The organism is Fulvivirga sediminis, from assembly GCF_016757215.1.
Lineage (GTDB): Bacteria > Bacteroidota > Bacteroidia > Cytophagales > Cyclobacteriaceae > Fulvivirga > Fulvivirga sediminis.
Genome location: NZ_JAESIY010000004.1, coordinates 115,344 through 173,014, shown reverse-complemented (window position 1 = coordinate 173,014; position 57,671 = coordinate 115,344). Strand labels below are relative to the sequence as shown.

The window sequence follows — 57,671 nt, the reverse complement described above, 5'->3', positions numbered from 1 at the left end:
TCAATAGTAGTGGGCAAGCAGAGTAAGATGTCTTTATGATGTATGCCTTGGTTCTCTACTACCATCTCATTGCCATTGATCTGGAAGGCCCTGGACTTCTTATGTTGGGTGAAGGGAAAATGGATTGCAGGTAGTTTATTGATGAAGTCTTTGTTTTGAAAGCTCACAATATAATCTAAATGCTTTTCTAAAGATATAAATGGCGTTTGCTCGGCAACATCATCCTTATCAGTAATGGCTTCTTTTTCCTCCCTTGAGAATTCTTTTTTAAAAATATCGAATTTGTATAGTTCGTTGATCGTGAGCTCTTTAGTGAGTAGAGTGTCTATCGAAAGCTCAAAATGCTTTGCTATTTGTATGAGGGTCTCAATTTTAGGCTCCGTTCTTCCTTCCTCGTAAGCACCTACACTTGGGCGAGCCAGGTTGAACAGCTGTGCGAAGTCTGATTGGCTCATTTTTTTGACCGCCCTGATTTTCTTGATATTCTTTCCTATAAATGACATAATACCGTTTAGTAGAAATATTTTTCAAAAATGGTATAACCTTTTTTAAAATGCTAGCGTAAATATAAATAAATGATTGCTAATAAAATGAGCAACGCTAGTAAAAATAGAATTAATTTATTATTATTGAATTATGAAACACTATAATGACATACCACCCTGAAATTTTAGAATGAATTGAAATGTGAATTTTGATTTATTCGTATAAATTGAATTACTTTTGATCTTTTTTAAGTATTAATACTATTCTACATGAACGAATATTTTAAAAAAGTACGAGAATACCTGATAGACCTTGATTTTGATATCACTTATGAAAGCGAAGATGAATGTGTTTTCGTAGTGAGTGATGAGCGGTCAGGGGTTAGTAACATGGTACTGGGCTGCGCTGATCCTATTTTGATATTAGAACAATTCATTTTTGAAGTGAAGGATACCTCAGCAAGTACTTACATCAGACTCATGCAGAAAAACAGAGACATTATACACGGAGCCTTTGTGCTGGATGATACTGGGAAGAAAGTCATTTTTAGAGATACTTTACAACTCGAAAACCTTGACTTTAATGAGCTAGAGGCCGTTTTTAACTCATTGGGCCTATTGCTTAGCGAATTTTCAAATGAGTTAATTGAATTGTCAAAACACTAAAAATTAGAAGACATGAATATCTTTGGAAGATTATTTAAGATAGGGCAGTCAGAAGCCCATTCAGCAATTGATAAATTAGAAGATCCTATAAAGCTCACAGAACAAGGTATTAGAGATATGAAAGAAGACCTTGACAAAGCTTTAAATGCTTTGGCTCAGGTAAAAGCTATGGCTATAAGGTCTAAAAATGATGTGCAGACTTATAAGTCTAAAGCACAAGATTATGAGCAAAAGGCTATAATGCTATTACAAAGAGCAGAGAAAGGAGAAATAGAATCTTCAGAGGCCGATAGATTAGCTTCTGAGGCTTTGATACAAAAAGAAGAAAACTTGAAACATGTATCAAGATCTATGGGAGAGCAGCAGCAATATGATGATTCTGTTGCTAAATTAGAGAGCAATGTCAAAAGATTGAGAAGTACCATAGCTAAATGGGAAAATGAATTGAAGACCTTGAAGGCAAGAGTTAAAGTGAGTACTGCCACCAAAAATATCAATAAGCAAATGGCTCAGATTGACTCAAGCAGTACAGTGTCTATGCTAGAGAGGATGAAGGATAAGGTGGCTCAAGAAGAAGCTTTGGCGGAGTCTTATGGAGAAATAGCTAATGAGAGCAGAAGTATTGATGAAGAAATAGATAGAAAACTGGCTGAAACAGGTAGTGCAAGTGCTAGTGATGAGCTGGCTAAGCTAAAAGCTAAAATTGGAATTAAAAAAGAAGAATAAATAAAATTAAAATGGGTGAATTACTTGAAGTAGCAGTGAACCCTGCGAACATAATTATAACCGCTTTGTCTATTTTCATTGTGATCTATTGGGTCACGGTCATCATCGGAATTTTCGATATAGATGTTTTTGATTTTGATATGGATGTAGACGTAGATGCTGATGCCGATGTGGAAGTTGAAGGCAGTTCTGTTATCTGGTTAAATTCAATATTGTCATTTTTTAACCTCGGAAAGATACCTTTTATGATCTTTCTCTCATTTTGGATTATTCCAACTTGGTTATTGTGCATAAACATCAATTATTTCATAGGTAATTCCTCATTTTTAATAGGTCTATTTGTATTGTTTGGGAGTCTATTTGTTGGTCTTTTTATAACTAAAATTCTTACTTATCCCTTTGTTAAGCTTTATCAAAAGCTGGAAAAGGAGAATGAATACGATAGTATAATAGGTAAAATATGTGCTATAACTATAGCTGCCACAGAGAGTAAAACAGGACAAGCCCAAGTGAAAACTAATGGAGCTCCTCACATACTAAGTGTGAGGACCATTAAAGGCATGGAGATGCAAAAAGGAGATACTGGACTCGTGTTAGAGTACAATCAGGATCTCAACTTATACTTAATCGAACCTTATAATTAATAATTTAAACTACATAATATGTTATCATCAATCTATACTGCTATACTGGTAGTAGGTCTTGTTCTTTTGGCGATAGTTGTTGTCATCGTCAAAATGTATAAGAAGGCGGTTCAAGGAGAAGCGCTTATTAAAACCGGCCAGGGAGGAGCTAAAGTTTCATTCTCTGGGATCTTCATTGTACCCGTTATCCATAAGTTAGAAATTATGGATATTACTCTCAAAAGTCTTACTATATCCAGATTGGGTAAAGATGGCCTTATATGTAAAGATAATATGAGAGCCGATATTAAAGTGAGCTTTTTCATAAGAGTAAATAAAACTACTGAAGATGTAATTCATGTGGCTCAAAGCATAGGTTGTAAGCGTGCTTCTGACATAGATCAGCTGGAAATGCTATTTGATGCTAAATTTTCTGAAGCTTTAAAAACGGTAGGTAAGCACTTTGAATTTGTAGAACTGTATAACTCCAGGGCTGCATTTAAAGAGAGAATATTAGATGAAATAGGTACGGATCTCAATGGGTATATCCTGGATGACTGCGCTATTGATTACGTAGAACAAACCTCTATTCATGATCTTAATGAAAGTAATATTCTTGATGCTCAAGGTATTAAGAAGATTATTGAGCTCACATCTACTGAGAAGATCAAGTCTAACCTTATAGAAAGAGAGAAAGAAAAAACCATTAAAAAGCAGGATGTTGAAGCCAGGGAAACCATTTTGGAGCTGGAGAAGCAGCAGACTGAAAAAGAAGAGCAGCAGCGTAGAGAGATTGAAAATATCCGATCAAGAGAATCGGCGGAGATAGAGAAGGTTCGTCAGGAAAATGAAATGAAAGCTGCTCAGGCTCGTATAGCTACGGAAGAGGAAGTAGGTGTAGCTGAAGAGAATAAGCTGAGACAAATAGTGGTGGCTCTGAAAAATAAGGAGAAAACGGAGGCTGTAGAAACTGAAAGAGTAGAGCAGGCAAGAGCACTTGAGGCTACTGAAAGAGAAAGAGTAGTGGAGCTGGCTCGTATAGACAAAGAAAAGTCACTTGAAGTAGAGCGTAGAAACATTCAAGAAGTGATTCGTGAGCGTGTTACCGTGGAGAAAGCAACTGTGGCTGAAGAAGAGAAAATTAAAGATACTCGTGCTCAGGCAGAAGCCGATAGAAATAAGATGGTAGCTATTACCATTGCAGAGCAGAAAGCTGAAGAAGCTTTAGTTCAAGAGATAAAAGCGGCAGAAGCAGCCCGACAAGCAGCTGATTCACTAGCTAAGAAATCGTTAATAGATGCAGAGGCTGAGAAAGCAGCTGCTAATCATAAAGCTGAAGCTATCAAAACATTGGCTGACGCAGAAGCAGCACAAAAAGCAGCTATAGGTATGTCTGAGGCACAAGTGATGTCTGCCAAAGCGGAAGCCAAAGAGAAAGAAGGAGAGTCTGAAGCTTCTGTAATAGAAATGAAGGCTGACGCTGAAGCTAAAGGCATAAGATTGAAAGCTATTGCACAATCTGAGGCAGATGAGAAACTCGGATTTGTGGCTGCTAAAGTAACGCGTGAAAAAGGAACTGCTGATGCTGAAGTGACTGAAGTGAAAGCGGTTGCTGATGAGAAAAAAGGTATGGCAGAAGCCAGAGTAATGGCGGAGAAGTTCAAAGCTGATGCAGAAGGTATCAAGCAGAAAGCGGCGGCCATGAAAGCACTGGATGGTGCAGGTGTGGAACATGAAGAGTTCAAGCTTAAACTTGAGAAAGATAGAGTCATAGAATTAGCTCAGATTGATGTGAGTAAGCATATAGCAGAGGCTCAGGCTCTTGTTCTGGCAGAGGCTATGAAGTCTGCTAAGATTGATATCATAGGCGGAGAAAGCATGTTCTTTAACCAAATAGCGGGTTCTGTAGCTAAAGGAAAATCGATAGATGCCTTTATTAATGGTAGTGAAGTAGCTACAGATGTAAAATCGGCCTTTTTAAGTACTGATGGAGGAAGCTCTTTCAAGGAAAATGTAGGAGAGCTGCTGAAAAGTTTTAACCTTACATCGGAAGATGTGAAAAACATCACTATATCAGCATTACTATTCAAGATGATGGGCAGTACTCAGGATGATTCTGTGAAAAACAGCCTGCGTCAAATGATGAGCGTTGCTAAATCTGCGGGATTGGATAATGAAACTCCCAGAACATTGGGGCTGATTTAAGCGAAGCAATGGAATTCTGGCTGTGTGGTTTTATCTCACACAGCCAATAGATTCTACTCTTAAAATTATCCGATTTATTCATGAGCATGTGAGGTGAAACGGTGGTTGCAAGCCATACTCAAAGTTTTTCATCTCACCCATGTTCTCAATAATTATTTCCCGGCTTACCCGGCTTAAATCTATTGACTATGTCTCAGGAACAGACAGAAAATAATAACCCATCACAAGTGACACTAGAAGGCGGCACCTATGAGGTTTTAAAAAACCGATTAGAAGCTAGCACTAAAGAACTGTCTCAAGTATTAAATAAACTTAATGAGTCAAGAAAGCAGGTTTTTGGCTCATTAGAAACTAAGCTGATTGCTACTGAGCGCATTACCACTGAGCATAACTGTATTCCTTGGGATATGGTGCCTATTGGCAATCATTTTTTATTTGGATTTAATGTTCATTTAGGTCTAAAAACCCATGTTGAACTGTCTGATGTATTCAGTATTCATCAATATAAAGACCATACTTTTCCCGCCTTGGATATGTCCATGATTGCAGATGAGCAATTTGTTGTGGACTTTCAGAAATTATATAAATATTATAAAGATACTCAGTTTGTTAAATTTGCCCTTATAGGACCTCATCTTTACATGATTTTCCGAATTGGGAAGTCTGTAACAGATATTAAAGCCTTCAAATGGCTGGTAGAAGGAGAGAAGCTTACCTATTTGGATAATCGTAGTGAGCATGAGTTTGCTTTTCCTGCACAGCATGCTTTTCAATGGAAAAGAACTACCAGAGATTATCATAGAGAAGGCAAGTACCCCCATATTTCCATAGAGGACAAAGTTTTTGTAGAAACGGTGGGTGGAGATCTTACAATTAAGGTTGAAGATAATACAGATTCTGGCAAGGGAGTGTATCATGAAGATGTTGATAACCCTGATCAAACGCTGGATGATGCAGAGATCATGTATGCTATTTTAGGTAATCTCATTCTGTTGAGGATAAAGCCGTATCAGGAAAAAGACTATAGGTATATCGTATTTAATAGTAAGCTTAAAGAGGCGAGAAATATCAGGGCTATTGCTGATGCCTGCATACTCTTGCCTGATGATCAGGGTATTATCTTTTCTAATGGTTATTATCTTCAAAGTGGTGATTATAAGGTTTTTGACAATAACCTAAAGGATATGGTTTATGAAAAAACCATCGCCTCACCAAATGGAGAAGATTACCTGTATGTGTTTTATAACCGCTTGCAAGGCATTTATTTATTGCTGCCTTATAACATTATTCAGCAAAAGGTAGAGAACCCAATCATCTGCCATGGCTATTCCATTTTTGAAAATGGAGAGATGTGCTTCTTTAATGCAGACGAGGAGCCTAAAAAGCACCATGCTACCAAAATATGGCAAACGCCTTTTACGGGGCCAGATTTTCAGTCTGTATCGAATAATGACTCCTACCTGTTTAAGATCGGTAATAAGGAGATAGTACGTGCCATGGCTGAGTGCAATGAGCTAATTACATTGGTAGAAAAAGGGGAGAACTATGCGAACCTTTATTCTGATCTGCAAAAGCAGTCTACTGATATAATAGATACTTACCATTGGCTGGATAAGGAAGAGGCTTATAAGGCATTGGAGCCGTTAAAGGCTATTCGTCAAACAGCTTCTTCAGCTATAGATGAGTATGAAAAGGTAGTAAGTATACGCAAAAATACGGCTGATCAGGTTAATGATGTGCTTACCAGGGTGGATGAAATGACTAAGAAGATCAGTCGTGAAACACAGCCCAGCCTAGAGAAATTTGTAAATCACCTGAATGCCTTGCGCGAGCTCAGAGGTGAAACGGAATCTTTAAAATCATTACGCTATGCAGATGAGCAACGGATAGAAAAATATGAGGAGCTGCTTAAGGAAACCAACCTTAAATATGCTGATAGCTGTGTTCGCTTTTTGCTTAGAGATGATGCTTTAGATGACTATGAAACCAAGGTAAAGGGACTAGAACAGGAAATTGAAGAGGTTAATAAAGTAATAGATATTGATGAGCTAGAGAAGAAAATTGATCAGATAGCTCATGATCTGGAAATGCTCATAGATATTGTGAGTAACCTCAAGATTTCTGATGCTACTCAAACTACGCAGATCATTGATAATATATCGGCTTTATTCTCTATTCTGAATAAAAACAGAGCAGCCTTAAAGAAAAAGAGGCGAGAGCTGATGCTGATTGAGGGCAAGGCTGAGTTTAATGCTCAAATTAAACTTCTGGAACAAGGTGTAACCAACTACCTTGATCTTTCTGATACACCTAAGAAATGTGACGAGTACCTGGCTAAGCTCATGGTGCAGTTAGAGGAGCTGGAGGGGAAGTTTGCTGAGTTTGATGATTTTGTGCTGAAGATATCTGAAAAGAGAGAAGACATATATAATGCCTTTGAATCTAAAAAGGTATCATTAGTAGAAGCTAGAAATAAACGCGCTAATTCATTACAGCAATCAGCTGCCAGAATACTAAGTGCTGCTCAGAGTAGAACGGAACGTATGACTACGGCGGCAGAGATCAATGGCTATTTTTCATCAGACATGATGATAGAGAAGCTGCGCAATATTGTAGCAGAGCTCAAGGAAATAGGCGATTCTGTAAAGGCTGATGATGTGCAAAGTAAGCTTAAAGCGCTGAAAGAAGATGCTATCAGGCAGTTAAGAGATAAAAATGAACTTTTTGAGTCTGGTGAAGATATTATCAAGTTTGGTAAATACAAATTCTCAGTCAATACGCAGTCACTGGAAGTAACAGTGGTGCCCAGAGATGAGAACTTGTTTTTCCATCTTACTGGTACCAGTCTGTATGAAGAGATTAAAAACGAGCGAATCAATTCTAGCAGAGCGGTATGGAATCAGGCGGTAATATCAGAGAATGAAAAATTATATCGTGCCGAATACCTGGCGTATAAAGTGTTGAAGACAGGGGAGAAAAAGGCCAATGGAGAAGCTGTGCATAAAACTCTGGCAGAGCTCTACAAACTTACCCCTGAGCAGTTGCTTGTGTATGTGCAGAAGTTTATGGCTCTGAGGTATAATGAAGGCTATATGAAAGGTGTTCATGATCATGATGCGGTTCGTTTATTGGAGTCACTACTTATGTTCTATCAATCAGGTGGATTGCTGAAGTATGCCTCGGAAACACGTGCTATGGCTCAATTTTACTGGCAATATGCAGTAGATGAGGAATATAAGCAGCTGCTGGATAGCAGAATTAAAGGTTTGGGGATAATAATTGATGTATTTCCTAATCTGGAAGAATTCTATCAGGTGATAGAAGAAGTGAAGTTGGATATTGAAAGTAAGCTGGTTGATGTGTTTGATTTGAGTCATGCTGCTAAGGCTGCTGAATATCTATTTTTTGAAATTAAAGATCATAATGACTTTGTGAAGGCTGGTGATGCCGTGACTTTGTCGGAAAGCTTTCAAGGCTACTTGAAAGATAAAAAGGCCATCAAAAAATATGAGGACTCAGTAAAGAAATTAAAGCGTGAAGAAGATCAGTTTCAGATGATCAGAAAATGGCTTCAGGCTTATGCTGAGTTTAATGATAGTGAAGACGAGCTTCAGTTTATATCGGAAACGGCCCTGTTGTTAATGGAAAATAAAGCTCAACCCAGGGTGATTAATATTCCATTAGTAGCTGAGATAGAAGGTATGCAGGGAAGTCATGCGGTGGTAGAAGAAGGTAAATATCACATGAATTTCAACCAGTTTTTACTGAAGTTAGAAGCCTTTGAAAATACAACAGTGCCTGCCTATAGGGAGTTTAATGCACTGAAAAAAGAGTTGGTGGCAGACTTTACAGAAGAGCTGAGGCTTGGCGAGTTTAAGCCAAGGGTGATGTCTTCATTTGTTAGGAATAAACTTATTAATGAGGTGTATTTACCGCTTATTGGCGCTAACCTGGCTAAGCAAATTGGTGAGGCAGGTGAAGGAAAGCGTACTGATTTGATGGGTATGCTCTTGCTTATTTCTCCTCCGGGTTATGGTAAAACCACTTTGATGGAATACATCGCTAATAGATTGGGTGTGATTTTTATGAAGATCAATGGTCCGGCTATTGGACATCAGGTCACCTCGGTTGATCCTGCTGAAGCGCCCAATGCAGCTGCTCGTGAAGAGCTTAATAAGCTGAACCTGGCTTTTGAAATGGGAGATAATGTGATGATCTATCTGGATGATATTCAGCACTGTAATCCTGAGTTCTTGCAGAAGTTTATCTCTCTTTGTGATGCTCAGCGTAAGATAGAAGGGGTTTATAAAGGTAAGAGTAAAACTTACGACTTCAGAGGTAAAAAGGTGAGTGTGGTTATGGCTGGAAACCCTTATACAGAAAGTGGTGAGAAGTTCCGTATCCCTGATATGCTTTCTAACCGGGCTGATGTATATAACCTGGGTGACATCATCGGAGATTCTGATTCAGCCTTTAAGCTGAGTTATCTGGAGAACTGTATCACTTCTAACCCGGTGTTGAATAAGTTGGCAGGCAAAAGCCTTGATGATGTGTATACCTTAGTGAGTGCAGCAGAAAAGGATACGCTGGAAGGCGCTGAGTTCGAAACCAATCACTCGCAGGAGGAGGTGAGAGAATATATGAGTGTATTCCAAAAGCTGATGAAGGTGAGAGATGTTATTTTGAAGGTAAACCTGGAGTATATCCGCTCAGCAGGTCAAGCCGATGAATACCGAACAGAGCCAGCCTTTAAGCTGCAGGGGTCATACAGAGATATGAATAAAATTGCAGAGAAAGTATTTTCTGTGATGAATGACGATGAGCTGACCACTTTGGTGAATGGCCATTATAATAATGAAGCTCAGACCCTCACCACCGGAGCTGAAGCCAATTTGCTGAAGTTTAAAGAGCTTAATGGCTACCTAACCGCTGAAAGCCAGGCGCGTTGGTTGGAGATAAAAGAAATCTTCATGAAGCAGCAGCGTACCAAAGGCTATGGCATGGGCAATCAAATGGGGCAAATGCTTAGTCATATTGAAGAAGTGACCAAAGGCCTGGATGGCATCAGAGATGCTTTGATGAAGAAGTGATTTAAGGGCTTTGTGTAGTCTCTGTAGGTGTTATTGCCTACAGAGCTGCTCATCTTGGAAAGTCGACTGTTGGAGCTGCTGCCAATAAGTGTACAGGTTGTTTTATTAATAGATTTATTTGGTCGAAGTGGGGTTTTAATAAGTCTCATATAGATGCAATGAAAGGTTACTTCATTGAGTGGAATTGCCTTGTCTATTTAATTCCAATAGATGTGTGTGTTGTCTTCAGTTTATTTATATGTATTGGAGATAAATCTTACTCCACAAATGATGTGATAAATTATGAAAAAGGTTGTCTTTGTTATTATGATAATCATTGGTCTGAGCTCATGTAAGAAGCCGCGAGCTGCAGTTGATTATGATGGGCTAACGTTTCGAGATGGGGTGGGTGATGGGCTAATGCTGTATGAAAAGGAGAAAAAATCACCAATTCAATTAAAGTTGGATTATGATAGTGTGGTTTATGATGAAGTTAATGCTAAAACTTTTTATAAAGATGGTGTCCTCGTTCAGTTAAGGGATGAGGTTCTTTTTAAGGAAAAAAATCCAGGCTACTATTGGTTGTACAACCTAAAGAGGAGTGATACTTTGCCGATAAACTTGATGGTCAATGGTAGTTATGTTGTTAGGAATATTTCTTTCAAGAATGACACCCACGCTTATTATATGTCCTTTACCGTTGAGGAAGATTCATCCATAGATTATGAAGTTAATCCAGTGGTTTATGGGCCTTTTTCTGAGATACCTTTATTGTAGCGATTTATATGTGCGTCTAATAAAAGAGACTTCACTATAATTAGAGCAATCACCTATAACACCAAGTCCTAATCATAGAAGCTATGACAGGAACAAACCAATACAGGTAAAATCTAAACATTCAATTTTACATATTAATCAACTAAATACTCATGTTATGAAGTTTAATGGCACTGCTTTGCGTAAAAATAACGCCCAAATTGTGCTTAATAAGAAAGATGAAAAAGGACGATTATATAGATTTATTGGCGCATTTGTAGTGTTGCTAGCCCTTTTAATAGTTGCTTTGCTGGCGTTAATGCTAAAGTTAAGCAGTGAAAACACGAACAGTGAAGTTTCTAAACTGAGTCATTTAGAGTTGCCATCAGAAGACTCTATTCTTCAGTTAGAAGAACGATGGTATGTTCAGGAAGCTCCTGATACAATCTTCATTGAAGAGGCAAGTAATAATGATAAATTGAGGAGTGAAATGCAGAGGTTGAAATTGCCTTATGTTTTGTTTTAAAGGGTTTAATGATTGGTGATGTCAAATGGATTCTTTGCTTAAAACCTTTACCAATAATTGAGTTATCATCAGCTGAACTTAACCGGTCTTATCCCCATTAGACACCTTGGCGAAAGGAAAAGGTCTATGTATATGATAAACAGAATCTCACCAAACCAGTGTCAGCATGATTAAGCTTTGAATAGCATTCCATAGCCCAGGCTCTTTACTTTTTTGCAGTCGATCAAAAAAGTAACAAAAAAATCTTTCTTGCTGTGAGGTCTTCCGCTTACGGAACCGTTTCATAGCGATGACCTGCCACTAAGGACTTGAGAAAGGACTATTTTCCAATATTATTTCACCTCACGACTGTACAGCAAGATTAAGATACCATCGAGTTGCTCTGAGCCTCGTCGAATAGTAGACGGTCGATACTCTTGATATTGTGGTAAATTGCTTTCCATAGCTTTGGGGTTACTCCGTAATAATCAGAAAGAAGAGCCGTCATTCCTGAATTATGAAGCATAGCGGAATGATATCAGGAATCTCGCTGTTCATGTTCTGCTATCAGATCGGTGAGATCCCGGCTCTCCACTTCGCTGTGGCCGGGATGACGGTAATTAATTGATTTAGGCCGTCTATAAATAAACTGGTTATTGCAAACCTAAGGAGATGGAGTGAAGCAATCTCGAAGTTATTTCTGGGATCTATTGAAGTGCTTGAAACCTTTGCCTGCAATTGAGTTATCATCAGCTGAACTTCACCGGTCTTATCCCTACTAGACACCTTGACTTAGTAGTGAACAGTATTCCATAGCCCAGCGCTTTACTTTTTGTAATCGATCATAAATGTCTCATGCTGTGAGATTTTCGTTGTTGGGTCTTTAAATTTAAAAAGGAAAAATTTTAAACATTAATTTAAATGCAACGTTGTTGCGTTTAAAGAAAGTGCTATATTTGAATCAGGTTTGTGCACGATCCTTTTTACTTAATCAAATCAATTAATAAAGAGAAAATGTTAAAGAGATACAATGGTATTTTCTTGCTTGCCATCTTAGCAGTTTTCGGCTGTAATGATGATGAACAAGTCACTTATAAAGGTTATTTGCCTCCTGTAGTACTTAAAGATTCTGTATTAGTTACTTACGGTGATAATATAGATCTAATGTTGCCTACGCAGTATAAGGATTATGAAGGAGTCGTGCTATCACTAGATTTTAGTAATAATGATGATATTGAGGTGAAGGGTGAGCAAACCTTACAAAACTTGCTAGCTAATGCTATAACTGTGAATGCTTCGGAGAATTCGATTCAAATAAACGCTGCAGAAATTTACCCTAACAATGTTTATTCAGAAATAAGTGATGTAAGGTTGCCTGAAGTGTATAATGTGACCTTGAAAGCGGATTCTGAAGAAGGATATAAATCAGTGGAAACTACCTTTAAGGTGAGGGTAACTACTGCCGATCTGGGTATTGTAGGTTTAAGTGACACAGACGAGATACCTTATGACTACGCTTTGTACGGTACTAGGTCTGAGTATGCTGTAGATTATAAAGCTCTAAAAAAAGAAGGCAGTAAACTGGAGTTGTTTTTTAATGGCAGACCTGATGGTCATGTAAACTTAGTGGATGGCAAAATAGTAGTGGATGAAAATGCCGGAGATGAGGGCAAGAGTGAGTGGACTTACGATATGGTGCCTACCCTCTTGAAAGATGGTTATATGGTTGCTCGTAAGCAATTTAGGGTGATGGTTGTTCCTACTCCTAAGTTTTTTTACGGTAGTTATTATCCAGATCTTGATATTACAGTTATTCAGAACAGACTGGTAATGGCTCTGGGCAAAGAATATGCAACTATGGAGCCCGCTTTTTACCCTGAAAAATATAAGGGCCATTTCAGTATAAAAAGCATATCTAAAGGAGGAGTTTCCCTCGATAATACAGAGGGGTTGTTTTCAATAAACGAGGAAACTGGAAAAGTTTCAGTGAAAGAAAACACTTCATTAGCTGCCGGTGAATATTCTTTAGTGGTAGAAAATAAATCTACTACAACGGATTTTGTGCTATCAGCAGAATTAACTCTGGTTATGGAGTAATATGAGGTTATAGCAGAGGTTCTTCCCTGGCCTCTGCTATTTTTTAAGACGTAAGAGGTTGCTTGTAGTCTTCTCCTATTACGTGTATATTGATTCTTTCGCCTGTTCCTCTAATGATCTCTGTATTTTGTTCTGACTTAGGTGGGCTTTGAAGAAGGATAAATACCTTGTCGGAAATAATAAAGTTGTTTTTATATTTTTTGGTAAGCTCTTGTATGCGAGCAGCAATGTTTACCGGATAGCCCATTACCAACTTGTGTTTTCGGCCTTCTAACATAATGTCTCCAGTGGCTACTTTGCCATAATGAATGCCAATACCTATTTGTATAAATTCACCGAAGTGCTTATTGAAATAATCCTGATTGAGTTCTTTTAGTTTTTCTATTATTTCGAAGCCACTTTTTACGGCGTTATTGGCCGCTTCTATAGGCTGTTCTTTAAAACCAAAGGCGGCATACAATCCATCGCCCGCCGTTTCTATTATTTTGCCATTATATTTATTAATGATTCTTTCGAAAGAATTGAAAAGCTTGCGAATAAGGTGTATGGCATCAAAGGCCAGGTGTAGTTCCATGAAGCGAGTGAAATTTCTCATGTCTAGAAAGAAGAGGCAAAGCTGTAGTTCCTTGCCCATGCTTGCAGGTTCTCCGTTAGACTTTCGAATATATAACTCATAGTCAGTTTTATCTTTCATAATTCTCCTCACCTTCACTGTTCCTTTTTTTACATATGTCTGGCAAGCCAGACGCACATTTTCTGATAGATTAATCTGACTTCTTAGATGTCGTTCGCCTAAAGTCATGGGAGAAAGGTTTTCAGCACCTTCTTCTACTAATATTCTACAAGTAGAACATCGGGCTTTAGCCCCGCACTCATACCTGAAAGGAACGCCTTCATCTAAAGAGGCCTGAAGAATTGTTTTTTCAGGGGGGATATTAAATGATTTTTCTCCTATAAGGGTTAAATTCTTCTCCATAGTATAAGGTGGAATACTCTATTCTAAAGTGCAAACTTAGGGTTTGCGAAGCAATGTTGTCTCTAATTACCAAATAAATCCTTAATTAGCTGTGTTTTAGGATAAGTTTCCATTGTACATGACCCCAAAATAACCTTCATATACATTATAAGGTTGAAGATTTTCTGTGCTGTTTTTCTTCTAAATGGCTCTTCTTAAATCCGTTTTTCATCCCTGAAATCAGTGAAATTGCTATTAATAAGGCGAATAGCCTGCTGATAATTCTTTATGATTGGAGCTATTATGTATTATTGCTTAGCATAAAATACTACGATATGGAAAACTGTACGATATATAGTCACTATTTAGAGTTTCAAAAAATACTAGGGGTAATTAAGTCTATTTTGCCCAATGCGAAGCTAGAAGTAGATGACCATGGCTTGGAGAAAAGTGTAACTGTTTTAGGATCTGTAGGAAGCAGTTTGAAGGTGAATTACAGAGAAAGAAAAACGCCTTCTTATAAACTGGAAGAGATAGAATGTGGACTTACGCAGAACCTGGCTGGTATGGTTAACTTTGTACAATCTTTACCTGCTACTAATACGGATGTGAAAAACAAGTTTATCTATAAAATCATGTCTATGAACTGTGAAATTGCCTTAATGGCAGAGCCTAAAATTACGGAGTCTTTTAAATCTATAATAGGGGTCTTAGTTCAAGATTTAGACGGTTTTATTTTTGCTCAGCCTAATGATCAGTTTACTAAAAGTGAGACTCAGCATTTTTTAAATAAAGATTTAAATTTGATCATCGATCTTAATGGAAACTGTGAGATAGATGACCTGGAGGTGAATGTAAATGCCGCCTATATGGATGAACCTAAAGAGGATTACACTGAAGAACAGCAGGCTAGGAGAGGTCGATCAGGTGAGTTTTTAAAGGAAAAAGGAATAGCTGTAAACGAGCATTTGCCATGTGTGCCTGATCAGGGCAGCGTAGAGATTCGGGCCCTAAAGGAGGTGATAGACCGTGCATATGCCTTATTAGTGATATCGGCCAAAGGCGAAGGTGTAGAGCAAGAACACCTGCAAAGAGCTGTAGCAGAGAAGGGTATAAATTCTTTTACGGAGCAAGAGCAGTTTATTTATAATGCAGATGTATTATCTGATGAACAGCGTGCTTATGCTACCTGGAGGTATGAAAGCTTGTATGTATTACTTTGGTCTCTAGGGAAGTTTGATGATTTGATTTACCCTGATAATATATGCAATGTATCTGATGTGGTCAGCTCTATTTTTCAGCCTACTCGTGAAGAGTTTGAAGCTAATGTGAAACTAAGATCCAAAGAAGAAATATTAGATGCTCTGGATATGACTTACCGCATGCACTGGGCGTGTGTAAATGCTCGTATTAATGGAAGAGAAGTAGGAGGAGGTATAATACCAAGTGTTATTTATGAAAGACATTATGCGCTTAACTGGCTCACTCATTTCATGGATCAGCAGTGGGACGATGTGCAAACACCTACATGATAAAACAATGCCATAGCTCTATTTTGAATAGATGGCTATGGCTTTTTCTTTAGTTGACCTGCGGTAAGAGGTCATCTTTCACCCACTTAAAATTAGGTTCTATCTTTAGAGCCTTATTGTATATCTCTTTAGCTTTTTGTGGCTGATCGGTACGGTAATAGGCTTGCCCTAGCCAAGCCAAAGCATATAGGTAACGCCAGTCTTGCTGTAGGTTGGCTTTCTCATATAGCTCTATAGCTTTTTTAAATGATTTTATAGCCTCATCTTTATCGCCACCAAACATAGAGGGTGCAAATAATTTGGCGCTGCCATAGGTGGCCCATACAAATGCAGATGAATCGTCTTCTTCTTTAGCATCACTTAGATTGCTGCTACTTTTTGGGCCTAAAAACATGCCTTTCCACCCGCTGTATGACGTTTCTAGTCCATAAACAGCCGCACGTAAGGCATAGGCATTAGCCTTTTCATGTTCTGTTTCAATCAGTTTATCTATGTTTTCTAGAATTTCGTCATAGTATTCATCAAAGAGGTCTTCGTCTTTATCTACTCGGGTGTTGTTGAGTAATCCATACTGCGCCATCGCTAGTTGGTATAAATTCTTGCCTGACTGTTCTTTTTCGTAGAGGTTCTGCCGTTTTTTTACCACCTCTTTCCATAGGTCTTTGTCTTCAGTGATGTAAGCCTTGTAGGTCATTTCACTTAAGTCGCTCTGAGCCAGGCCAGGCCTGAAGAATGATAAGAGACAAAAGACGAATAATAGTAATGCTTTATTTTTCATGCTGTCAGTTGATTGAGAGGGGAAAGCTAACTGACTCAAGTAAATTTTAATAAAAGGGAGGGTGAAAAGTGCTTCTAAATGATTAAAATCAGGAATTTGGCTGTCTTAAGGCAGGTTGCAATAGCCTTAAGACAGCCTTTTGGCATTAAATTCCTTTTATGCTACTAAGTATAGTAGGGTCTTGTATTTCATTGTCTTTAGCTAGCATTAGTACTTTAGACATGAGTTCTGCACTTTTAGGATCATCATCTACAAAAGGTAAAAACAATCGGCCTCTGTGCTGAGAATGAACAGGCAGAATAGGAATATAATGGCCTGGTTTTTTATGCACTATGGCACTACCCAGGTGTACATTGTACTCGCCTAGCTCGCCAGTAATGTGTACATGGTTGCCTTGTACTTCCACGTTGTCTAGCTTGAACATGCGAGCTGTTTCTTTTACCAGCACGCTACGCATTTCCATTGAAGAATGGCTGGCTTCCGGGTCTACGTCGCCTACGTGCGCCACACTCACTACCAGGTCAAGATCTCTCATCACCTCACTAAAAATATGGCCATTGATTTCTTCAAAAGGTATATTTTTCCAGGTTTTTCTGTTCAGGAATTCTACCGTTTCGAGCGTAGGGCTCTCTACATCGGCAGGAGAGAACCAGTCAGCCATGGCATAAATTTTAGCTATAAAGCCTTCTTTATGAAACACCTTCTGCAGCCCTTCTTCGTAACTTACCGTCCAGCCTCTCGATTTTAACAAGGCTAGGGTCTGCTTCGGCTGTACCTGATGCCCTTCATATCTTTGTGATACGCTTACTGCTTTCAGTTCATCATCTGTAGGTAGGTAAAGCTCCCTGAATATTTGCTTGAATGGTTGCTTCAGCTTATTATCAAACACATATTTTTGGAAATCGCTCCAGCTTTTATCTTTATAAAGATCATAAGAGTGCGCTATGAATACTTCTCCTTCCAACTCATGCTGCTCTCCATGGATGTCTACCAGCTTGCCATCTTGCAATAGGCCAAGGGTATCTCCATTTTTCAAGACCAGCTTATCAAGCATAGGCCTTAATACCGGATGGTTGGTGATTTCTATAACTTCCTTAGCTGTAAAGTTGTCTCTGTTAACCATGGCGGCTTCCAGGCTTTTTAGCGTACGGCTATACTGCTCTTTAAGTGTTTTTTGATGCTCTTTAAGGGCTATTACATCTTTGTTTTTACGCAGTTTGGCAGGGATACTCTTCAGAGGCTTTCCATCTTTAGTTACTTTGATCTCGGCTTTGCCTTGATCATTTACTTCTAATGCTATTTCTACATTGTCAAAAGTAAGGGTGTCCGATGAATCTATAATTTCTCTGGCCAGAGCGGTTTCCATTACCCAGGTAAGACGGATGGGGTCAGAGTAGCCAGCTGTTCGGGCCAGGTTTTCCATGGCTATTTTTACAGCATGCGCCTCACTAGCCTGTCTTTGAGATCCAAATTGCTTGCTCTCTTTTTTGAACTGTTGCAGGTATTTGTATCTGCTGAGCAAGTCATTGTCTCTGTTCTTTTTGCTAAGAGGTACCAAACCATATACTCGTAGGTAATCCTGATTACGCTTGTCTTTCACTCGCTTAGTCACCTCCCTGATTTTAGTATTGCCCAAAATTACATCGGCATAAAGCTGTGCTCTTTTGTGGCCTACGCCATCAGAAATATATTTTGCGGCATTGTATACGATCTTCCATTTAGACAGGCCGAGAGATTTATACATGGATAAGAACCAGTCAATATCAACCGCTCCATCACTAAACTCTGCTACATCTACCTTAGAGAATCTGGCTATTTCGGTTTCTGTTTCAGAATCATGTCTTTGGTTGGCGTGGGCATGTAGCCACCATACGGCACTATCCATGTCTGTCCAACCCAGGTGATTCATAACAAAAGGAAGCCATTGAGGGGCATACATTGCTGCTTCTACTAATCGTGTTTCAGATATTTTACCCTCTTTAATTTTTGCATTGAAAAATTCCTGATTTTCTTCTGGCTTAGGATAAGTTCCTTTTAAATATTTACTTAAAATAGCCTGCTTGCTCATTAAATGTGAGCCATAGGAGTATGAATAGCCCCTCTGCAGCTTGTCTTTACCCAGTGCCAGGAGTATTCTTATCAGGTAGTCGGTACCATGCAGAGTGTCAATATTTTGCGCTAAATCAGTAACAGAAGTAGGAGAGTCACCTCTTTGTAATTCTACATTCACTATTAATTTAATGCATGGAGCAAGTAAGTCTGAAAGGAAAGGGAATTTGGTAAACAAATTTTCCTTTTTCTTTCTTCCATAATTGTAGCCTGAATGGGTTAGCTCTCTTAATCCTGAAGCCTTCAGTATACGCTTGAGGAGTTCATCTTTAGTGATTAGATCTAATTCGTAAGCTCTGCAGAATAGATCTATGGTAGCTTCATAATTATATATAGGGAAATTTGAAGGCAAGGTTTTAAGCCTCCAATCCTCAAATTGCCAATATTCTTTAAACTCATCATCACTCATTTTATCTGCATGATTTTTATAAAGCTCAAAAATACTGGCAATGGTAGGGAGGTCTCTCCAAGTCCCTAGGTTAGAGGTGTAAGTTTCTTTAATGGTTCTGTACTCGGTAAGTTCTTCTTGTGGTATTTCGTTGATGAATTTCTCCAAAAAAGTTTTGTAATATAGCGCCTTGCTCTCAAATGGATATATTTTCATGAGATTTCTGACGATTTGGAACTCTGTGTCCTCTCTCCAGCCCTGTTTTTTTCTATCAGAAAAATTCGGGTCAAAAGTGAGATTCTTCAGTACTTGTACCGATTTTGGAAATACGTCATATTTACTATCATTCTGGTATTGATATCTGATTTGAGAATAGAATAGGCTGGTTATGAATAGGTCTAAATTGGTGAGTCCTGAGTTTTCCATCCACTCTTTCCACACTTCAGGTAAAGGGTAGTTATTATACCTTTCTTCTGGTGTCTTTTTCTTATCATCTCTAGATATTGGAGAGAAATAATTACCTAATAGTACCGTTTGTCTAGAGCCATCCCAATAGGTTACGGTATATTCATGGTCATGGTGTTGTTTTACCAGAGCTTCTAGTTTTCTTAATTCTTCTTTGAGCTTATCTACCGTAACGCTCAGCCCAAAGTTTTTATTAAAAAAGCGCTCTTCTATCTCTTTTTTAGGTGCACCAGGCTTTTGGGCTGTGGTGATATTGTTGGGGTCAAAAAGACCATAGCCATTTTCTGAGGTGTATTTATTGAGAATAGAATCATTTCTACGAAGGTTTTCAAGTAAGATGTTTTCTTTTGGTGAAGGGTCTCTTTTTTCTGCAAATTCATCAGCTTTGCTTGAAGTCCAATCTCGTAGCTCTTCTTTTTTATGCAGTTGATTAAGCATGTCTAAGGCGGAAAGACGTTGCTCCTGGTTGCTAGAAAAGCAAAGTCTTTCAATGCTTTGCTGTACAGTAGCATCTCCTTTTTTCATTATGAAACTTATAATGCTTGCTCTTACTTCTGCACTTTTGCTTTTTAGTAAATCTTCAAATTGAATAAGTTCGTCTTCACTCAGTTCTGCAAAATTAAGGGCTTTTATGGCGGCACTTCTAATGGAAGATGAGCGGTCTTTAAGTACGCTCAGGCAGAAATCTCTTTTGAATGAAGATAGCTTGTAGTCTTCTTTAAGTTTATCACTTCTATAATGATAAAATTCAGGAAGTATAAGGCTAGCTACTTTTTCTCTCGATTCAATTGGCATATTAGGGAGCAATTCCGTCATTAGTTCCAAGTCTTTCTGAGAGGTAGGATCTAGCAGTTTAATTAAAAAATCATAACCTTGTTCTTGAGTTAGGTTAAAAACAGACCAGCTAAATACCTTACCTTTGAATTTAGTTCCTTTTTTAGGGATGTTAGGCACTTCTGCAATTAGATGCTGGATGATGAGCTGACGATCTTCTGGGGTCATGATATTTTTCACGAATATCATTCTGTAATTCAACAGACGAATAAGCCAGAATAAGAACTCTTGAGAGTCATCACTTTTAAGTTTATCCTTGATCAATGCTTCTGTCGCGATTGAGATAATGTGATTTAGGTCTACTTCATTAATGAAATAAAGAGCCAGATGACTTTTCTCTTTATTGCCTTGCTGAAGTAGCTCTTGAAGCAACGGAGTGCAACGGTCCACGTCTCTTACTGCCGCCGCCCACAAGGCCATGTATACTTCGGCATTGTCTTTACTCTTTATAGCATTTTTAATATCATCCGGTTCTTCCAGGTAATGAAGGCCTAACTCAAAGAATCTTTTAACGGTGCTTTGCTTTTCAGCCTCCCAGCTAAGGCCTGTCCAGGTGTCCATAGCGCGTACTACAGAAGAGAAGCGTATTAAGTTTTCTCTAACTATTACATTCATCATATGAAGCAGTGCACCTATAGATGTTTCATCTAGCTGCTCTAATATGGTTTGGCGTAGCCCTTCTTGTCTTTGAGCAGAAAGCAGCAGATCTTCAATAGCTTTCCAGGCTCCTGGATTATTACTAATTAAAAAAGCCTTTATGATGGGTCTACTTACTTTAGCTGTAGGGTGCCTGTTATACACTATATCTTGTAGTAATGGGTATAGCTCAGGATCTTCCTCTTGTACTAATGGAGTTAGTAATATGCCAAAGTCAGGGTTGTATGCGGCCACTTCGTTAGAATAGAGAATATATTCTTTGAGCGTAAGGTTATACTCCATCCTTACATTGAGCGAAATAATGAAGTTAAGCTTTCTTGTAAAATGCTGTTCGGGTCTTTGGGGCGCTCTGAATGAACGGCGGCTATATCCTGTTTGGTAAGGAAGTGAAGGGATATAGTCCCATGCTTTTTTTATTAGAGGGGCCATTTCTTTACCGAAAAGGTCTTCTAGTACAGGGTAATTTCGCTCGTTCCAGAAATTATTTATGTCTCCAAATTCTGAAAAAACTCTCATACGCTCAGAGCCAACAGTTACAGGTTCCCAGTAGCTGTAAGAGCTATTGTTATTATTATTTTCTCTTAGCTGGGGGTAAGCATTGAGAAACATAAGACCCAATGCTGTTTTATGTTTGTATGGCTCATCTTCCTTCTTTGTGCTTTGGTTGATGACATAATACTGATTATGTATATTAACCAGTCTGTCGGCTATCTTTTTTGATTGTAAATACTCTTCTGTATTCATAGTGTTAATGGGATATAATGATTATAGCATGTTGGCGTTAAGGAAAGAGGCTACCACATGCTGCCTGATAAAAAAGTTAATCTGATAAAATAAAGGAGGCTGTCTTCTGATATGTTCACAACGTCATTAAGGTGCTCTACCTGCTGCTCATCTATGAAAATGCAGTAGACACCATCTTCAAAAGATAGTAGGGCATTTGCAATGGCTTCCTCAACATTGGCCAGCTCATTGTTATAGCTATCATTAAAACCTACTTTTCCTAGCTCTTTTTGGCTGTCAATATCTTGCTGCAAGAGGTAGGGTACAATGTTGTTTTCGCTTTTCCGCTGGTTAAAGGCCTCTACCTGCTGGGTTACTATGGCAGAAATGAGGTCTCTCAGCGGCATAGGCTGAGTGATATCTTTAATTTCTATGGTACTTCTACCAATAAGTGGGTGCTTTTTACCCATTTGCTTTACACTGTAACTGATTTTCATCACTATTATGTTTTGTGATTACAGGTTATGATTTCTACATCAACTGATGCTTGACAAAAGTATTATATTCATACTTTTTTCAGGCTTCTGAAGCAGACTGATTCACTAAAATCACGGAATTCAGTGGTAAGCAGATCCCAGTTTATAATGAGTATAGGGCCTTTTTTGAGTGTTTTTATGAATTAAGTGGGTAGTTGGTAGGGTCTAGTGAGAATGCTTTAATGGCATCTTCTAAAGATTCTTCTTGTAGGTTCAAGGCTTTATTAATTTTGGATCTGAAATGATAGGCATAAGCCTGGTTAGGGCTTACTTTGATTAGCTGGTTTATAATGTCTTTTGCTTCATTATATTGGGATAGTTTAAAATATAAATGGCCTTTTTCTTTGTAGGCATTAATATAATTAGGATTGAGGTCAATGGCTTGCTGAAAATCTTCTAAAGCCTTCTGGGTGGCTTGCTCTTGCTTGCTAAATACTAAGCCGCGGTTATAGTAAGCATGCGCAAACTCCGGGTTAAGGGCTATGGCCTGATCAAAGTTTTCAACGGCCTCATGAAAAATTTCCATGTCGTAATATATCAGGCCTTTGTTAGAATAAGCTACAGGGTCCTTAGGTGAGATTTCAATGGCTTCGCTATAGCAATCTATTGCTTTGATGAGGTCTCCTTTTTTTCTGTAAATATTGCCTTTATTGATAAAAGGATCAGATAAGTGTGGAGGTAGTTCTATGGCCGAGTTATAATCTTCCATGGCTTCATCTAACTTGTTTAGTCGCTCATATAGCAGGCCTCGATGGTTATAGTAGTGTGGTGCTGCAGGTCTCAGCTCTATCAGCATATTGTAATCTTCCATGGCCTTATCATATATTTGCCACTGTTCAAAGAATTTTGCTCTTTCAAAATAGCTCTCTACATAGTCTGGATTTATATCAATGGATGTATTAAAGTCACGCAAGGCCTTCTCTTTTTCTTTAAGTTGAGCATAAGCCCTGGCTCGGTTATGATAGGCTACATGGTCATAAGGAAGTAGCGATATGACCATGGTATAATCTTTTGCCGCTAGGCTATAATTCCCCAGTTTAAAATGAGAAACAGCTCTGTTAAACAAAGCAATATCATTCAACGGTTCTTTTTGAATGGCTTTATCGCAATCTTGTATGGCCCTGCTATAGTCTTTCAGGTCTACCCATAAGCTACCTCTGTTAACATAGTTTCTGTTGTATTCAGGGGCCAGCTCCACGGCTTTATTGTAATCTTCCAGGGCCTTGAGCTGATCTATATTTTTACTGTATGAAAGTGCCCTGTTGCAATAAAACATGCCATTGTCTGGTTGTATTGATATGGCTTTGGTAAAATCCTCAATGGCTAATTCATGTTTGCCTAAAATAGCTAAGTTATTGGCTCTTAGGTTATAAGCGTCAGCATATCCGTCGTTACACTCAATAGCCATATTAGCATCTGCTATAGCTCCTTCATTATCTTGCAAGGTTTCTTTGCAGAGACCTCGGGTAAAGTATAGGTTGGCCTCGGGTTCTAGCTCTATGGCATGAGAGTAGGCTTTTATGGCCTCTTCTTTTTCATTTCTGTTAGAAAGAGCATCCCCAAAATCAATATAAGTTTGAGCTCGCTGGGGGTTGAGCATGATGGCCAGATCAAAGTCTTTTTTAGCGTTTTCCCAGTCATCGGTTTCCGCAAGCAATATGGCACGCTGGCTAATGGCTCTGACGTCATTCTTCCTCTCCAGGAGGCTAAGCGAATATTCTTCTATAGCACCTTTTGTGTCTCCCAGATTTTCTTTTGCTAAAGCCATGTTATAATGAGAAACGGCACTATTTTTCCAGTATTCAGTAGATTTTGTATAGTCATCCAAAGCCTTTTTATATTCCTCAAGGGCAAAGTAAGAATTGCCTCTGGATATGTACAGGTGGTGTGAGCCAGATAAGTATTCTAGCGCTTTGTTATAATCATCAATGGCCTGAAAATGATAGCCTATATCCTGATTTACCTTGGCACGGTTTAAGAATATATCTCCTTTAGTGGAGTCTTCCAGATCAGCCTTTATCAGTTTTACCGCCTTATAAAGATCGTTAATGGCCTTATTATTGTCTTTATAAAGATTATTATAAAGAGCTCCCCTTTTAGCGTATGCTTCAGGTCTATCAGGGTTTATATTTATGGCCTGGTTAAAATCTTCTAATGCCTCTTCTCCTAGCTTGGCCTGAACGTTTAGATTGCCCTTCACTAGATAACTTTCATAGTGCTGGGGGTTCAAGCTAATAGCCTTGTTCAGGTGTTCTAAAATATCATTATTAGCGCCTTGATTTATTTTGGTTATGGCATATTGAAAATGGTATTCGTAATGAGACCCATTGGCCATTAGTGCCGTTTGGAAATCATCTGAAGCCTCATTAGACTGTTTTTTCTTTAATAAGGTAAGACCTCTTTCATAGCAGGCAAAGGCCTTGAGGGGGTAATCATTGAGGTATTGGCTATAGCATTGGTATGCCTTGTCATAATAAGCATTATGGAAGTAGGCAAGCCCTTTATAAAAGTCTAGCGAAGTGCTGTGTTCGGCAGACTTATATAATACTAAAGCATTGAAGTAATCATGAGAAAGCAAATGAAGGTGAGCCAGGTATATTCTTTCATCGTTGGAGCTAGGCGAGGCTACTAAAGCTATAAGTGTTTCTTGCTGTTTTTCAGAAAGTGGTAATTGGGACTGAAGATGATTCCAGCTGTAGAGTAAGTCAGTACTACAGGCTAGCTCCATGGCTGCATTAATATTGCTTATTGCCTCTAAGCTGTTGTTACTATTTGCGCTGCGGAGAGCGTTAGAAAAATGTGTATGCCATTTTTTTAAATAATCGGATTGTAGCTCTGATTGGTCGCTTTGCTTCATATCCTCAATGAGATTGATTGAAAAATTGCTAGAAGGCCCTGTTTTATGAATTAGACCGTCCTTATCGTTCTTACAAAATTATAATCTTATAGTAAAAATGTTTTACCGTTTAAATAAGTATTAATGGAATTCGTAATTTTTTTAGTCCTCCGGCTTTATCTCCGAAAGGTATAAGAGACCGTAGAGTAAGTTTAACAGCCTGTGAAACAGAGGGTTTTTCCTTGAGTATGAAGGTGTCAGCCAGGCTTTTAATGGAGGTATAAAAAGAGGCTTTATAATAAGCCATTTTAAGAGCAAATTAACGAGTTGAAAGTTTTATTAAAATGTTAAATGTCTCATGGAAAATTAATAAATCCGTTATGAGTAAAAATATATTCTAGTCGGCATGCAGAGTATTTTAGAAGCTTAATTGCTATCAACCATGAACAAAGAAAAAATACTTAAGAATTTAAGCCGAAGAAGCTTTTTAAGAAACTCCGTAGTGGCGGCAGCGGGTGTAGGACTGGCGCCTACACTGCTCAGCAGTTGTAATGAAGACGACGACAATACTCCTCCGTTTAACCCGGAAGGAAATCCTGGTTTTTTTGAAGGCGTAGCTAGTTTTGATCCTACTCAGGATAGGGTGGTGCTATGGTCTCGCTATACGCCTGCAACTAATGAAACGGGAAAGCCTGCTATTATTTTAGATGTAGCTACAGATACTGATTTTAAAACAGTAGTAGCTAGTGAAACGGTAGAAGTAGATGCTGGAAGTGACAACACCATTTATGTAGATGTGAGCAACTTAAAGTCAAATACCAGATATTATTACAGGTTTAGAAATGAGATGACGGCAACTATTTCGGTAATAGGACAAACCAAAACATTGCCTGCCGCGGGAGAGGTTACACAGATCAATTTGGCAGTGCTTTCTTGCTCTAATTATCAGTCGGGTTTATTTAATGTATATGGAGCGGTGGCACAATCTGAGGCTGATGTGGTAGTGCATTTAGGAGATTATATTTATGAGTACCCTGCAGGGGGTTATGGCACCAGTGAGCTTACTGCGCAGCTGGGCAGAAGGCATGAGCCTACAGGAGAAATCATAGCGTTAGACGATTATAGAACTAGATATAGACAATATAGAAGAGATCCTCAATTACAGGAAGCACACCGATTAAAGCCATTTATTTGTGTGTGGGATGATCATGAAATAGCCAATGATGCTTATACGGATGGGGCAGAGAACCATCAGGATAATGAAGGTAGCTTTGAGGTGCGTAAATCTAATGCCATACAAGCCTGGGCTGAGTATTTACCTGCTAGAGTGAGCGATAATGCCAAAATCTATAGAAGCTTTGACTTGGGCGGAATTGTTAATCTCATGATGCTGGATACTCGAATTATAGGTAGAAATAAACAGCTCAGCTATTCAGATTATTTTACTCCCTCAGGGTTGGATCGCGAAGCCTTTTTGGCTGATTGGATGGACGATGACCGTACCATCTTAGGTCAGGAGCAGCTTTCATGGCTACAAGGTCAGCTATCCGGAAGTGGAGCGGCTTGGCAGGTGCTGGGCAATCAGGTGCTTATGGGTAAGGTGCACATTCCGCTAGAGCTTTTAATGACTACCGCTGAGATAACGGCTAACGGTGTAACCCCGGAGTTATTTAAAAAATATAATGAGCTAGTAGAGCAGTTAGTGACTATAAAATCAAGAATGATGAAAAACGACCCTTCTTTAACCAATGAAGAGATAGGAAGGGTGCAGAATGCATTGCCATATAATTTAGATTCTTGGGATGGTTATCCGGCAGAAAGAGAGGTTGTTTTTGCTGCAGCAGCGGGTAAAAAATTAATATCAATAGCAGGAGACACCCATAACGCATGGCATATAGATCTTACGGATGCACAAGGCCACAGGGTAGGAGCCGAGTTGGCTACCTCCTCGGTGTCTTCGCCTGGCTTTGATGGTATATTCGGTACTGACCCGGCAGTTATAGATCCTTTTGAGCAAAGTTTGCAGTTGCTTATTAATGATCTTAAATACCTCAATGCATCTGATAGAGGATATGTAATGGCCTCTTTCACCCAAAGTGAAGCTAACTCTGAGTGGAGGTTTGTGAGCACACTCGCTACAGAAAATATTAGTACTACTACGGATTATACCACTACAGAAAGATAGTAAGCCAATTCATGATTATTGCCTAACTTACATTATATTCGCCTTAATTCTCCTGCTTGAAGGGGAGAAGGTGAATATAGTGGTTTCTGTTAAATATGAGCAGTATTTTGGCTGTAAGTTGATACAGCTTGGTCGCAATATAATTGCGGCCTCATCTTTTAGGCATTTTTAATGTCGCTCTAATGCAGCAAGTAACCTATTGAGAGGTAGTGCTGAGGGCATTACAAATCCCCTGAAGTTTGCAATCTGTGATAGAGCTTAACGGAGGAAGGAAGAAGTGAAGCTGGCAAGTAGCAGTTTGCGCATGTGTTTCCTACATAATGTCATGTGGATTTATTTCAGCCGATTCTTCAAGTCCATTTGCTCATGTAGAATTCTAGTTATCTCAACAAGTTCATTTGAAATCATGCGATAAAATACAATATGCCGATTCACCTTTATGCCAAACAAATCTCTCCTTATTCCCTCGTAATTTCGTCCTTGTCGTTGATTTGTCGCAATGTATTCAAATGTGTTAGTGAGTTGTTCGTAGTAGTTATCTGCCTGCCGTTCAGACCATCGATGATACGTGTAGTTCCAAATATCTGACAAATCCTGAACGGCAAGGTTAGTTAGCCGATACTTACTCATTAGTTTTTGATGCCTTCAGTTGTTGTAAGTAAGTTGAAGGGGCAAAATCTTCTGCAATTCCACTGTCGATTCCATCTTGAATGGCCTTTTTTAGAGAAAGAGCTTTATTCTCTTCTTCTTCCAAGAGTCTTAATCCAGCTCGAATCACTTCGCTGGCGTTCTTGAATCGACCTTCTGAAATGCTATTTTTCACAAAGTTGTCGAAATAGTCTCCGAGTGAAATAGATGTGTTCTTGCTCATATTTTAAAAGTACCAAATATTGGTATAAATGGCAAGCGTCACGATTGACATCCATTTATGATGCGTGTGCTTGAAACAAGCTCTTGGGCGGCAAAGTAGTGAAATTGACTGAAGCTTACGATGATTCTAATGAAATGCTGCTCTATTACAGCAAGTGAGCTAAGGGCATTACAAATACCCAGAAAGATTACAATCGCAATACAATTGCGATAGGGCTTAATGGAAACCTCCACACCAAAGAGGAGTGGCAGTAAAGCAGCTGGTGAGTTTGACATTACATTCAGCTTACAGTAATACTCATTTAGTCTGAGAAAAATAATCTGTCATTTTAAGACATATTTTTATAGATTTAAGATAGAAAATGTTAGTTGGTCTATGGATAAAACGCTCTGGAATAAGATTTTAAGCTTTGATTTAGATGCACCGTTAAGCGAATATGGTTTCTCTACCCGACTTGCTAAGGAAAATGCGTGGACGCAAAATTTTACCCGACTTGCCATTTTAGAATATAAAAAGTTTATGTATCTGGCCGGTACTGCCGGTGCCATGGTATCTCCTTCTGAAATTGTGGATTTGGTGTGGCATCAACATCTTATTTTTTCCGACTCTTATGAGCAGTTTTGTGAAGTGATTGGCTCTAACATTAAACATATACCCTCTACCCATAATAAGAAAGAGAAGGAAAAATTTTTGTCAGCTCGTAATCAGACTTTTAAACTGTATAAAGAAACCTTTGGCGAGCCACCAGCAGTAATTTGGAAATACCCGGATATGTATGCTCCAATGGGGCTTAAAGAGGCCAGTATGAGACCGAATACCAGATTATACATAATGGTACTTTTTATAGTTGCTATGATGATACCAACAGCTGCAGCTCTCAGGCCAGTATATTTGAGTATCAATAACCCTTTGTTTCTGATGGTGTTTGTGGGCGCGGGTGTTTTCTTGATCATAATCCTTCATATGTTCAATCAGCATAGGGTTAGGGCTATATTGGAAAGAGGAGAGACTAATTTCTTTATAAGAAATTTAACAGCAGCAGAACTTATATTTGTTAACTCTGGGCGGTTAGAAAAAGTGATCGATAGCTATGTCAATAAGCTGATGCGGAGAGAAGTGATTGAAGTGGTAGATGGAGATCGGCTGAGAGTAAAGAAAAGTAATAAATCTGTAGATGCACAGGAATTTGCAGCATTGCAGATTATAGAAAACGAAGAAACTACCTCTTATTACAGGCTGTCCACCTTGTTGTACTCCAAGCCTTCCATTGTAAACATACCCTATGTACTGATGAAATTTAGAAATTTCTTCAACCAGTCTAAAGATTATGGCAGGCTTGTCACTATTAATTGTGTAGCTATCACCATGTTGATGTTGTTTGGTATAGGGCGGTTAATAAATGGTATGGGAGATGGCAAGCCTGTGCTTTTTCTGGTTTTACTATTATTAGCATTTATAATACTTTGTTTTAATGTGTTTAATAAAATGCAGCAGCTGGTTCTCAAACAGGTGCCAAGCTTGTATGATAAAGAGGAAGTTTTGCGCCAACACCCGGGCGACCCGGAATGGGAATACTGTTTTTTAGGTGCAGCAGTTATTTCTAGCGCTTTAGTACCGTTAGTTGAGCAAACTGATTACCTCAATCCCAGAAGCACATCATGGTTTAGCGGAGGAAGGAGCCGTGAAGAAAGTAGCTGTGGATCTGATATAGGCAGTTCTTGTGGCTCGAACTGTGGCTCAGGTTGCGGAAGCTCATGTAGTTCAGGCTGCGGTGGAGGTGGAGGCTGTGGTGGTTGTGGAGGTAGTTAAGATTTGAAAATTGAAGGTGATATTACCCTATTTACAGCTTGGTCGCAATTATATTGCTGCCTCACCTTTTAGGCATTTGTAATGCCACTCTACTATAGTAATTAATCTATTTAAAGGATGAGCTAAGGGAATTGCAAATGCCCTGAAAGATTACAATCGCAATCGAGCTGAATTTGTTTTAAATTATTTCGATAAAAATTTATTATTTAATTTTTCTTGCTATGCTTCTTAATCAATATTCCTTTAGGAAGTTCAATTATAATAATTACTAAATGAAAAAGCATATTATAACCGATGCACCCAATAATTATATAAGTAAAGGAAGAGTTTATTTAGGGATCTCTGGAAGACTATCGTCAAAAGTACTAATTGCTAATATACCGATTCTGTATATAATAATGCTAGGCTTATCATTAGTAAGCGAGTTTATATATTATATTAATTTTGGAATTAATATAACTGAGTATATAGTAGTGTCTGACGTGGTTACTTTGTTTTTTGATGACCTATTATTTTTGATGTACTTTTTTATAATAATAATTTTTATCTTGAGTTTTATTGGGTTAGATAGCTTAGATTATTATATTTTTAATAAGATAAATAATAGAAAGATTGTGACCGTATTGGTATTACTTGTGTTTATCTTCTTTATTTTTAGAGGATTGTTTTTTGTGCAAGTTGTATCAATAATTGTAATGTTATTGATCACTTTGATTTTAATAAATCATTTTATAGTAAGTTCAGGACGATATCTTACCATAATCAATTATATTATTTTAATTTTTGGCATGGCAATCTCCATATCTTTTTTCAATGCCAGTAGAATGATTCGAAGGATTTCAAAAGGTCATGCCAATATTGATAGTATTCAGTTAAAAAATGGAGACGTACTTAAATCAAATAATCATTTATATTCTTTGGGGTCGACATCTGGGTATTTTTTTATATACAACTCTTCAGATTCTTCAAAAATGGTTATTAATAAGGGTGAGATTAGATCAATAATTTATTTGAAATAATTAAAGAGCTACCTGATGCCTCATCAGGTAGCTAAGTAACCCTAAGCAGGAATCATATCCTGATTTTCTTCTCTGCTCCAGTGTCTTTTCTTAATGGCGTCTTTATAGGCCTTAAAGAATTTGTCACTGGTTTCCCCGGCGGTCACTATGCCCTGATCTTCTTTTAGATCGGTGTTGCTGTAGTTCACATCTTTAATGTCAGATGCTTTTAAGATTTCAATGGCTTCACCAGTGGCGGCTATACCTTTGCAGTGCTTATACATCTGATTGACAAAGTAGAGTATAGCACCTTGCTTTTTCAATGTATTTACACTGTCAGCACCTCCTGGTAAAAATACTGAATCATATAAAACAGCATCTACAGTGGGTAAGCTCTTATCTACTTCCATAGTAGAGCCATCGGCAGCTTTTACCATACCGAGTTTCTTGGCTATAATTTCAGCTTTAGCACCTTGTGATTTTAAGTATTTGGTTAGCGACTCTACCGCAGCACCGTCAAAACCGTCGGCCACTAGTATGGCTACTTTTCGGGCTTCAATGGTATCTTTCTGGTTTTTCTCCATACTCAATGCGTCAGATGTTTTGGTATAATCTTCATTAGCCGCACTGGATGATGGCGGTGTCACGCCAATATTATCGGCTATAGCCACGGCCATATCATGATCTATATGGTTGAAATGATCTACCATTTTCGCATGGATATGCTTATGCTCTACTTTACCTAATTCAAAGCTCAAAGCATCAATGATATGCTGTTTCTCAGGTGGCGTCATGCTGTTTACAAACAGACGGGCCTGGGTGTAGTGGTCTTTAAAGCTTTCAGGTCTTTTTCGCACTTTTACGCTGCTCATAGGTTCCGGATAGCTTACAAAACCGCCTTTATCTTCAGGTACTTCGGCAGGTTTTCCATCGGCTAGTGAGTTGGGTTCATAGTTTACGCGGCCTTTATTAATGGTCTGGCGCATGTACCCATCTCTTTGATTATTATGATTAGGGTTAATAGGCCTGTTAATCGGAATCTCTGCAAAGTTAGGTCCGCCTAGTCTGATCAATTGAGTATCCGTATAAGAGAATAATCGACCTTGTAATAAAGGATCATTGGTAAAGTCAATGCCTGGCACCACGTGTCCCGGGTGGAAAGCCGCTTGTTCTGTCTCAGCAAAGAAATTATCAGGGTTTCTGTCTAATACCATTTTACCCAACATTCTAATCGGTATCTCTTCTTCTGGCCATAGTTTAGTGGCATCAAGCACATCGAAGCTGAGTTTATCTTCTTCACCCTCTTTTATAGCCTGCACGCCAAACTCCCATTCAGGAAAATGACCATCTTCTATGGCCTCCCAAAGGTCCTTTCTATGGAAATCAGGATCATTACCCATAATTTTTACCGCCTCGTCCCACACTAAGCCATGCACTCCCAGTTTAGGTTTTAGGTGGAATTTGACCAAATGAGATTCACCAGCTTTGTTGATGAATCTAAAAGTATGAATACCAAAGCCTTCCATCATAGAAAGACTTCTAGGTATAGCGCGGTCAGACATCACCCACATCATCATATGCATGGCTTCTGGCGTTAGCGATATAAAGTCATAGAAGTTATCATGGGCTGATGCTGCTTGCGGCACTTCATTATGAGGTTCAGGCTTCACGGCATGGATGAGGTCAGGAAACTTAATGGCATCCTGTATAAAAAACACAGGGATGTTATTTCCCACCATATCAAAAATGCCTTCTTCAGTATAAAATTTAATAGCGAAGCCACGAACATCTCTGGCGGTATCAGCCGAGCCTCTAAAGCCCGCTACGGTAGAGAATCTTACAAATACAGGTGTTTTCTTGCCTTTTTTAAGGAAATCGGCTTTTGTGATATCTTCGCAGCTGTCATAAGCTTCAAAATAACCATGTGCACCAGAGCCTCTGGCATGCACTATTCTTTCAGGTACGCGTTCATGATCAAAATGAGTGATCTTTTCGCGCATGATAAAATCTTCTAACAGGGAAGGGCCCCTTTCTCCGGCTGAGGCGGTGTTCTGATTATCGTTGATGCCCACACCTTGGTTGGTGGTCAGCTTTTCACCGCTGTCTTTGGTGTGATTTTTCAGTTGTTTGCTTTTTTCGTCCATTTCGAGGTTTAGTTTGGTTAGTTATCAGGGATAACATATTAACTAAGCTAATGTTAGTGAAATGGTATAAGAAAACTTATAGTTATTATAAATACCATATAGGCATTACTAATCAAACAGTTATTAAGTGAGGGTGTTATCATTTAAATCAACAATAAGATCAATGCAAACTACTACATCTTCCCCTTTATTTAATGCCATAAGAAATCAGGATTATGATACCACTTTGAGTCTATTAGAAAGTGGACAATCGGTTAATGTTACTGATGCCAAAGGTTTCAGCCCTCTTATATTATCTACTTATCATGGTAGTACCAAATTAACTGCATTGTTGTTAGATCATGGTGCTGATATAAACCATCAGGACGCTTCAGGCAACACTGCTCTTATGGGGGTTTGTTTCAAAGGCTTTGAGCCTGTGGTAGACTTGCTCTTAGAGCGAGGAGCAGATGTTCACCTTAAAAATGGCAATGGAGGAACAGCCCTAGGCTTTGCGGCTATGTTTGGTCATGAGGAGATTGTGAAGAAGTTGGTAGCTCATGGTGCCAGTTTGTATGATCAAGATATTAGAGGCATGCGCCCTATAGACCTGGCAGCTCAGCAGGGAAATGAAAGTATGGTGGAGTTGATAAAGACTTTAGTAAAACAATAAAAGAAAGTAGAGCAGAACTGACCTAGTCCTACTCTACTGGCAATAAACAATCAAGATAAGGCGGTTTGAGTCTCACTATACTCAGCCTTCTTTACTGAGCTTTTTTGTCTGTGATAGTGCCTCATATTATGTTCTTTTTGTCGATCACTACTATAGCATGATACTCTTTTTAGATAACCAATAACTCTTGTGCCATAGTCAATATTATGAGAGCCACAGCTGTTACAGGCGGTCAGGGTTCTTTTATCGATATGGTTACAGGCATTACAGATGGTTATCTTAATGTTGAAACAGAAATAATTGCATCCCACCATGGCGGCGGCATCTATTAATTTTCTAAATGCATCTTTATTAGGTGCTTGCTCCAGGTTGATGTGCAGTGCGGAGCCACCATCCAAGAAAGTTACCAGCTCTTTGCCATGCAGCATGAGTTTATCCAGTAAGTTTATGGATTCATCTTCTACTCGGTAGAAGTAAGAGTTATAACACTCTCTGGTTACAGAAAAACCATCTTGCTTATCCCATTTGGCATTTTTCACTCCCAGATTTTCTGCCGGTACAAATTCTGTATTAAACATATAACCGAAGGTTTTTTTAGCTTCCTTATTAGCATCGTAGATGGTTTTAAGGATGTCTTTAACAAAGGCCTTATATTCATCATTGTTGTTAGGCTCTATTCCGCAGCTCTCTGCGGCTTCCACCATGCCATTAATACCGGTGGTGAGAAACTGTTTGTCTAGCGAAATAAGGCCTGCCGTATAAGCGGGCAGCATGCCAGCCTCCAGATAAGTTTCCATCAATTTGCGGTAAGCCACCTGGTATTTATGAATTTTATGGATCTCTTCTTCTACCGATTTGCCTAGCTGAATCAACCGGTTCATGTTTAGAGTAATCACATTGATAGATCCTGTAGAAACCCCGCCGGCGCCTAATGAGTAGCTAAAAGTGTTTTCACTGATTTCATTTCTTAACCTGCAGCAAGAGGCCAGGCTATCAGCGTTTTCTGATTGATAAATGAAAAAAGCATTTCCTTCGCTCAGCTCTTTGGCGCACATATCGGCAAACTCAGTATCTACTGGTTTATGGTCTTTAATGAGCATGGCCGCTGTTACTACGGGGAAAGTAAGTATAGCTCTTGACCTCTCTTGGTTAAACCAGCTTAAGAAAAACTGCTGCAATCGCTTCACGCTTTCCCAGTTGGGCGTGGTCATCTTTTCATCAGGAAATACGAAGTCAGCAAAAATGCTTTCAAAATACGGCTGATCATACACCGATATATTCCAGAATACTGATTGGTAGCCACGAGCCGCCGCAGGTTGATTAATAGCATATACTACATGTTGCATGTGGTTAGCCACTATATCAGTAGCGGTTTCCAGGTAATTATCTCCATAATCTTTACGGGCAAAATAATCGAAGTACGGGAGGAACTCTACTGTAGCCAAAGCGCCAGCAAACTGTGAGCTTACAGCAAATACCAGGTTTACAAACTCTCCACAGAAGCTTTCCAGGTGCTTGGGTGCCTGGCTTTCTCCGCCTAGCTGAGTAAGGCCATGGAGTAAGAAGGGATACATGCTGATAGATACACAATAGGGCTTAAGTGAAGTTTCGTCATGGACGTAAATCTCATGATTCTCAATTTGTCTTAAATATTCATTGGCTAACTCTTTCCCGAATAGTTCATTGATTTTATTGCATACCAGCTGCCGATTTACCTGTATGTTAATGTCCTTATTCAGCTCAGCCTCCATGGTAGCTATGTTCTTTGAAGTAACATTAGCATTAGCATCTACAGTGGAGCCATCGGCTGCATTACCCGCTTTAATGTAGTTTTCTATGAATTCAATTTTCTTTTTTACCTGTGATTCTGTAAGTCTTAACATTTTTATTTTTTATGAATAGGTGATTCAGTAATTCGTTAGTAGCAACTTTAATGAAACGTTGGTTAGTGCCGTGGCTGTCCAAGCCTCCCTTTTCGCTTTTCCAAGGGCCATATTTAACCCAGGTGAGTTGTCTTGTGATTTGGCTGTCCAGTTTGTCTTTTCCGGTGTATAAGCACGTGTTGTAACCCATGCTTTTGGCCTCTTCCAGCTTATGAGCTAGTTCTTTAGGGTGCCACTCTCCACCCATGAAAAGTACGCAGCTGGCTTGGCCTTGATACCTTTCTAGTAAGTCATGATATAACCTGTCAGTAAGTAGCTGGCCACTGCCAGGTTTCCATAAGTAGGGTGAATGGCAGCCTTTGCAGTGAATAGGGCAGCCTGTAATGGTGAGGCAAAGACTAATCTCACCAGGAACCTCTTGTGTAGTTACTGTAAATTCGGAATAATACATAGCCCCAATGCTTACTTTTGAGAAAGAAAAGTACATCAGTAGCCTGGGCAAAAAAATGAGAAAAATCAGGCATTTTACAGATGAAGTTAGGGTGATTTTTCAAAATAAAATTCATCTCTTTAAGTGGTAGATGAAGGTTGAAAATGTAAATGCCTGATTGAATGAACTTAAAAATTTAAGTACTGGAGAAAGGCTTTTTTTGAACGATGGAGGCGAGAAGATCACCTCCATCGCATAGTTGATTAATGATGATGTCCGCCTTCTCCTTTATTCATTTCTGATTTTAGATAAAAGCTACCTGACTTCACTATTTTAGTAGTGTCGGCTTCATTGCTAAAGGCTTTTATTTCAGTGAAATTATGAGAAGTGGTGCCAGGGGTAAAAGCATTTTTGATAAATGTAGAGGTTCCATTCCCTTTCTCGTTTTCGGTGAAAAAGTAATATTGCCCTTCATTTTGAATTACAGCCTCTTCTGGTAAAACCCTTACCTTGCTGGTGTCTTGTAATATGTTAGCTTCTACATAGAGCCCGGCTATCAAGTCAAATTCTTCATGAAAGTGGCCATGTACTCTAATTGTTTTCGTTTGCGGATTCATGTTTTTACCTACTAGAGACACTTCACCCTCATATTGCTTATTATTTTCAAAGGCTGGTACTTTAAATATAATTTTCTGCCCTTCTTTTACTTTATGAATGTCTTTTTGAAAAAGCTGTAATTCCAGGTGCATATGTTCTCTGTTAATAAGCTCCATGATGGGTTCACCCGCTTTTACATACTGTCCGTTGTGAGCATTTACCGAAGTAACGGTGCCGTCAAAAGGAGCGGTGAGGTAAATCATGTTTTGAATGTTTCCCTGTGCCACTTTTGCAGGACTTATGCCCAGGTACTTTAGTCTTTCTGATAAGGCAGATTTTTGGGCCTTGGCATTGTTAAAATCGGCTTCGGTCTGCTGTAGTTTCTTCTGAGCTCCCACTTCTGCCTTGGCCAGAGTACGTTGTCTCTCCAGTTCTTTTTCTAATACATTGAAATTGTTAATAGCCTGAATGTATTCTTGCTGTAGGGTAATGTAATCAGGGTTTTTTAGAGAAACCAGAGCCTGACCTTTCTTTACTTCTGCCCCTTCTAAAAAGCGGATAGATTCCACAAAGCCATTCATAATAGGGGTGATGCTTGCCAAATTATTAGGCGGAAGTTCTATGGTGCCATTGGTAGTAATGTACTGCCCTAGAGGCTGATAATCAAAGGGGCCAAGGTGAATGCCAGCCTGCTGTATTTGCTCTTTAGAAAGTGCGATTTCTTCTTCACCATGCGCTTCTTCTTCATGGTGGTGCTCTTCTTCTGCAGGCTGCTGGTTACAGCCGTTTATAATTACAGTAAGCGTAAGTAATGATATGATGTATTTATATTTATTGAACATGATGTTTTATTTTGAGCCGTTGAGAAAATTGATTTCAATAATGGATTGATTGTACTTAAGAAGTGCATCAAACCAATTGGTTTTAATAGTGGAGGCTTGCGTTATGCTTTGCAGGTATTCCACATAATCTATATCACCGGAAGTAAATGAAAGCGAAGCTCCTTCAAAGAGCTGCTTACTCAGCGGGAGGCCAGTGTTTTGGTAATATTTCAGTTGTTTTTGCTGTTGCTCATAGTTAACTCCTGCTTGCAGCAGGGCGCTGTTCCAAGCTAGTTTCTGGTTTTGAACCAGCATATTTTGCCGGTCTATTTCAAGTCTGGAAGCTTGCATTTTGGCCTGCTGAGCACCAAAGAACAGAGGTATAGTGAGGCCTACCTGAAAACCATAATAACCATTTTGCCCATTCATATTCTGAAAGGTATACTGCCCTTTTAAGCCCGGCAGCCATTGTGATTGCTGTGCTTTCAGCTGTTTTTCAGCTAATGTTACTTTTTGCTGCTGATAGCTTACAAAAGGATTGTCTGCAAAAGAGTCTGTTACCTTAGTTTCTAATTCCATAAATAAGGTAGAAGGAGATGGCTTTTCTGATAAACGATTATTTAGCAACTGGTTTAAAGCCGTAAATGCGGTGGTTTCATCTGCTAAGGCTGATGATAGGAGCAGGCTGATTTCCTGTCGCTTGCTTTGGGCATTCAATCGTTCCAGGCCTGATGATTCTCCCGTTTCATACCTGATGTTGGCTGCCTTTTCAAAGTTTTGATACAGGCTATCGAGTTGCTGATAAAATTCCACCTTTTGCCAGGCATTTATCCATTGTGCATAGGCCAGATTAACTTCTTTCAATAATATGGCGCGGTCTACTTGGTAGGCTTTTTCCTGAACCACAGTTTGCTGCTTAAGCATTTTAGAGCGTGAGACATAAGCAGTAGGAAAATCTATCTGCTGTGAAAGGCCTATGCTTTCCGTTCCTTCCTGCCCTCCAGTTTCTCTAGATCTTTCTTCTACACCATAAAAAACATTGGTGTTGTCTGGGTTGAAAGCTGTTTTTTGTAGTCGATTGCTTTTTTCAATGGCTATAGCAGATGCCTTTAGAGATGGATTGCTCTCAGTGGCTAAATTCTGGGCTTCTTCTATGCTGAGCGTTTGACTGTATGATGACGTGAAAGCTAAAGCGATAATTACTGCTGTAGCCAGGGCTGGCTTATTTAACTTCACTGGTTTTTCCAGCCAGCTATATAAAACAGGTAAAACTACTAAGGTGAGTAGCGTAGCGCTAAACAAACCACCTATGACAACGGTGGCTAGCGGTCGCTGTACTTCAGCCCCTGCGGAAGAGGAAATAGCCATAGGTAAAAAGCCAAGGATGTCAGTGACGGCAGTAAGAAATATAGGCCTTAAGCGAGAGGTGGTAGCTTGCTTTATCCGTTCTCTGATGTCGGTTACACCTTCTTCTTTCAAGTCATTTAAACTGCTGATGAGTACCAGGCCGTTAAGCACTGCTACCCCAAAAAGAGCAATGAAACCCACGCCTGCTGAAATGCTAAATGGCATGCCACGCAGCCAAAGTGCTATGATGCCACCTACTGCCGAAAAAGGGATAGCTGTGTAGATTAATAAGGTTTGTTTGGCTGATCTCAAATTGATAAATAAGATAACAAAAATGAGTGCCAATGCTATGGGGACTACTATCTGTAGCCTGTCTTGTGCTCTTTCCAGGTTCTCAAACTCTCCACCGAAAGTAATAGAATAGCCTGTAGGGAGTTTAAGCTTGCTGCGGAGCTGGGTCTGCATATCGTTTACCAAAGATTGTGTGTCTCTGTTTCTTACATTAACCCCTATTACAATACGGCGGTGGGTATTGTCTCTTGAAATCTGTGCGGGAGCTTCCTGATAGCTTACTTCAGCCACTTCTCGCAGGGGAATACTCCCGTTATTGGTAGATATATAAAGGTTTTTGACTGATTCAATGTCATTTCTGGAATTTTGCTTTAATCTTACCACCAGGTCAAAGCGCTTTTCTCCTTCAAAGATTTTGCCTGAACCACCACCAGCAAACGCTGTGCTTACTACATGGTTAAGGTCAGCGATATTTAAACCGTATTCAGCTATTCGCTTGCGGTTGTAGTCAATAATGATCTGTGGCAAGCCCGTGACCTGCTCTACTTTTACATCTGATGCACCAGGTATTTGGCGAATAATGGCAGCGGCCTGATTGCCCTTTTGCTGGAGTATGTCAAGGTCATCACCATAGATTTTAACAGCTATATCTTGTTTGATTCCTGTCATAAGCTCATTGAAACGCATTTCTATAGGCTGGCTGAACTCTACAGCCACTCCTGGGAGTATGCTTAGCGCCTTTTCCATTTTTTCCGCCAGTTCTTGTTTGCTTTCGGCAGATACCCATTCGTCAGGCTCTTTTAGGCTTACGATAACATCACCCCCCTCTACCGGCATAGGGTCTGTAGGTACGGCGCCGGCTCCTATTTTTGTAACCACCGTTTCTACTTCAGGGAAGCTATCAAGTAAAATGGCTTCTAGCTTGGAGGTGTTTTTGGTCATTTCCTCTAATGAAGTGCCGGGAGACATTCTTGTTTCCAGTGCAAAATCTCCTTCATCTAACTGAGGAATAAACTCACCTCCCAGCGTAGTAAATAGCACTGCTGCCAGGGCCAGTGCTACTAAGGCTATGGTGATGATAAGGCCTTTTATTTTTAATGACTGGGTAATGATAGGCTGGTATTTTCGCTCCATCCATTCCATAAACTTATCGCCGTACGTTTTTTTATTGATCCTTTTGCTGTAGAGGCTGCTGGCGGTGACCATAGGTACATAAGTAAGGCACAAAATCATAGCCCCGATAATGGCAAAGCCAAAAGTGAGGGCCATAGGTATAAAGGTTTTTCCTTCTATTCCCGTAAGGGTAAGGATAGGGATGAACACAATAAGGATTATGATTTGTCCGAAAATAGCCGAATTCATCATGCGAGAGGAGGCATTAATGGCTATAGTATCAAGTTTGTTTTGCTTTTCTCTTTTGGTGAGTTGTTGTAATTCAGCTGAATTTTTGATGAGTAGTACTACCATAAACTCCACTATGATTACGGCGCCATCTACTATAATTCCGAAATCTAATGCTCCCAGGCTCATAAGGTTGGCTGATACACCAAAAGTGTTCATCATACCCAGCGCAAATAACATAGATAGCGGTATTACAGAGGCTACTATGAGCCCTGAGCGCATGGTACCAAGCAAGAAAACTAAAGCTAATATAACGATAAGCCCGCCTATGATTAGATTTTCTGTAATGGTGCCCGTAGTTTTTTCTACCAGCTTCGTTCTATCGAGAAATGGTTTTATGCTTACTCCTTCAGGTAGTGTGCTTTGTATTTCAGCTACTCTTTCTTTTACCCGATCTATTACTGCGGCAGAGTTAGCACCTTTGAGCATCATTACAATGCCTATTACGGTTTCTCCTTCTCCATCTTTGGTGGCGGCACCATATCTGGGAGCATGACCTTCTCCCACGGTGGCTATATCTCCAATGGTAATAGGAGACACGCTTCTTTTTTCCACTACTATGCTTCTTATATCATCATAGGTTTGGGCCAGCCCTCTGCCTCTTATGTAGTAGAGGTTAGGGCCTTTCTCTATGTAGCTTCCTCCGCTGTTTTGGTTGTTATTTGCCAGTGCATCATACACTTGAGAGAGGGTGAGCCCATAGGAGTTGAGTTTGGCAGGGTCAATGGCTACTTCATATTGCTTGATGAAGCCGCCCCAGCTGCTGATTTCTACTACTCCCTCAATCATGCTCAATTGCCTTTTTATGATCCAGTCCTGAATAGTGCGGAGATCGGCAGGGGAGTATTCTTTCTTATGTTCATCATCTACTTCCAGTGAATATTGATAGATTTCACCCAAACCAGTGGTAATGGGCCCCATTTGTGGAGTACCCAGATCTTCGCCTATATTTTCTTTGGCTTCGTTGATTTTTTCAGCTACCAGCTGCCGGGGTAGGTAGGTGCCCATATCTTCTTCAAATACTACGGTAACTACCGATAGGCCAAAGCGAGAAATAGATCGGATCTCCGTAACACCTGGAATGTTGGCCATAGCTAGCTCCACGGGGTAAGTGAGAAATTGTTCTACTTCCTGGGCCGCCAGACTCTGTGAAGTAGTAATAATCTGTACCTGGTTGTTAGTGATATCAGGCACGGCATCTATGGGTATTTTCTTCAGGGAATATAAGCCCCACCCCACAATAGATAAGGTGAGGAGTACTATGAAAATTTTATTTTTAATAGAAAATTGAATGATACTGTTGATCATGTTATTAAGATTAAAATCAAAGTAATGGCATCAGTACAATAGCATGGCTACCCACACGCAGAGGGGTTAAACATGTTTTTTGTACTAATTAAATAAAATAAGTCCTTAGAAATAAAGGATGAAGAAAAGGTGATTTTAAGCTTTTGGAGGCTGGAAAATATTATTGAGGTCCGAGGTAGAAGCTGAAAACTGATAAATAGGCGTGCAGAGCTTACTTTCTGCTTTGCAGTTTATGGCTATGATAGGCCTATCTGTGATGGTGAAATTACAGCAGTGCGAGTGATTCATATGGCCATGAAAAGGCAAGCTGTCGCTTTCAGAATGATGCTCATTGTCAGAAGTTTTAAAACTTAGATAATCTTCTGCAAAATATTCTAAAAATGATTCCTGTGAATCTTTCTGATGCTGTTGGTAGTGCGCAATGAGATTGGGTAGCTCCCTAAGCTCACACAAATCATTGTGCGGGGTGAGCGAAACTACCATGAAATGAATGGCCCATATGATGTTTAACAGCTTCATACCCTGCAAAACTAATGATTTAATACGTGCAACAGTTATTCATAAAACGATTAAGTGTGTATTTCAGGGTTCGTAATTGGTTATCAGTAAAAGATGTTTACAGCTTCCTGAAATCTGTGGTGGAGGGTTATGAAATTAATCGGAAATCTGTTAGATTAACTTTTGTCAAGAATATGGGATGTTTTGGGCGCTTGTGCGGATGTTGTACCTTATTAAGACTTAATGAATTTTTTTAAGAGCTTATTAAAAAGTAAAGAAAATCCAAAGACCGGAGCTTTGTTCGGATCCACCGAGTATGAATTGAAAAATATGCTGTGTGGAATCGGTGATTCAGAAATTTTTGAATCCACCATTAAAATATCGAACTATCCATTTGAACCATCATCAGTTTATCCCGAGAAAGAGATTAGTGCTAATGAAATTAATTCGATCTGTACGGATTCATATCCTCCACTAATCAAAGTTAAGGATGAGGTTATATTCATTTCGCGTGAATACTTTGAGGACTTAAAGAATTTTAGAGAAAGAAACAAAATTCCTCCTTTTGAAGCTACAAGAAACTGGGATTGGCTACTTGAGCCTTATCTGGATACTGAATACACTGAACAAACTGATAAAAGACTTAATGATTTATTAAGTAAGAATGGAATTTTAAAAGATGAAATTGATTCTATAAGAAATGAGGTTAGAGACCAAATGTACAAATACAATTTTGACACCATGCTTTGGGACTGGGGAGGTTTAGGTTTAGCAGATGTTCTGGCGGCAATGAGGGTTAAGTATAATAAAGCACAATTTGCTGAATTCTATAAAAGAGCTATGGAAATTGAAGTAAGAACTAAATAAGGGACATACAAGATTCTCTATAATATCACAGCCGGATAAAAGTAGAAAGTGTATTAGTATTTTGTAGGCGGCCAGTATGACCGTATCCAAAAGATTGACCATACAAGAGGCTCTCTTAGATCATTAATATACTCTTAGGTGTCTTTCAGTAAGAGTAGAAGAATAACGGTAAAAGGACTTATTAGCTCCAGGCTCTACAGTACCTAAAGAGCGGAGCAGGTAGATATGTGAGGTTGTGAGGATTGTGCAGTTTCACTAGATTAGTAGTCTTTAATTAAGATATGGAAACTCTTCATGTGTTCTAGGCAGCATTAAATAAATAATTCTTTTGATATCCACATTCAAAACAAATTTAATCGTAATATCAAAGGAAGGGTCTAAATTAGGATGCTACTTTGCCATCATTATTTTTATTCCAGGTATTTTAGGTGTAATAACTCAAAATGGAATTTTGATTTTATCAGGGTTTTTGGCATTAATTTTAATGTTACTGGTTCAAATTATCACCAGAAACAAGAATAGTTCTATCAAGAATGTTAGAGATGACGAGTTTGTAGAATTCGATAAAGCTTCCTTGATTGTTTCTCGACCCGGCAACATCAGCAAATATTATTGGCAAGATATGCAAGACGTAATAATCAGAATTTATGATTTTAACGGGGAGGTATCTGTTGGGGGAGATAATATAACTAGTACTAGTTATGGCACCTTAAATTATGTTTCGTTCCAATTAAAATCTGAGCCACACAGATATCATTTCTATTTGAGTAAATCTACGGATAAGGAATCAGTTATAGACTTAGTGAAGGAGGAAATAGAGCCGATTTTAAGATCTTCAGGCATTTTAAAAGCTATTTATATTAGAGAAACCGATAAACTACGCAATTGATGGTGGACTCTGAGAATTTTATTAAGCTCGACAGCAATTATAATTGCTGTCGTAGGGCATTTCCAACGCCCTTAGCGAACAATTGTAAATAGATTACTTGCTCTGGTTATGAGGCATTGCAAGTAGCTAAAAGATGGTGGTCGTAATACAATTGCGATAAAGTTGTATTAATATGATTTTATTTTGTGTATATCTAATGATTGTTTGTATTGAATTCTGGTGGAAGATATATATAACTTTTCTTTTGAGCATTTTCTTTTATTTGGGGCTTTTATAATGCTAATCGCTGAATTTTTTAACATTTACAAATGGATTTACGCCCCAACTGAAGGATTTATTTTCAAGATAAAATCGAATAATTGGATGTTGGTAGTTTTTTCAGTAGGGATATATGTTCTTCCAGTTTTGTATTACCCAATTAAAATATGGAACATTCTTTTTATTTCCTTTATGGCTATATTCGGCTTACTCCTAGCATGGCAAAAAAAAGTAGAGACTTATAAAGTCGAACCCGATGGAATTAGGAACTTATATAGCAACAAACTTCTAAGTAAGGAGGTTATCACTGCAATTAGAATTGAATCTAACGAACTCGCTATAGATACCACAAAATATCTAAATGACTTAGTAATCAAAAAGAAATCCCTTATATCACCAACTTGGGATGAGTTAATTAAGGAACTTCAGGCACTTTATTCTCCAATCGACAATAAGCGATTTAGCTAAGTATCTAACAGGATTGAGGATACATGATCATTAATATATTTAATCGCTCCTCTGTAAGACTAATTATAGTGGAAGTATATTGTTGGAAACTTATGAAGAGCTATTAAATAAATCAAAAATTCTTTAATTCTATATCGTTGTTTCGGCTACAACAACCATTGATTTGACTACTTGAGCTCTTAACATTCCGACCATCTTTGCAGTGTAAATTTTTAATAATACAAAATCAATAAAGATGGACACAAAAAATATATGGTTTGTAACAGGAGCATCCAAAGGAATGGGACTCTCCTTAGTAAAAAAACTTTTAAGTGAAGGTTATAAAGTAGCCGCAACTACCAGAAGTATTGAAAATTTAGAAAATGAAGTTGGAGATACAGATAATTTCCTGCCGCTGGAAGTTAGTTTAACAGACGAAAAAAGTGTTAAAAATGCAATCAGCAAGACTATAGAAGCTTTTGGGCGTATCGATGTTGTGGTTAACAATGCGGGGTATGGGCAATTAGGCACAATCGAAGAATTGACTGATAAAGAAGCCAGAAGAAATTTCGATATCAACGTATTTGGAGCGCTGAATGTAATGCGTAGCTCATTGCAGCATTTGCGCCAGCAAAAGTCAGGTTATGTAATCAATATATCGTCTATTGTTGGGTTTTTAGGTACATTTCCAGGTTGGGGTATTTATAATGCTACAAAATTTGCCATCGCAGGTTTAACTGAAGCATTTTCAGCAGAAGCTGCATCCTTAGGGATTAAAGCAACGATTGTTTATCCAGGCTATTTTAGAACTAACTTTTTGGAAGGCAGTTCTCTGTGTCTTGCAGATAATCCAATTGCTGAATATAAAGAAGCCCGGGAACTTGAAGCTGCGCACATCAACCAAATTAAAGGAACACAACCTGGAGATCCAGATAAAGCAGCTAAGGCAATCATACAATTGGCAGCAACAAATAATCCACCTCTCCATTTTTTTATGGGTAGCGACTCATTTGAACTAGCAGAAGGAAAGGTTGCCACTTTAAAAACTGCGCTGAGCGAAAATGAAACATTAAGTAAATCAACTGATTTTTAAACAATGCCTCTTATTTATATAAATTGTCCTAGTCAGATATTCAGTAGTTCAATAAAAAATGTAATGGTAGAAGAATTAACTACCATTGCATTAAAAATTGAAGGACTACCTGACACTGATTTTGTAAGAAGTACTGCCTGGACTTACATTCACGAATATGAAGCCGAAAATGTCTTTAAAGGCGGACGTCCTCAAAATGCTAATGGGATTACTGTTGAAATCAGTGTTTTTAAAGGCGGGTTGGATTTTGATCGCAAGGGAAAATTGATTGAGTCGTTTACTCACGTTATTCAAAAAAACACACAAAATAGAATGCCCATATACATTTTAATTAAAGAATTTGAAACAGAAGATTGGGGTGTATTGGGTAAAAGAATAACTTTAGATGAACTTTTTAATCCTACTCATACAAAGCCCATTTAATGAAATTAAATCAGCGGCAATGAAAAATCAAAAGATTTATACGTTCGATACGATTAGTCAGTTTCATCAGATGAGTGGTTTGCCAAAACCGGAACATCCTTTGGTTAGTTTAGTAGATTATGGTTTGGTAGAATATCAGACCGATGAAAAGGAAATTAGTTGGGTTCAGAATTTCTATACCATAGGATTAAAGCGTAACATACAAGGTAAATTTCGTTACGGTCAGCAACAATACGATTTTGATGAAGGATTATTATCTTTTGTGGCATCTGGTCAGTTAGTTCACCTAACTGTTGAAAAGCCAAACGTTCAACCAACAGGTTTTCTTTTGCTTATTCACCCTGATTTTATTTGGAAAACATCTTTATCTAAAAACATTAAACAGTATGATTTTTTTGGTTATGCTGTTAACGAAGCCCTTTTTCTTTCAGAGAAGGAAGAAACTGTTATTACAGAAATCTTCTTGAACATACAAAGGGAGTATCATTCTAACATTGACACATTCAGTCAAAACATCATCAGTGCTCAAATAGAACTTTTGCTTAATTATTGTGAGCGTTTTTATCAACGACAATTTATTACTAGAAAGAAAAGCAGCCATCATATTTTGGAAAAATTAGAAGACCTATTGGACGAGTATTTCAGTAACGACAATCTAATCGAAAAAGGATTACCTGCCGCTCAACATATTGCCAGTTCATTAAATGTGTCGCCCAACTATTTGGGAAGTTTGCTCAAAACATTGACAGGCCAAACTACCCAACAGCACATTCACAATAAACTTATTGAAAAAGCAAAAGAAAAATTATCAACAACCAACTTGTCCGTTAGTGAAATTGCTTATGAATTAGGCTTTGAGCACCCACAGTCATTTAGTAAACTTTTTAAAACCAAAACAGAAGTTACACCCCTGGATTTCAGACGGTCTTTTAATTGACATATAGAAAAAGGCCAGTGCCAGAACCTATATAAAATTAATTGCTACAAGGAACTTATATAAGAACCTAGCGGATATTCTATTTTTAATTGCTAATAATAAGGCTTTTGGCTTATATCAAACAAGTCCCAAAGCTAATTTCGGGCTGCATACATATTTATGCTTCAAAAAAAAGCCATTTCAAAAATTAGAAATGGCTTATAAACTATATACTATGAAATAAACTCTCTATTGATTAATTATCAGTAGCTTCTTTGCTCCAGATTTTATGATTTTTAGCCTTAGGGCCTTTTAACCTATTTCTACTACTACTGGTTATATAAGTACTTTCCTGCTCTTCCTTTTTCCAAACATCTGCATTTTTAGCTTCTGGCCCCTGTGGCTTCTCTTGCTTTATGGTAACTACTGCATTAGTACGCCTCCAGGGCTTTGCGTTTTTTGCTTTTGGCCCTTTCAGTTGCTTTTTATTTTGCGCATGCACACTGCTAAAAATAGCCGAAATACATACGGTAGTAATGATGAATAAAAACCTGAGCATGTTGAAAAGTATCTCTATTGAGGGTGCGAAGCTAGGATACTTTGTTTAAACGAGCTTGCTGTACCTAATGCTTTTGTGTGAAGTGTAAATTCAAAGGTTTTCGGTAGCGTATGGAAGTGATAAATGGTGAATATGGTCTTTTAAGAGGTGATAAGTTCTGGCTGAGATAGATAAATGGTTTTAAATAAGATGATGTTTCAGGTGTCAAGCTGAGGATCTTGAAGCTATCAAAGGCCTCAGCTTGACTTCTGATGTAAGGTTACCCCTCTTGAAGTTGCTTAATAATAGCCATAGCTTTTATTACTTCTTTAGTTAGGGTTTTATAATCATTATTTTTTATAATGTATTTGGTGATGAGCTGTGAGCCCATGCCTACACAGTGAACTCCAGCTTTGAACCACGCACTAAGGTTTTCTTCCGTAGGCTCTACACCTCCTGTGGGCATAATGCTGCTCCAGGGGCAGGGGCCTTTTACGGCCTTCACAAAATCAGGTCCTCCTACTTGTGTGGCAGGGAAAATCTTAACTACTTCTGCTCCGAGTTCTTCAGCTTTAGATATTTCGGTTAAAGAACCACAGCCAGGAGACCAAAGTATTTTTCTACGATTACAGACCTTGGCAGTCTCTTCATTGATTATTGGGGCTACAATAAAGTCAGCACCTGATTGAATGTATAGAGCTGCCGTGGGGCCATCTACGACAGAACCTACGCCAAACATCATTTCTGGTGTTTCTTTGGCTACAAACTTGGCCAGAGTGGAGAATGTTTCATGAGCAAAGTCACCCCTATTGGTAAACTCAAATACTCTTACGCCTCCTTCATAACAGGCTTTTATTACCTGCTTGCAGGTCTCAAGGTCGGCATGGTAAAATACAGGCACCATGCCAGTTTCTTTCATTTTTAATGCTACTTCTATTCTGCTAAATCGTGCCATGGTTTATCTGATTATTTTGCCGGAAGTGTTTCCGCTCATAAGGTTTTCTACTTCATCCACTGTGGCCAGATTGGCATCGCACTCTATAGTATGCTTAAGTATAGAGGCAGCTACACCAAAATCAATGGATTTTTGATCATTTTTATACACTAGCTGGCCATAAATAACTCCCGCAATGAAAGCATCGCCACCGCCAATTCTATCTACTATGGGGTTTACTTCAAATACCTCTGTTTTCATCATTTCAGATCCATTATATAAATGACCTGTGAGGGTATTATGAGAGGCACTGATAGATCCTCTTTTGGTAGTTACTATCTTTTTTACTTTTGGGAATCGGGTTATTATCTGTTGGAATACCTCCATTTCTTTGTTAGGAGAATTTTGAACTTTAATACCCAATATGTCTTCCGCATCATGGGTGCTGGCTACTAGCATATCGCACCCAGCAATAAGGTCGGGCATTATCTCAGAGGCCTTTTTTCCATATTGCCATAGGTTTTTTCGGTAGTTAATATCTCCAGAAACCGTAATTCCTTTTTTATTAGCTACTTCAATAGCTTTTTTACAACAATCCGCAGCTCCTCGTGATATAGCTGGCGTTATGCCCGTCCAATGAAACCAGTCAGCACCCTCTAATATTTCATCCCAATTGAGCATATCAGGTGTAATATCAGAAAAGGAAGAGCCAGCACGGTCATAAATAATTTTGCTAGGCCTTACACTGCTACCTGTTTCAAGAAAATATAGGCCCATACGGTGGCCTCCAAATACAATGGCATCAGTGTCTACGCCATAGCCTCTCAGCTGATGGGTAGCAGCCTTGCCCAGTTCATTATCCGGGAAGCGCGTTACATGCGCTGATCGAATGCCCAGCTGAGCCAAAGATACAGCTACATTGGCCTCACCACCTCCGTAGGTGGCATTAAACTGGGTTGATTGTACAAAACGAGAGTGATTGGGTGTAGAAAGGCGAAGCATTACTTCGCCAAACGTGACTACTTTGCTCATATTTTAAAATTCAAAATAGTTTTTAGCATTGTTATAACAGATGTTCTCTACCATTTCACCCAGCCATGCCATTTCACTTGCAGGAAGTTCACCATTCTCCACATCGTTACCAATGAGATTACATAATATTCTTCTGAAATATTCGTGTCTTGGATAAGAAAGGAAGCTTCTGGAATCAGTAAGCATACCTACAAATCGGCTGAGTAGTCCCATGTTAGACAGTGCATTCATTTGCCTGATCATGCCGTCTTTTTGATCTAAAAACCACCAGGCAGAGCCGTACTGTATTTTTCCTGCGATGGAGCCATCGTTAAAGTTGCCAATCATAGTCGCATATAGCTCATTTTGGCTTGGATTAAGGTTATAAAGGATGGTTTTAGTCAGTTGGTTGGTATTATCCAGCTTATCCATAAAGAGGGAAAGCGATTGTGCGATGTCAAAATCTCCTATTGAATCAAAGCCGGTATCAGGCCCCAGCTCGCGCATCATGCGGGTGTTGTTATTTCTTAATGCTCCTAAGTGAAACTGTTGTGTCCACCCTTTGGCATGATCCATTATGGCCATATCATATAATATAGCAGATCTGAATTTACTTACTTCTTCAGGGGTTAAAGCCTGCTTGTTCTGCGCTTTTGTAAATATTTTGCTTATCTCTTCGGGAGAAAAATCATCAGCATATACCGTTTCCAAACCGTGGTCAGAAAGCCTACAACCCATGCTATGAAAATAGTCATGACGCTTTTGTAGCGCATCTACTAGGGTTAAATAGTTATGTATAGCTATGCCTGATACTTCACTCAGTTTGTCTAGATAGGGCAAAAACACAGAGGGGTTTTCTATGGCCAGAACCTTATCAGCTCTAAAAGTAGGTAATATCTTAATGTCATAACCTTCTTCTTTAAGCTTTTGATGATGTTCAAGGCTATCTATGGGGTCGTCAGTAGTGCACACTACTTTTACGTTCATCTTTTTGAGGATGCCTCTTACGCTAAACTCAGGCGTTTGTAGCATTTCAGTGCAGGCATCATAGATTTCACGAGCAGTTTGTGGTTTAAGAATTTTATCGATGCCAAATGGTTTTTTTAGCTCCATGTGAGTCCAGTGATATAGAGGATTTCTCATGGTATAGGGCACTGTAGCCGCCCATTTCTCAAATTTTTCATAGTCACTGGCATCTCCGGTACAGAATTTTTCATCTATTCCGTTGGTGCGCATGGCACGCCACTTATAGTGATCGCCATTGAGCCATATTTGAGTAAGGTTTTCGAAATTTTTGTCACCGGCAATCTCATTAGGAGGGAGGTGGCAGTGATAGTCGATAATAGGCATTTTAGCAGCATGATCATGGTATAACTGCTGTGCTGTTTTGGTTTCGAGAAGGAAGTTCTCTGTTAAAAAGGACATGGTGCTATAGATGTTTTTTTAATACGATTTTTCTTTTTCTGATAATAAAATGCTGCTGATTTCTTTTTGAACAGCGGCACTTAAGCCTGCTACTTTAGTAAGGTCCTGATCCCAGAAGGCAGTGTTAGATAATACTTTTGAAGCTATTTCTTCTTGCTGGCCACTCCATACCTCTTTGAAGAAGGCTATCACCTCATTGCCATCATTCAGGGCAATAGTCTCTTCGTTCCATTCGCCTTGGTAAAACACGATTAGAGCGGCTAGCGCATGTACTAGATTTTGAGGCAGGCTGCCTTTTCTCTGTTGGTATTCTAACAAAGATGGTAATACTCTTACTTTATATTTAGAGACAGAATTTAGTGCAATAGAAATAAGTTCATGTCTGATAAATGGGTTTTTGAACCTTTCCAGTACTGCATGAGCAAATTTTTCTAGTTCTTCTGCAGGTAGATCTAGTGTAGGCACTATCTCTTCGAATATAGTTTTTTTGATAAAAGAACCCGTATAATCATTTTCTACAGCTTCTCTTACTGTTCGTATTCCATGGAGGTAAGCTACCGGTACCAGTGAGGTGTGGGCTCCGTTCAGTATCCTTACTTTTCGCGTTCTGTAAGGAGTTATATCTTTCACAAAGAGCACATCCAGATCTGTTTTATAGGTAGGAAAAGCTTCTTTAACTCCATCAGGAGCTTCTATTACCCACAGTAAAAAAGGTTCTGCTTTTACTACCAGATTATCTTCAAAATCCAGCTCAGTTTGTATTTCTTTTATGTTTTCACGAGGGAAACCAGGTACTATTCTGTCTACCAATGTATTGCAGAAGCGGTTGTGGTTTTCTATCCAAAGGGCAAAATCATCAGGCAAGTGCCAATGTTGGATATACTGCATTATAGTTTTCTTGAGCGTAGTGCCATTGTGCTCTATCAGCTCACAAGGAATAAGAGTAAGGCCTTTGTCTGCAGCTCCTTTAAAGAATTTGTATCTATGATAAAGCAGTGCGGTGAGTTTACCCGGAAATGTGTCTGGTAGAGTTATAGATGATTCGTCTACTTCAGAAAACTTAATGCCAGCCTCCGTGGTATTAGAGATCATAAACTCTAATTCAGGATTTTCGCCTAACGCCAGATATGCTTTATAGTCATCATAAGGGTTGGAAGCAGAGTATATGCTGGTAATCAGCCTTTTATCATCTATTGTATTGCCGTTTTTAATGCCTTGTAAGAGCACATGATATAGGCAATCTTGCTCATTGAGCATATTTACCATACCTTGTGCTATGGGCTGTACAATATGGACACTACCGTTGAAATCGGCTTTTTCGTTCAATATGTCTATTACCCAATCTACAAAAGCGCGTAAGAAGTTGCCTTCTCCGAACTGTAGTACTTTAACAGGAGGTAGTGTAGATACACCAGCAGTTTGTTTATTGAGAGGTTTCATGGTTATATTTTTATAGGAGTTGGCGCAATCGATTGTCTTTAAAAACGTGTGTATATAAATGGTTCATAGGCCTTATTTTTTTAAAGATGATTGTCTAATGATTAATTCCGGTTTAAGTACCGTTTTTTGAGGCAGTTCTTTTTTATTACCTGCTTTTATCTGTTTAAAGAACAGCTCTGCACATACTTTTCCCATAGTTATGCTGAGCTGATCTACGGTAGTTAGTGTAGGGTCAGTAAATGAGGTAAAGGGCTCATTACTAAATCCTGCTAAGGCTACTTGCTCAGGTATTTTTATGTGTTTTTCTTTTAAAACCTGCATGGCACCCATGGCTCCATAGTCACTAGCTGAGAAAACGGCATCTGGCCACTCATCTAATTTAAGCAACTTTTCCATACTTTCACGCCCATCTTCCAGCTGCATATTACTTTCTACTATGAGCTCGTCAATAATTTCAAGGTTATTGTCTCTAAGAGCGTCCAGGTAGCCGCGGAGTCTGTCTTTATAAATATTGATTTTAATGGGGTTAGTGAAATGAGCGATACGCTTGCAGCCCTGTTCTATGAGGTGTTCTGTTACCTTATAAGCTCCAAGGTAGTCATCTATCATTACCTGGCCGGTTTCTATTTCATCAGTAGTACGGTCAAAAAGTACTACGGGAGTGCCTCTGTCTTGCGCTTTTTTAAAATGTTCAAAATCGAGTGTGTTTTTACTGATAGAGGCGATGATACCATCTACACGGGCACTGAGGAGAGCATCTATAGTTTGTACCTCCTTGTCATAATTTTCGTATGACTGGCAAATGATTACTTTGTAATTCAACTTATTGGCTATTTCTTCTATTCCCCTCACTACAGATGAGAAAAAAGCTCTGTTAGCCGTGGGTACCACTACTCCGATAATATGGCTCTTCCCATTACGCAAGGCTGCAGCTATGTTATTCGGCTGGTAGTTAAGATCTTTAGCGACCTTAAGCACAGCTTTTCTGGTAGCTTTGCTTATACGAGGGTTGTTATTCAGTGCCCTGGAAACCGTAGAAGCGGTAATGTTGAGCTTTAAAGCTATATCGTGAATAGTGGTTTTTGATTTTCCAGCCATTTTGTGGTTATACCCGTGGGTTTTAATTTATTAGGACTCGTTCATGGGTTTTCCAATGGTGGCTAATATACCACCATCTACATAAATGATCTGTCCATTTACAAAATCACTTGCTTTACTAGCTAGAAAAATTGTAGTGCCTCCCAGATCTTCCGGATCACCCCACCTGCCAGCAGGTGTTCTGTTTACTATAAAATCGTTAAAAGGATGACCATCAACACGGATAGGAGCGGTTTGATCGGTGGCAAAATAGCCAGGGCCAATGCCATTAACCTGAATATTGTATTTAGCCCATTCTGTAGCCAGGTTGCGGGTAAGCATTTTAAGACCTCCCTTGGCAGCAGCATAAGCTGATACAGTATTTCTACCCAGCTCGCTCATCATAGAGCAAATATTAATGATTTTCCCTTTTTTTCTTTCGACCATGTACTTGGCTACTTGCTTAGCCATAATAAACGGACCTGTAATATCTACATCAAGCACTTTGCGGAAATCTTCCACTTCCATATCCAGTGCAGGTACCCTCTGTATCATCCCGGCATTGTTCACCAAAATGTCTATGGGGCCTATGTCAGTTTCTATTTTCTTTATATTTTCAATCACCTCTTGTTCGTTGGTGACATCAAAAAGAAATTCATGTACCTTATACCCTTCAGACTCATAGCTTTCTATGGCAGTTTTCATTTTTGAAGGTGTATGGCCATTGATCACCAGGGTAGCACCAGCATCTCCCAGGGCTTTGGCCATAGCCATGCCCAGCCCATGCGTACCTCCTGTGATCAGTGCAATTTTATCGGTTAGGTCAAATAGTTTCATGCTTATTTCAGGTCAGTAGGTGCTACTTTATCCATATCGCCATAGTCTAGATTCTCTCCTGCCATACCCCAAATAAAGGTGTAGTTAGAGGTGCCTGCTCCGCTGTGTATAGACCATGGTGGCGAAATTACTGCCTGATGGTTTTTCATCCAAATATGACGGGTTTCGTTAGCAGGCCCCATGAAATGACAAACGGCTGAATCTTCAGGCAGCTCGAAGTAAAAGTAAGCTTCCATGCGCCTATCGTGTGTGTGTGCAGGCATAGTGTTCCATACGCTACCAGCCTTTAACTCAGTTACGCCCATTTGCAATTGGCAGGTTTTTACTACAGAGTTCACTAATACCTTCCTAATTACTCTATGGTTAGACTCTTCCAGACTGCCTAGCTCTACGGTTTCAGCTTCATCTAAAGAAACCTTTCTGGTAGGGTAGCTGGCATGCGCTGGAGCAGAGTTAAAGTATAACCTGGCTTCTCCTGTTGTAGCTGGGTGAAAGGTCACATCTTTAGCTCCCATACCTATGTACAAGGCTTCTTTGGTGCCTACCTCATAATCGGTACCGTCTACAGTTACCTTGGTGGGGCTAGCTACGTTAATAATGCCTATTTCTCGTCTATCAAGAAAGTTTTCAGCTTTTAAGGTGTCGAAAGCTTCTAATTTTAGTGCTTTGCTTTTAGGGTGTATGCCTCCCACAATGAGTCGGTCATATAGTGTATATACCGCATTAATGGTGTCAGGCTCAAAAAGGGTTTCAATTAAGTAGGAGCTACGCAGTTTTTCCGTATCATAATTTTTACTGTCTTCATGATGGATGGCGTGCCTTACTGAATATTTTATGCTCATAGTTTAACTTGATTATTTCTGTGTAAACGATTGCTCAAAATTAGGTATTAATTTAATGATATCATGTTTTTATACAAGCTATCTGCTAACTAACATAATGGAAAATACTCATAATTCCATCAAAATAAGCTAAAAATATCGGTTTTAGAAAAAAGTTCCGATTTCGTTTTGCTTTAGTTTTTTTAATTACTAAAATGCAATCGATTGCATTTATCAACCTTTAATTTTCAATTTAAACCTATACTAATGAGTAAAGTTGTTCAACATCTAAAGCATGTGTTTGCCTATACTTTTTTGGCGGTCGCATTTTTATTGCCGCCGCTGCACGGGTACTCTCAAAGTACCACCATATCAGGCACGGTAGAGGATGGTACAGGCGAGAAGTTGCCTGGAGTATCTATTATAGAAAAAGGCACTACCAATGGTGCCATTACGGACTCAGAAGGGAGGTACAGACTGGATGTGCCCTCTGATGCCGTTTTAATTTTTTCTTTTATAGGCATGAATTCTCAGGAAGTGCCTATTGCCGGAAGAAGTACCCTTGATATTGTAATGGAAGAAAACATCTCCGAGCTGGAAGAAGTAGTAATAGTAGGGTATGGAACGCAAAAGAAGAAAGACCTTACCGGAGCTATTGCTGGCGTGGAGGCAAAAACCATTTCTGAAAGGGGTGCTACGAGCCCTATTCAATCATTGCAAGGAAGTGTTTCTGGGGTGCAAATTACTAATTCTACCGGAAGGGTAGGCGATGGTTTTAACGTAACCATAAGAGGCAAGAACTCAATAAAAGACGGTTCTAACTCTCCTTTATATGTGGTAGATGGAGTAATCACTGAATCTATAGATTTCCTTAATCCACAAGATATTGCTAAAATAGATATTTTGAAAGATGCTTCATCTGCCGCCATATATGGCTCCAGAGGATCTAATGGAGTGGTAATAGTACAAACAAAATCAGGAGCCAATATTCCCTCTGGTACATCTTTCTCATTTGAATCTTATGTAGGGGTGAAAAGTACAGCACGCCTACCGAAGATGATGAGCCCGGAAAAATGGAAATATTATCATACTTCAGCTTACTTGGCTACTTCTAATAACGGTGCAGGTCGTACTCCTGAAGAATATATGGATCAGGTGGTATTGCCTCCAAGTAACAATTCTGTGCTGAGAGAGCGCTTCGATAATTTGGATGGATTTGACTGGTATGATGCGGTTTTAAAAACCGGAACACAAACGAATAATCACTTATCAATAGCGCATAGAGCAGGAGCTTCTGCTTATACTTTAGGCTTGGGCTATCAAAAGGAAACAGGAAATATAGAAAATGAAGAGCTTGAGAAGTTTACACTCAGATCAGGCATTGATCAGGAGATTAACAGTAAACTTAAAGTAGGTGCCAATATTTCATTATCACTTACTAACCTACAGAGAGGAAGTGAACTGGCCATGCAAGAGGCTTTTCGATTAAATCCATTCCTTTCGCCATGGGCTATAGACGAAAATAATAATGAAATAGTAGGAGAACTTTTCCCTCAACCGGGCAAGCTCACTGACCCTAATGGCAATGTAGTGATTGATAAAACCAGTACTTACAATCCTCTTTTAGAGATTCAAAACTCTAGTAATGAGACGCGCCAATGGAATGGAGTAGGTAATACTTACATTAAATATGATGTAGTTGATTGGCTTACCTTTCAATCAACTTTTTCTATGGGATTACAAACGTCAAGAAGAGGAGTATACTTTGGAGGCATGACCAACGAAGGTGTTAGTTTCGGAGGAGAAGCATCATCCAGAGTAAATAGGTTTGAGAACTTTAATTATACCTGGGATAATCAGCTGAATTTCAATAAAACCTATGGAGATCATTCATTTAACGCACTAGCTCTTCAGAGTATTTTTGTGAATAGAACAGAAACAGAATATTTTTCATCCAGATACCAGCCTGCAGAGAGAGAGTTTTATAATGTAGGTCTGGGAGCGCCATCTAGTTACACTTTGGGTAATGTTTTCTTCAAAAGCCAGTTGGCCTCTTTTGCCTTAAGGCTTAATTATACCTATAAAGATCGTTATCTCTTGACGCTTACAAATAGATGGGATGGATCTTCTCTATTTCCTGAAGAAAACAGGTGGGATAGTTTCCCTTCTGCCGCCTTGGGTTGGAGGATAACGGAAGAAGACTTTATGGATGTTGATGCTATTTCTGATTTGAAGTTTAGGGTAAGTTATGGTGCTACAGGTAATAATAACGTTGATCCATATTCTTCCCTTAACGTTTTGAGCAGCAGGAGCTTTTATAATTTTGGTAACCCAAATGATGTTGCCCAGGGGTTCGCTGCAGACACTTTAGCTAATAAGAATCTTAAATGGGAGAAGACTTCTGAAGTCAATGTGGGGTTAGATTTTTCATTACTTGATTATAGGGTTACAGGTAGTGTCGATTGGTATAGCAGAACTTCTGATGAGCTGCTGGTAGACCAAAAGCTTCCTTTTG

43 protein-coding genes (2 of these 43 cut by a window edge) are annotated in these 57,671 nt (G+C 39.0%); 20 read left to right on the top strand and 23 right to left on the bottom strand.

Annotation, left to right across the window (positions count from 1 at the left end; translation table 11 throughout):
• Window positions 1-503, bottom strand: partial view of an XRE family transcriptional regulator gene (locus tag JL102_RS08460; protein WP_202243954.1) — the 5' portion only. Its footprint begins 262 nt before the window's first position; 503 of the gene's 765 nt are visible here — the first part of the coding sequence; it begins with the start codon at window positions 501-503; its stop codon lies beyond the left edge, outside the window.
• 252 nt (window positions 504-755) lie between these two features.
• Between JL102_RS08460 and JL102_RS08455 the strand changes: the two genes are divergently transcribed.
• The 8 genes from JL102_RS08455 to JL102_RS08420 all read left to right on the top strand — a co-directional run bounded on the left by JL102_RS08455 (window position 756) and on the right by JL102_RS08420 (window position 13,132).
• Entirely contained in the window at window positions 756-1,151 is a 396-nt protein-coding gene (locus JL102_RS08455; protein ID WP_202243953.1) for a YbjN domain-containing protein, read from the top strand.
• A gap of 12 nt (window positions 1,152-1,163) precedes the next feature.
• The gene (locus tag JL102_RS08450; RefSeq protein ID WP_202243952.1) at window positions 1,164-1,877 is read left to right on the top strand and encodes a PspA/IM30 family protein; all 714 of its coding nucleotides are present in this window, start codon (window positions 1,164-1,166) and stop codon (window positions 1,875-1,877) included.
• Between the two features lie 11 nt (window positions 1,878-1,888).
• On the top strand, window positions 1,889-2,521 hold the full coding sequence (locus JL102_RS08445) for an OB-fold-containig protein (protein WP_202243951.1): 633 nt from the start codon (window positions 1,889-1,891) through the stop codon (window positions 2,519-2,521).
• An 18-nt stretch (window positions 2,522-2,539) separates the two neighbouring features.
• Complete coding sequence (locus JL102_RS08440) at window positions 2,540-4,705, top strand: flotillin family protein (protein ID WP_202243950.1); 2,166 nt, start codon at window positions 2,540-2,542, stop codon at window positions 4,703-4,705.
• A gap of 188 nt (window positions 4,706-4,893) precedes the next feature.
• Complete coding sequence (locus tag JL102_RS08435; protein WP_202243949.1) at window positions 4,894-9,795, top strand: DNA repair ATPase; 4,902 nt, start codon at window positions 4,894-4,896, stop codon at window positions 9,793-9,795.
• Window positions 9,796-10,077: 282 nt separating this feature from the next.
• Window positions 10,078-10,551 carry a hypothetical protein gene (locus JL102_RS08430; RefSeq protein ID WP_202243948.1) on the top strand — a complete coding sequence of 158 codons (474 nt, stop codon included), beginning with the start codon at window positions 10,078-10,080 and terminating at the stop codon, window positions 10,549-10,551.
• Between the two features lie 157 nt (window positions 10,552-10,708).
• Complete coding sequence (locus JL102_RS08425) at window positions 10,709-11,056, top strand: hypothetical protein (RefSeq protein ID WP_202243947.1); 348 nt, start codon at window positions 10,709-10,711, stop codon at window positions 11,054-11,056.
• 993 nt (window positions 11,057-12,049) lie between these two features.
• The gene (locus tag JL102_RS08420; RefSeq protein WP_202243946.1) at window positions 12,050-13,132 is read left to right on the top strand and encodes a hypothetical protein; all 1,083 of its coding nucleotides are present in this window, start codon (window positions 12,050-12,052) and stop codon (window positions 13,130-13,132) included.
• 43 nt (window positions 13,133-13,175) lie between these two features.
• On the opposite strand, the gene JL102_RS08415 is transcribed toward JL102_RS08420, so the two are convergent.
• Entirely contained in the window at window positions 13,176-14,108 is a 933-nt protein-coding gene (locus tag JL102_RS08415; protein ID WP_202243945.1) for an adenylate/guanylate cyclase domain-containing protein, read from the bottom strand.
• Between the two features lie 314 nt (window positions 14,109-14,422).
• Here JL102_RS08415 and JL102_RS08410 point away from each other — a divergent pair, with 314 nt between their 5' ends.
• Window positions 14,423-15,619, top strand: a complete 1,197-nt coding sequence (locus JL102_RS08410) for a DUF4272 domain-containing protein (RefSeq protein ID WP_202243944.1) — start codon at window positions 14,423-14,425, stop codon at window positions 15,617-15,619.
• Between the two features lie 49 nt (window positions 15,620-15,668).
• Here the strand turns inward: JL102_RS08410 and JL102_RS08405 are convergent, their stop codons facing one another.
• From JL102_RS08405 to JL102_RS08385, 5 genes are all read right to left on the bottom strand, one after another.
• Window positions 15,669-16,397 carry a tetratricopeptide repeat protein gene (locus JL102_RS08405; protein ID WP_202243943.1) on the bottom strand — a complete coding sequence of 243 codons (729 nt, stop codon included), beginning with the start codon at window positions 16,395-16,397 and terminating at the stop codon, window positions 15,669-15,671.
• A 145-nt stretch (window positions 16,398-16,542) separates the two neighbouring features.
• On the bottom strand, window positions 16,543-21,594 hold the full coding sequence (locus tag JL102_RS08400; RefSeq protein WP_202243942.1) for a DUF4132 domain-containing protein: 5,052 nt from the start codon (window positions 21,592-21,594) through the stop codon (window positions 16,543-16,545).
• Window positions 21,595-21,644: 50 nt separating this feature from the next.
• The gene (locus JL102_RS08395; protein ID WP_202243941.1) at window positions 21,645-22,070 is read right to left on the bottom strand and encodes a hypothetical protein; all 426 of its coding nucleotides are present in this window, start codon (window positions 22,068-22,070) and stop codon (window positions 21,645-21,647) included.
• Window positions 22,071-22,245: 175 nt separating this feature from the next.
• Window positions 22,246-24,966, bottom strand: coding sequence for a tetratricopeptide repeat protein (locus JL102_RS08390; RefSeq protein WP_202243940.1), 2,721 nt, complete (start codon window positions 24,964-24,966; stop codon window positions 22,246-22,248).
• Between the two features lie 109 nt (window positions 24,967-25,075).
• Complete coding sequence (locus JL102_RS08385) at window positions 25,076-25,252, bottom strand: hypothetical protein (RefSeq protein WP_202243939.1); 177 nt, start codon at window positions 25,250-25,252, stop codon at window positions 25,076-25,078.
• Window positions 25,253-25,387: 135 nt separating this feature from the next.
• On the opposite strand from JL102_RS08385, the gene JL102_RS08380 reads away from it, so the two are divergent.
• On the top strand, window positions 25,388-27,130 hold the full coding sequence (locus tag JL102_RS08380) for an alkaline phosphatase D family protein (RefSeq protein WP_202243938.1): 1,743 nt from the start codon (window positions 25,388-25,390) through the stop codon (window positions 27,128-27,130).
• A gap of 333 nt (window positions 27,131-27,463) precedes the next feature.
• Here the strand turns inward: JL102_RS08380 and JL102_RS08375 are convergent, their stop codons facing one another.
• Complete coding sequence (locus JL102_RS08375) at window positions 27,464-27,760, bottom strand: type II toxin-antitoxin system RelE/ParE family toxin (RefSeq protein ID WP_202243937.1); 297 nt, start codon at window positions 27,758-27,760, stop codon at window positions 27,464-27,466.
• Window positions 27,753-28,001: a type II toxin-antitoxin system ParD family antitoxin gene (locus tag JL102_RS08370; protein ID WP_202243936.1), complete on the bottom strand. Its 249-nt coding sequence runs from the start codon at window positions 27,999-28,001 to the stop codon at window positions 27,753-27,755. Before JL102_RS08370 ends, JL102_RS08375 begins: the two co-directional genes overlap by 8 nt.
• 375 nt (window positions 28,002-28,376) lie before the next feature.
• Here JL102_RS08370 and JL102_RS08365 point away from each other — a divergent pair, with 375 nt between their 5' ends.
• Together JL102_RS08365 and JL102_RS08360 are read left to right on the top strand one after the other, a co-directional pair.
• Window positions 28,377-29,810 carry a glycine-rich domain-containing protein gene (locus tag JL102_RS08365; protein WP_202243935.1) on the top strand — a complete coding sequence of 478 codons (1,434 nt, stop codon included), beginning with the start codon at window positions 28,377-28,379 and terminating at the stop codon, window positions 29,808-29,810.
• Between the two features lie 272 nt (window positions 29,811-30,082).
• Window positions 30,083-30,829 carry a hypothetical protein gene (locus tag JL102_RS08360; RefSeq protein WP_202243934.1) on the top strand — a complete coding sequence of 249 codons (747 nt, stop codon included), beginning with the start codon at window positions 30,083-30,085 and terminating at the stop codon, window positions 30,827-30,829.
• Between the two features lie 41 nt (window positions 30,830-30,870).
• Here the strand turns inward: JL102_RS08360 and JL102_RS08355 are convergent, their stop codons facing one another.
• Complete coding sequence (locus JL102_RS08355) at window positions 30,871-32,952, bottom strand: catalase (RefSeq protein ID WP_202243933.1); 2,082 nt, start codon at window positions 32,950-32,952, stop codon at window positions 30,871-30,873.
• A 163-nt stretch (window positions 32,953-33,115) separates the two neighbouring features.
• On the opposite strand from JL102_RS08355, the gene JL102_RS08350 reads away from it, so the two are divergent.
• Window positions 33,116-33,604, top strand: coding sequence for an ankyrin repeat domain-containing protein (locus tag JL102_RS08350; RefSeq protein ID WP_202243932.1), 489 nt, complete (start codon window positions 33,116-33,118; stop codon window positions 33,602-33,604).
• 50 nt (window positions 33,605-33,654) lie between these two features.
• Here JL102_RS08350 and nrdD read toward each other — a convergent pair whose 3' ends face one another.
• The 5 genes from nrdD to JL102_RS08325 form a co-directional block, all read right to left on the bottom strand.
• Window positions 33,655-35,487 (bottom strand): anaerobic ribonucleoside-triphosphate reductase, encoded by a 1,833-nt coding sequence (nrdD, locus tag JL102_RS08345; RefSeq protein WP_202243931.1) that lies wholly within the window; start codon window positions 35,485-35,487, stop codon window positions 33,655-33,657.
• Window positions 35,447-35,938 carry a 4Fe-4S cluster-binding domain-containing protein gene (locus JL102_RS08340; protein WP_202243930.1) on the bottom strand — a complete coding sequence of 164 codons (492 nt, stop codon included), beginning with the start codon at window positions 35,936-35,938 and terminating at the stop codon, window positions 35,447-35,449. Before JL102_RS08340 ends, nrdD begins: the two co-directional genes overlap by 41 nt.
• A gap of 242 nt (window positions 35,939-36,180) precedes the next feature.
• Complete coding sequence (locus JL102_RS08335; protein ID WP_202243929.1) at window positions 36,181-37,356, bottom strand: efflux RND transporter periplasmic adaptor subunit; 1,176 nt, start codon at window positions 37,354-37,356, stop codon at window positions 36,181-36,183.
• Between the two features lie 6 nt (window positions 37,357-37,362).
• The gene (locus JL102_RS08330) at window positions 37,363-41,682 is read right to left on the bottom strand and encodes a CusA/CzcA family heavy metal efflux RND transporter (protein ID WP_202243928.1); all 4,320 of its coding nucleotides are present in this window, start codon (window positions 41,680-41,682) and stop codon (window positions 37,363-37,365) included.
• Between the two features lie 135 nt (window positions 41,683-41,817).
• Window positions 41,818-42,201, bottom strand: a complete 384-nt coding sequence (locus JL102_RS08325; protein ID WP_202243927.1) for a hypothetical protein — start codon at window positions 42,199-42,201, stop codon at window positions 41,818-41,820.
• 222 nt (window positions 42,202-42,423) lie between these two features.
• Here JL102_RS08325 and JL102_RS08320 point away from each other — a divergent pair, with 222 nt between their 5' ends.
• From JL102_RS08320 to JL102_RS08295, 6 genes are all read left to right on the top strand, one after another.
• Window positions 42,424-43,047 carry a hypothetical protein gene (locus JL102_RS08320; protein WP_202243926.1) on the top strand — a complete coding sequence of 208 codons (624 nt, stop codon included), beginning with the start codon at window positions 42,424-42,426 and terminating at the stop codon, window positions 43,045-43,047.
• Window positions 43,048-43,531: 484 nt separating this feature from the next.
• Complete coding sequence (locus tag JL102_RS08315; RefSeq protein ID WP_202243925.1) at window positions 43,532-43,936, top strand: hypothetical protein; 405 nt, start codon at window positions 43,532-43,534, stop codon at window positions 43,934-43,936.
• A 219-nt stretch (window positions 43,937-44,155) separates the two neighbouring features.
• The gene (locus JL102_RS08310) at window positions 44,156-44,662 is read left to right on the top strand and encodes a hypothetical protein (protein ID WP_202243924.1); all 507 of its coding nucleotides are present in this window, start codon (window positions 44,156-44,158) and stop codon (window positions 44,660-44,662) included.
• 235 nt (window positions 44,663-44,897) lie between these two features.
• Window positions 44,898-45,734 carry an SDR family oxidoreductase gene (locus tag JL102_RS08305; RefSeq protein WP_202243923.1) on the top strand — a complete coding sequence of 279 codons (837 nt, stop codon included), beginning with the start codon at window positions 44,898-44,900 and terminating at the stop codon, window positions 45,732-45,734.
• Between the two features lie 63 nt (window positions 45,735-45,797).
• The gene (locus tag JL102_RS08300) at window positions 45,798-46,157 is read left to right on the top strand and encodes a tautomerase family protein (RefSeq protein WP_202243922.1); all 360 of its coding nucleotides are present in this window, start codon (window positions 45,798-45,800) and stop codon (window positions 46,155-46,157) included.
• Between the two features lie 19 nt (window positions 46,158-46,176).
• Window positions 46,177-47,094: a helix-turn-helix domain-containing protein gene (locus JL102_RS08295; RefSeq protein ID WP_202243921.1), complete on the top strand. Its 918-nt coding sequence runs from the start codon at window positions 46,177-46,179 to the stop codon at window positions 47,092-47,094.
• A gap of 235 nt (window positions 47,095-47,329) precedes the next feature.
• On the opposite strand, the gene JL102_RS08290 is transcribed toward JL102_RS08295, so the two are convergent.
• The 8 genes from JL102_RS08290 to kduI form a co-directional block, all read right to left on the bottom strand.
• Window positions 47,330-47,632 (bottom strand): hypothetical protein, encoded by a 303-nt coding sequence (locus JL102_RS08290; protein WP_202243920.1) that lies wholly within the window; start codon window positions 47,630-47,632, stop codon window positions 47,330-47,332.
• 259 nt (window positions 47,633-47,891) lie between these two features.
• Complete coding sequence (locus tag JL102_RS08285; RefSeq protein WP_202243919.1) at window positions 47,892-48,566, bottom strand: bifunctional 4-hydroxy-2-oxoglutarate aldolase/2-dehydro-3-deoxy-phosphogluconate aldolase; 675 nt, start codon at window positions 48,564-48,566, stop codon at window positions 47,892-47,894.
• Between the two features lie 3 nt (window positions 48,567-48,569).
• Entirely contained in the window at window positions 48,570-49,577 is a 1,008-nt protein-coding gene (locus JL102_RS08280; protein ID WP_202243918.1) for a sugar kinase, read from the bottom strand.
• A gap of 3 nt (window positions 49,578-49,580) precedes the next feature.
• Complete coding sequence (gene uxaC / locus JL102_RS08275) at window positions 49,581-50,981, bottom strand: glucuronate isomerase (protein WP_202243917.1); 1,401 nt, start codon at window positions 50,979-50,981, stop codon at window positions 49,581-49,583.
• A gap of 18 nt (window positions 50,982-50,999) precedes the next feature.
• Window positions 51,000-52,421: a tagaturonate reductase gene (locus JL102_RS08270; protein WP_202243916.1), complete on the bottom strand. Its 1,422-nt coding sequence runs from the start codon at window positions 52,419-52,421 to the stop codon at window positions 51,000-51,002.
• 72 nt (window positions 52,422-52,493) lie between these two features.
• A complete protein-coding gene (locus JL102_RS08265; protein WP_202243915.1) occupies window positions 52,494-53,519 on the bottom strand; it encodes a LacI family DNA-binding transcriptional regulator in 1,026 nt (341 codons plus the stop codon).
• A 30-nt stretch (window positions 53,520-53,549) separates the two neighbouring features.
• Entirely contained in the window at window positions 53,550-54,335 is a 786-nt protein-coding gene (locus JL102_RS08260) for a gluconate 5-dehydrogenase (protein WP_202243914.1), read from the bottom strand.
• A gap of 2 nt (window positions 54,336-54,337) precedes the next feature.
• The gene (gene kduI / locus JL102_RS08255) at window positions 54,338-55,177 is read right to left on the bottom strand and encodes a 5-dehydro-4-deoxy-D-glucuronate isomerase (protein ID WP_202243913.1); all 840 of its coding nucleotides are present in this window, start codon (window positions 55,175-55,177) and stop codon (window positions 54,338-54,340) included.
• Window positions 55,178-55,423: 246 nt separating this feature from the next.
• On the opposite strand from kduI, the gene JL102_RS08250 reads away from it, so the two are divergent.
• On the top strand, window positions 55,424-57,671 hold the 5' portion of the coding sequence (locus JL102_RS08250) for a SusC/RagA family TonB-linked outer membrane protein (protein WP_202243912.1). 866 nt of this gene lie beyond the right edge of the window; the window shows 2,248 of its 3,114 coding nt (coding positions 1-2,248); its start codon is at window positions 55,424-55,426; its stop codon lies beyond the right edge, outside the window.

Bases quoted from the DNA above. Each gene is read 5' to 3' on its own strand.
- JL102_RS08445 (WP_202243951.1), top strand. From the start codon at position 1,889: ATGGGTGAATTACTTGAAGTAGCAGTGAACCCTGCGAACATAATTATA.
- JL102_RS08405 (WP_202243943.1), bottom strand. From the start codon at position 16,397: ATGAAAAATAAAGCATTACTATTATTCGTCTTTTGTCTCTTATCATTC.
- JL102_RS08270 (WP_202243916.1), bottom strand. From the start codon at position 52,421: ATGAAACCTCTCAATAAACAAACTGCTGGTGTATCTACACTACCTCCT.
- JL102_RS08425 (WP_202243947.1), top strand. From the start codon at position 10,709: ATGAAGTTTAATGGCACTGCTTTGCGTAAAAATAACGCCCAAATTGTG.
- JL102_RS08380 (WP_202243938.1), top strand. From the start codon at position 25,388: ATGAACAAAGAAAAAATACTTAAGAATTTAAGCCGAAGAAGCTTTTTA.
- JL102_RS08430 (WP_202243948.1), top strand. From the start codon at position 10,078: ATGAAAAAGGTTGTCTTTGTTATTATGATAATCATTGGTCTGAGCTCA.
- JL102_RS08340 (WP_202243930.1), bottom strand. From the start codon at position 35,938: ATGTATTATTCCGAATTTACAGTAACTACACAAGAGGTTCCTGGTGAG.
- JL102_RS08360 (WP_202243934.1), top strand. From the start codon at position 30,083: ATGAAAAAGCATATTATAACCGATGCACCCAATAATTATATAAGTAAA.
- JL102_RS08365 (WP_202243935.1), top strand. From the start codon at position 28,377: ATGGATAAAACGCTCTGGAATAAGATTTTAAGCTTTGATTTAGATGCA.
- JL102_RS08305 (WP_202243923.1), top strand. From the start codon at position 44,898: ATGGACACAAAAAATATATGGTTTGTAACAGGAGCATCCAAAGGAATG.
- JL102_RS08415 (WP_202243945.1), bottom strand. From the start codon at position 14,108: ATGGAGAAGAATTTAACCCTTATAGGAGAAAAATCATTTAATATCCCC.
- JL102_RS08435 (WP_202243949.1), top strand. From the start codon at position 4,894: ATGTCTCAGGAACAGACAGAAAATAATAACCCATCACAAGTGACACTA.
- JL102_RS08350 (WP_202243932.1), top strand. From the start codon at position 33,116: ATGCAAACTACTACATCTTCCCCTTTATTTAATGCCATAAGAAATCAG.
- JL102_RS08395 (WP_202243941.1), bottom strand. From the start codon at position 22,070: ATGAAAATCAGTTACAGTGTAAAGCAAATGGGTAAAAAGCACCCACTT.
- nrdD (WP_202243931.1), bottom strand. From the start codon at position 35,487: ATGTTAAGACTTACAGAATCACAGGTAAAAAAGAAAATTGAATTCATA.
- JL102_RS08285 (WP_202243919.1), bottom strand. From the start codon at position 48,566: ATGGCACGATTTAGCAGAATAGAAGTAGCATTAAAAATGAAAGAAACT.
- JL102_RS08410 (WP_202243944.1), top strand. From the start codon at position 14,423: ATGGAAAACTGTACGATATATAGTCACTATTTAGAGTTTCAAAAAATA.
- JL102_RS08450 (WP_202243952.1), top strand. From the start codon at position 1,164: ATGAATATCTTTGGAAGATTATTTAAGATAGGGCAGTCAGAAGCCCAT.
- JL102_RS08400 (WP_202243942.1), bottom strand. From the start codon at position 21,594: ATGAATACAGAAGAGTATTTACAATCAAAAAAGATAGCCGACAGACTG.
- JL102_RS08335 (WP_202243929.1), bottom strand. From the start codon at position 37,356: ATGTTCAATAAATATAAATACATCATATCATTACTTACGCTTACTGTA.
- JL102_RS08370 (WP_202243936.1), bottom strand. From the start codon at position 28,001: ATGAGCAAGAACACATCTATTTCACTCGGAGACTATTTCGACAACTTT.
- JL102_RS08375 (WP_202243937.1), bottom strand. From the start codon at position 27,760: ATGAGTAAGTATCGGCTAACTAACCTTGCCGTTCAGGATTTGTCAGAT.
- JL102_RS08385 (WP_202243939.1), bottom strand. From the start codon at position 25,252: ATGGCTTATTATAAAGCCTCTTTTTATACCTCCATTAAAAGCCTGGCT.
- JL102_RS08265 (WP_202243915.1), bottom strand. From the start codon at position 53,519: ATGGCTGGAAAATCAAAAACCACTATTCACGATATAGCTTTAAAGCTC.
- JL102_RS08355 (WP_202243933.1), bottom strand. From the start codon at position 32,952: ATGGACGAAAAAAGCAAACAACTGAAAAATCACACCAAAGACAGCGGT.
- JL102_RS08325 (WP_202243927.1), bottom strand. From the start codon at position 42,201: ATGAAGCTGTTAAACATCATATGGGCCATTCATTTCATGGTAGTTTCG.
- JL102_RS08280 (WP_202243918.1), bottom strand. From the start codon at position 49,577: ATGAGCAAAGTAGTCACGTTTGGCGAAGTAATGCTTCGCCTTTCTACA.
- JL102_RS08455 (WP_202243953.1), top strand. From the start codon at position 756: ATGAACGAATATTTTAAAAAAGTACGAGAATACCTGATAGACCTTGAT.
- JL102_RS08320 (WP_202243926.1), top strand. From the start codon at position 42,424: ATGAATTTTTTTAAGAGCTTATTAAAAAGTAAAGAAAATCCAAAGACC.
- JL102_RS08295 (WP_202243921.1), top strand. From the start codon at position 46,177: ATGAAAAATCAAAAGATTTATACGTTCGATACGATTAGTCAGTTTCAT.
- JL102_RS08390 (WP_202243940.1), bottom strand. From the start codon at position 24,966: ATGAAGCAAAGCGACCAATCAGAGCTACAATCCGATTATTTAAAAAAA.
- uxaC (WP_202243917.1), bottom strand. From the start codon at position 50,981: ATGTCCTTTTTAACAGAGAACTTCCTTCTCGAAACCAAAACAGCACAG.
- JL102_RS08290 (WP_202243920.1), bottom strand. From the start codon at position 47,632: ATGCTCAGGTTTTTATTCATCATTACTACCGTATGTATTTCGGCTATT.
- JL102_RS08420 (WP_202243946.1), top strand. From the start codon at position 12,050: ATGTTAAAGAGATACAATGGTATTTTCTTGCTTGCCATCTTAGCAGTT.
- kduI (WP_202243913.1), bottom strand. From the start codon at position 55,177: ATGAGCATAAAATATTCAGTAAGGCACGCCATCCATCATGAAGACAGT.
- JL102_RS08315 (WP_202243925.1), top strand. From the start codon at position 43,532: ATGTTACTGGTTCAAATTATCACCAGAAACAAGAATAGTTCTATCAAG.
- JL102_RS08300 (WP_202243922.1), top strand. From the start codon at position 45,798: ATGGTAGAAGAATTAACTACCATTGCATTAAAAATTGAAGGACTACCT.
- JL102_RS08260 (WP_202243914.1), bottom strand. From the start codon at position 54,335: ATGAAACTATTTGACCTAACCGATAAAATTGCACTGATCACAGGAGGT.
- JL102_RS08330 (WP_202243928.1), bottom strand. From the start codon at position 41,682: ATGATCAACAGTATCATTCAATTTTCTATTAAAAATAAAATTTTCATA.
- JL102_RS08440 (WP_202243950.1), top strand. From the start codon at position 2,540: ATGTTATCATCAATCTATACTGCTATACTGGTAGTAGGTCTTGTTCTT.